The organism is Hoeflea algicola (assembly GCF_026619415.1).
In the GTDB taxonomy this organism is placed as follows: Bacteria; Pseudomonadota; Alphaproteobacteria; order Rhizobiales; family Rhizobiaceae; genus Hoeflea; species Hoeflea algicola.
The window spans coordinates 2,393,993-2,450,842 of the sequence record NZ_JAOVZR010000001.1 but is presented as its reverse complement, the minus strand read 5'-3'; the positions used below and the strand labels follow the sequence as shown (position 1 = coordinate 2,450,842).

General features: G+C 59.6%; 53 protein-coding genes and 1 pseudogene (2 of these 54 only partly in view). 33 read left to right on the top strand and 21 right to left on the bottom strand.

The window, feature by feature from the left end; translation table 11 throughout:
• A protein-coding gene (trhO, locus tag OEG84_RS12045) for an oxygen-dependent tRNA uridine(34) hydroxylase TrhO (protein ID WP_267653989.1) crosses the window boundary here: on the bottom strand, positions 1–50 show its 5' portion. The gene continues 892 nt to the left of window position 1, outside the view; the window shows 50 of its 942 coding nt (coding positions 1–50); it begins with the start codon at positions 48–50; the stop codon falls past the left edge of the window.
• A gap of 146 nt (positions 51–196) precedes the next feature.
• Here trhO and OEG84_RS12040 point away from each other — a divergent pair, with 146 nt between their 5' ends.
• The 8 genes from OEG84_RS12040 (at position 197) to OEG84_RS12005 (ending at position 9,582) form a co-directional block, all read left to right on the top strand.
• The gene (locus OEG84_RS12040) at positions 197–835 is read left to right on the top strand and encodes a 2-dehydro-3-deoxy-phosphogluconate aldolase (protein WP_267653988.1); all 639 of its coding nucleotides are present in this window, start codon (positions 197–199) and stop codon (positions 833–835) included.
• Between the two features lie 162 nt (positions 836–997).
• Entirely contained in the window at positions 998–1,696 is a 699-nt protein-coding gene (locus OEG84_RS12035) for a tellurite resistance TerB family protein (RefSeq protein ID WP_267653987.1), read from the top strand.
• A gap of 167 nt (positions 1,697–1,863) precedes the next feature.
• Positions 1,864–3,657 carry a sensor histidine kinase gene (locus OEG84_RS12030; protein ID WP_267653986.1) on the top strand — a complete coding sequence of 598 codons (1,794 nt, stop codon included), beginning with the start codon at positions 1,864–1,866 and terminating at the stop codon, positions 3,655–3,657.
• Between the two features lie 81 nt (positions 3,658–3,738).
• A complete protein-coding gene (locus tag OEG84_RS12025) occupies positions 3,739–5,106 on the top strand; it encodes a sigma-54-dependent transcriptional regulator (protein WP_267653985.1) in 1,368 nt (455 codons plus the stop codon).
• 277 nt (positions 5,107–5,383) lie between these two features.
• Complete coding sequence (locus tag OEG84_RS12020; protein WP_267653984.1) at positions 5,384–6,388, top strand: DctP family TRAP transporter solute-binding subunit; 1,005 nt, start codon at positions 5,384–5,386, stop codon at positions 6,386–6,388.
• A 108-nt stretch (positions 6,389–6,496) separates the two neighbouring features.
• Positions 6,497–7,150 carry a TRAP transporter small permease gene (locus OEG84_RS12015; RefSeq protein WP_267653983.1) on the top strand — a complete coding sequence of 218 codons (654 nt, stop codon included), beginning with the start codon at positions 6,497–6,499 and terminating at the stop codon, positions 7,148–7,150.
• 5 nt (positions 7,151–7,155) lie between these two features.
• On the top strand, positions 7,156–8,772 hold the full coding sequence (locus OEG84_RS12010; RefSeq protein ID WP_267653982.1) for a TRAP transporter large permease: 1,617 nt from the start codon (positions 7,156–7,158) through the stop codon (positions 8,770–8,772).
• A gap of 258 nt (positions 8,773–9,030) precedes the next feature.
• Positions 9,031–9,582: a hypothetical protein gene (locus OEG84_RS12005; RefSeq protein WP_267653981.1), complete on the top strand. Its 552-nt coding sequence runs from the start codon at positions 9,031–9,033 to the stop codon at positions 9,580–9,582.
• Here the strand turns inward: OEG84_RS12005 and OEG84_RS12000 are convergent.
• On the bottom strand, positions 9,579–10,442 hold the full coding sequence (locus OEG84_RS12000; protein ID WP_267653980.1) for a helix-turn-helix domain-containing protein: 864 nt from the start codon (positions 10,440–10,442) through the stop codon (positions 9,579–9,581). The genes OEG84_RS12005 and OEG84_RS12000 overlap by 4 nt on opposite strands.
• Between OEG84_RS12000 and OEG84_RS11995 the strand changes: the two genes are divergently transcribed.
• Positions 10,441–10,692 (top strand): hypothetical protein, encoded by a 252-nt coding sequence (locus OEG84_RS11995; protein WP_267653979.1) that lies wholly within the window; start codon positions 10,441–10,443, stop codon positions 10,690–10,692. The genes OEG84_RS12000 and OEG84_RS11995 overlap by 2 nt on opposite strands.
• 300 nt (positions 10,693–10,992) lie before the next feature.
• On the opposite strand, the gene OEG84_RS11990 is transcribed toward OEG84_RS11995, so the two are convergent.
• Positions 10,993–12,171 carry a pyridoxal phosphate-dependent aminotransferase gene (locus OEG84_RS11990; RefSeq protein WP_267653978.1) on the bottom strand — a complete coding sequence of 393 codons (1,179 nt, stop codon included), beginning with the start codon at positions 12,169–12,171 and terminating at the stop codon, positions 10,993–10,995.
• Positions 12,172–12,254: 83 nt separating this feature from the next.
• Here OEG84_RS11990 and OEG84_RS11985 point away from each other — a divergent pair, with 83 nt between their 5' ends.
• From OEG84_RS11985 to OEG84_RS11975, 3 genes are all read left to right on the top strand, one after another.
• Positions 12,255–12,935, top strand: coding sequence for a GNAT family N-acetyltransferase (locus OEG84_RS11985; protein WP_267653977.1), 681 nt, complete (start codon positions 12,255–12,257; stop codon positions 12,933–12,935).
• Positions 12,932–13,402, top strand: a complete 471-nt coding sequence (locus OEG84_RS11980) for a GNAT family N-acetyltransferase (RefSeq protein WP_267653976.1) — start codon at positions 12,932–12,934, stop codon at positions 13,400–13,402. Before OEG84_RS11985 ends, OEG84_RS11980 begins: the two co-directional genes overlap by 4 nt.
• A gap of 211 nt (positions 13,403–13,613) precedes the next feature.
• On the top strand, positions 13,614–13,838 hold the full coding sequence (locus OEG84_RS11975) for a hypothetical protein (protein WP_267653975.1): 225 nt from the start codon (positions 13,614–13,616) through the stop codon (positions 13,836–13,838).
• A gap of 7 nt (positions 13,839–13,845) precedes the next feature.
• Here OEG84_RS11975 and OEG84_RS11970 read toward each other — a convergent pair whose 3' ends face one another.
• From OEG84_RS11970 to OEG84_RS11960, 3 genes are all read right to left on the bottom strand, one after another.
• Complete coding sequence (locus tag OEG84_RS11970) at positions 13,846–14,871, bottom strand: nickel/cobalt transporter (RefSeq protein ID WP_425602913.1); 1,026 nt, start codon at positions 14,869–14,871, stop codon at positions 13,846–13,848.
• A complete protein-coding gene (locus tag OEG84_RS11965; RefSeq protein WP_267653973.1) occupies positions 14,865–15,521 on the bottom strand; it encodes a DUF1007 family protein in 657 nt (218 codons plus the stop codon). The genes OEG84_RS11970 and OEG84_RS11965 overlap by 7 nt, the downstream gene beginning before the upstream one ends.
• 97 nt (positions 15,522–15,618) lie before the next feature.
• A complete protein-coding gene (locus tag OEG84_RS11960) occupies positions 15,619–16,512 on the bottom strand; it encodes a LysR family transcriptional regulator (protein ID WP_267653972.1) in 894 nt (297 codons plus the stop codon).
• A gap of 552 nt (positions 16,513–17,064) precedes the next feature.
• On the opposite strand from OEG84_RS11960, the gene odc2 reads away from it, so the two are divergent.
• A complete protein-coding gene (gene odc2, locus OEG84_RS11955; protein ID WP_267653971.1) occupies positions 17,065–18,198 on the top strand; it encodes an ornithine/lysine decarboxylase in 1,134 nt (377 codons plus the stop codon).
• Positions 18,199–18,294: 96 nt separating this feature from the next.
• Positions 18,295–18,876, top strand: coding sequence for a GNAT family N-acetyltransferase (locus tag OEG84_RS11950; RefSeq protein ID WP_267653970.1), 582 nt, complete (start codon positions 18,295–18,297; stop codon positions 18,874–18,876).
• A gap of 83 nt (positions 18,877–18,959) precedes the next feature.
• Here OEG84_RS11950 and OEG84_RS11945 read toward each other — a convergent pair whose 3' ends face one another.
• Entirely contained in the window at positions 18,960–19,199 is a 240-nt protein-coding gene (locus OEG84_RS11945; protein ID WP_267653969.1) for a hypothetical protein, read from the bottom strand.
• Between the two features lie 254 nt (positions 19,200–19,453).
• Between OEG84_RS11945 and OEG84_RS11940 the strand changes: the two genes are divergently transcribed.
• Positions 19,454–20,521, top strand: coding sequence for a helix-turn-helix domain-containing protein (locus OEG84_RS11940; RefSeq protein WP_267653968.1), 1,068 nt, complete (start codon positions 19,454–19,456; stop codon positions 20,519–20,521).
• Between the two features lie 36 nt (positions 20,522–20,557).
• On the opposite strand, the gene OEG84_RS11935 is transcribed toward OEG84_RS11940, so the two are convergent.
• Together OEG84_RS11935 and OEG84_RS11930 are read right to left on the bottom strand one after the other, a co-directional pair.
• Positions 20,558–22,174 carry a GMC family oxidoreductase gene (locus OEG84_RS11935; RefSeq protein ID WP_267653967.1) on the bottom strand — a complete coding sequence of 539 codons (1,617 nt, stop codon included), beginning with the start codon at positions 22,172–22,174 and terminating at the stop codon, positions 20,558–20,560.
• Between the two features lie 42 nt (positions 22,175–22,216).
• Positions 22,217–22,657: a sugar dehydrogenase complex small subunit gene (locus tag OEG84_RS11930; RefSeq protein ID WP_267653966.1), complete on the bottom strand. Its 441-nt coding sequence runs from the start codon at positions 22,655–22,657 to the stop codon at positions 22,217–22,219.
• 286 nt (positions 22,658–22,943) lie between these two features.
• On the opposite strand from OEG84_RS11930, the gene OEG84_RS11925 reads away from it, so the two are divergent.
• Positions 22,944–23,387 carry a glyoxalase superfamily protein gene (locus tag OEG84_RS11925; RefSeq protein WP_267653965.1) on the top strand — a complete coding sequence of 148 codons (444 nt, stop codon included), beginning with the start codon at positions 22,944–22,946 and terminating at the stop codon, positions 23,385–23,387.
• Positions 23,388–23,399: 12 nt separating this feature from the next.
• On the opposite strand, the gene OEG84_RS11920 is transcribed toward OEG84_RS11925, so the two are convergent.
• From OEG84_RS11920 to OEG84_RS11905, 4 genes are all read right to left on the bottom strand, one after another.
• The gene (locus tag OEG84_RS11920) at positions 23,400–24,392 is read right to left on the bottom strand and encodes a WD40 repeat domain-containing protein (RefSeq protein WP_267653964.1); all 993 of its coding nucleotides are present in this window, start codon (positions 24,390–24,392) and stop codon (positions 23,400–23,402) included.
• Positions 24,393–24,404: 12 nt separating this feature from the next.
• The gene (locus OEG84_RS11915; RefSeq protein ID WP_267653963.1) at positions 24,405–25,481 is read right to left on the bottom strand and encodes a CobW family GTP-binding protein; all 1,077 of its coding nucleotides are present in this window, start codon (positions 25,479–25,481) and stop codon (positions 24,405–24,407) included.
• Positions 25,482–25,546: 65 nt separating this feature from the next.
• Positions 25,547–26,512, bottom strand: a complete 966-nt coding sequence (locus tag OEG84_RS11910) for an NAD(P)/FAD-dependent oxidoreductase (RefSeq protein WP_267653962.1) — start codon at positions 26,510–26,512, stop codon at positions 25,547–25,549.
• Positions 26,513–26,667: 155 nt separating this feature from the next.
• Positions 26,668–27,411: a creatininase family protein gene (locus OEG84_RS11905; RefSeq protein WP_267653961.1), complete on the bottom strand. Its 744-nt coding sequence runs from the start codon at positions 27,409–27,411 to the stop codon at positions 26,668–26,670.
• A 92-nt stretch (positions 27,412–27,503) separates the two neighbouring features.
• Here OEG84_RS11905 and OEG84_RS11900 point away from each other — a divergent pair, with 92 nt between their 5' ends.
• The 3 genes from OEG84_RS11900 to OEG84_RS11890 all read left to right on the top strand — a co-directional run bounded on the left by OEG84_RS11900 (position 27,504) and on the right by OEG84_RS11890 (position 30,161).
• Complete coding sequence (locus tag OEG84_RS11900) at positions 27,504–28,052, top strand: MarR family winged helix-turn-helix transcriptional regulator (protein ID WP_267653960.1); 549 nt, start codon at positions 27,504–27,506, stop codon at positions 28,050–28,052.
• Between the two features lie 109 nt (positions 28,053–28,161).
• The gene (locus OEG84_RS11895; RefSeq protein WP_267653959.1) at positions 28,162–29,190 is read left to right on the top strand and encodes a LacI family DNA-binding transcriptional regulator; all 1,029 of its coding nucleotides are present in this window, start codon (positions 28,162–28,164) and stop codon (positions 29,188–29,190) included.
• Complete coding sequence (locus OEG84_RS11890; protein ID WP_267653958.1) at positions 29,187–30,161, top strand: 2-hydroxyacid dehydrogenase; 975 nt, start codon at positions 29,187–29,189, stop codon at positions 30,159–30,161. The genes OEG84_RS11895 and OEG84_RS11890 overlap by 4 nt, the downstream gene beginning before the upstream one ends.
• 83 nt (positions 30,162–30,244) lie before the next feature.
• Here the strand turns inward: OEG84_RS11890 and OEG84_RS11885 are convergent, their stop codons facing one another.
• Complete coding sequence (locus OEG84_RS11885) at positions 30,245–31,009, bottom strand: gamma-glutamyl-gamma-aminobutyrate hydrolase family protein (protein WP_267653957.1); 765 nt, start codon at positions 31,007–31,009, stop codon at positions 30,245–30,247.
• Between the two features lie 311 nt (positions 31,010–31,320).
• Here OEG84_RS11885 and OEG84_RS11880 point away from each other — a divergent pair, with 311 nt between their 5' ends.
• Positions 31,321–32,430 carry a TRAP transporter substrate-binding protein gene (locus tag OEG84_RS11880; protein WP_267653956.1) on the top strand — a complete coding sequence of 370 codons (1,110 nt, stop codon included), beginning with the start codon at positions 31,321–31,323 and terminating at the stop codon, positions 32,428–32,430.
• Positions 32,431–32,884: 454 nt separating this feature from the next.
• Here OEG84_RS11880 and OEG84_RS11875 read toward each other — a convergent pair whose 3' ends face one another.
• Positions 32,885–34,672, bottom strand: a complete 1,788-nt coding sequence (locus tag OEG84_RS11875; protein ID WP_267653955.1) for a TRAP transporter large permease — start codon at positions 34,670–34,672, stop codon at positions 32,885–32,887.
• Positions 34,669–35,252: pseudogene (locus OEG84_RS11870) on the bottom strand (TRAP transporter small permease subunit). Before OEG84_RS11870 ends, OEG84_RS11875 begins: the two are co-directional and overlap by 4 nt.
• A gap of 233 nt (positions 35,253–35,485) precedes the next feature.
• Between OEG84_RS11870 and OEG84_RS11865 the strand changes: the two are divergent.
• The 8 genes from OEG84_RS11865 (at position 35,486) to OEG84_RS11830 (ending at position 46,790) form a co-directional block, all read left to right on the top strand.
• Positions 35,486–36,256, top strand: a complete 771-nt coding sequence (locus OEG84_RS11865) for an SDR family NAD(P)-dependent oxidoreductase (RefSeq protein WP_267653954.1) — start codon at positions 35,486–35,488, stop codon at positions 36,254–36,256.
• A gap of 212 nt (positions 36,257–36,468) precedes the next feature.
• Positions 36,469–39,951 carry an indolepyruvate ferredoxin oxidoreductase family protein gene (locus tag OEG84_RS11860; protein WP_267653953.1) on the top strand — a complete coding sequence of 1,161 codons (3,483 nt, stop codon included), beginning with the start codon at positions 36,469–36,471 and terminating at the stop codon, positions 39,949–39,951.
• Positions 39,952–40,109: 158 nt separating this feature from the next.
• Complete coding sequence (locus OEG84_RS11855) at positions 40,110–42,425, top strand: putative bifunctional diguanylate cyclase/phosphodiesterase (RefSeq protein ID WP_267653952.1); 2,316 nt, start codon at positions 40,110–40,112, stop codon at positions 42,423–42,425.
• A 221-nt stretch (positions 42,426–42,646) separates the two neighbouring features.
• Positions 42,647–43,396, top strand: a complete 750-nt coding sequence (locus tag OEG84_RS11850; protein ID WP_267653951.1) for an N-acyl amino acid synthase FeeM domain-containing protein — start codon at positions 42,647–42,649, stop codon at positions 43,394–43,396.
• 115 nt (positions 43,397–43,511) lie between these two features.
• Positions 43,512–43,736 (top strand): aa3-type cytochrome c oxidase subunit IV, encoded by a 225-nt coding sequence (locus OEG84_RS11845; RefSeq protein WP_267653950.1) that lies wholly within the window; start codon positions 43,512–43,514, stop codon positions 43,734–43,736.
• Between the two features lie 76 nt (positions 43,737–43,812).
• Entirely contained in the window at positions 43,813–44,964 is a 1,152-nt protein-coding gene (locus OEG84_RS11840; protein WP_267653949.1) for a Re/Si-specific NAD(P)(+) transhydrogenase subunit alpha, read from the top strand.
• Positions 44,964–45,383 carry an NAD(P) transhydrogenase subunit alpha part 2 gene (locus OEG84_RS11835; protein ID WP_267656168.1) on the top strand — a complete coding sequence of 140 codons (420 nt, stop codon included), beginning with the start codon at positions 44,964–44,966 and terminating at the stop codon, positions 45,381–45,383. Before OEG84_RS11840 ends, OEG84_RS11835 begins: the two co-directional genes overlap by 1 nt.
• A 9-nt stretch (positions 45,384–45,392) precedes the next feature.
• Entirely contained in the window at positions 45,393–46,790 is a 1,398-nt protein-coding gene (locus OEG84_RS11830) for an NAD(P)(+) transhydrogenase (Re/Si-specific) subunit beta (RefSeq protein WP_267653948.1), read from the top strand.
• 87 nt (positions 46,791–46,877) lie between these two features.
• Here OEG84_RS11830 and OEG84_RS11825 read toward each other — a convergent pair whose 3' ends face one another.
• From OEG84_RS11825 to rpsU, 3 genes are all read right to left on the bottom strand, one after another.
• Entirely contained in the window at positions 46,878–47,378 is a 501-nt protein-coding gene (locus OEG84_RS11825; RefSeq protein WP_267653947.1) for a DUF992 domain-containing protein, read from the bottom strand.
• A gap of 125 nt (positions 47,379–47,503) precedes the next feature.
• Complete coding sequence (locus OEG84_RS11820; RefSeq protein ID WP_267653946.1) at positions 47,504–48,298, bottom strand: tetratricopeptide repeat protein; 795 nt, start codon at positions 48,296–48,298, stop codon at positions 47,504–47,506.
• A 182-nt stretch (positions 48,299–48,480) separates the two neighbouring features.
• Entirely contained in the window at positions 48,481–48,717 is a 237-nt protein-coding gene (gene rpsU, locus OEG84_RS11815; protein WP_322987701.1) for a 30S ribosomal protein S21, read from the bottom strand.
• A 328-nt stretch (positions 48,718–49,045) separates the two neighbouring features.
• On the opposite strand from rpsU, the gene OEG84_RS11810 reads away from it, so the two are divergent.
• From OEG84_RS11810 to OEG84_RS11790, 5 genes are read left to right on the top strand one after another with little or no spacing between them, the layout of a single operon-like run.
• Complete coding sequence (locus OEG84_RS11810) at positions 49,046–50,299, top strand: sarcosine oxidase subunit beta family protein (protein WP_267653945.1); 1,254 nt, start codon at positions 49,046–49,048, stop codon at positions 50,297–50,299.
• Positions 50,268–50,666, top strand: a complete 399-nt coding sequence (locus OEG84_RS11805) for a cupin domain-containing protein (RefSeq protein WP_267653944.1) — start codon at positions 50,268–50,270, stop codon at positions 50,664–50,666. Before OEG84_RS11810 ends, OEG84_RS11805 begins: the two co-directional genes overlap by 32 nt.
• Positions 50,667–50,680: 14 nt before the next feature.
• A complete protein-coding gene (locus OEG84_RS11800) occupies positions 50,681–51,004 on the top strand; it encodes a sarcosine oxidase subunit delta (RefSeq protein ID WP_267653943.1) in 324 nt (107 codons plus the stop codon).
• Positions 51,001–53,997: a sarcosine oxidase subunit alpha gene (locus OEG84_RS11795; RefSeq protein ID WP_267653942.1), complete on the top strand. Its 2,997-nt coding sequence runs from the start codon at positions 51,001–51,003 to the stop codon at positions 53,995–53,997. The genes OEG84_RS11800 and OEG84_RS11795 overlap by 4 nt, the downstream gene beginning before the upstream one ends.
• Complete coding sequence (locus OEG84_RS11790) at positions 53,990–54,550, top strand: sarcosine oxidase subunit gamma (RefSeq protein ID WP_267653941.1); 561 nt, start codon at positions 53,990–53,992, stop codon at positions 54,548–54,550. The genes OEG84_RS11795 and OEG84_RS11790 overlap by 8 nt, the downstream gene beginning before the upstream one ends.
• Before the next feature lie 36 nt (positions 54,551–54,586).
• On the opposite strand, the gene OEG84_RS11785 is transcribed toward OEG84_RS11790, so the two are convergent.
• Together OEG84_RS11785 and glgX are read right to left on the bottom strand one after the other, a co-directional pair.
• The gene (locus OEG84_RS11785) at positions 54,587–55,075 is read right to left on the bottom strand and encodes a MaoC family dehydratase (RefSeq protein ID WP_267653940.1); all 489 of its coding nucleotides are present in this window, start codon (positions 55,073–55,075) and stop codon (positions 54,587–54,589) included.
• Between the two features lie 66 nt (positions 55,076–55,141).
• Positions 55,142–56,850, bottom strand: the 3' portion of a protein-coding gene (glgX, locus tag OEG84_RS11780; protein WP_267653939.1) for a glycogen debranching protein GlgX. The gene runs 277 nt beyond the window's last position; 1,709 of the gene's 1,986 nt are visible here — the last part of the coding sequence; the start codon falls outside the window, past its right edge; the stop codon is at positions 55,142–55,144.

Here is a 56,850-nt window from a genome sequence, read left to right as displayed (position 1 = left end):
GCGACGACCACGGGCTGGTTGGATGAAGGGGGTGTTGCAAGCGTGTTCATGATTGCCGGAATAGCGCGTCCGCCCTGTTCAGGCAATCGGTGTGTGCGTCGCCGGCGTTTCATCTGGCGCCGCTGAAACATGGACAAGCAACGGGTGAAAGGTTATTGCCATGCGCTCAGATTATTGACGTGAAAGGACCTGCGCCATGGGTGACAAGACCCAAGCTCTTATTTCAATCCTGAAAATGCAGCCAGTGGTGCCGGTGCTGGTCATCGACGACATCGCTACGGCGGTGCCGCTGGCGCGGGCGCTGGTAGCCGGCGGGCTCAAGGCCATCGAAATTACCATGCGGACGCCGGTGGCGCTCGCTGCGATCCGTGCGGTTGCCGATGAAGTCGAAGGTGCGGTGCCCGGTGCCGGAACCGTGCTTAACTCAAAGCAATTTCATCAGGCGGTAGAAGCGGGCTCGCAATTCATCGTCTCGCCCGGCACCACCATCGAGCTTCTCGATGTGGCGCGCAAATCGCCGGTGCCGATGTTGCCGGGTGCGGCAACTGCAAGCGAGGTGATGTCGCTCAGGGAAGAGGGCTATCAGGTGCTCAAGTTCTTCCCGGCCGAGCAGGCCGGCGGTGCCGCCTATCTCAAGTCATTGTCATCGCCGCTCGCGGGCATGCAGTTCTGTCCCACCGGCGGGATCACGCCGGCCAATGCGCGCGATTACCTTTCTCTACCCAATGTGATCTGCGTCGGCGGATCGTGGGTGGCACCCAAGGCGCTGGTCGAAGCCGGCGATTGGGATGGGATCACCCGGCTGGCTGCTGAAGCCTGTCTACTGGCTGGCTGAAGCTCCGGAGCATTCAGGCCTGATTGACCGGTGTGCGCGGCTGAACGAGTGCTGCGCTTCGGCACGGTTTGCCGCCCGGTGTTTGAAAGCGGCGTTCGGCGTTCCTATCTGGTGAAGTGCGGGATCGGCCCGCGCCACTTCCTAAGCAAAGGACCCGTGACCATGTTCGATCCCAAAGCCCTGCTTGAGCAATTTCTCGGCTCGAATGTGCCCGGCACCCAAGGTACCGTGCGCGACAAGGCCGGTCAGGTGACCGAACTCGCCAAAAACAACCCGCTTGCCACCGGCGCCATTGTTGCGGTTTTGCTGGGCACCGGAACCGGCCGAGCTCTGGGTGGATCAGCGCTGAAGCTGGGTGGCATGGCGGCCATTGCGGGTCTCGGCTATCAGGCCTGGAAAAACTATCAGGCAGGTCAGAGCCCCGCTACCCCCGCGCAACCCGGCGAGCCGGAATTGCTGGCACCGCCTGAGGACTCCGGATTTACCGCCGAACCGGCATCGATCAATGGTGATTTCGCGCTGGCGCTGGTGCAGGTGATGATCGCCGCCGCGCGGGCTGACGGACATGTCGATGACGCCGAGCGCGCGCGCATTCATGACAAGCTGGCGCTCTCGGGGCTTGGCGATGACGCCGTGGCGTTTCTGGACAAGCAACTGAGCGAACCGGTGGACATGGACGCCCTTGTCAGCTCGGCCTCCACCGAGGCGCAGAAGGTGGAGATGTTTACCGCGGCGCGCCTTGCGATTGATCCTGATACCCGGGCCGAACGCGGATTTCTGGATCTATTGGCCGGTCGCCTGGGACTGGCCGATCCGCTGGTTGACCACATTGATGCCACGGTGACTGCGGCCAAGGCCTGACGCGCCGCGCGTTCATGTGATGGCGAAGATCGCTGTAACGCCTTGAGCTGGTGTATATCGTGCGCGAATGAACACATTTGGGCGCGATATACATTGGGCTCCGATGCCGCAGGCCCGCCGCTGCGAACGATCTTCCTTGACCATGCCGGATGTTCTAATGTCCGGCGATGCGATCACGCCCCGCCATTGAAAAACGTTTCCGCCTGACCCGCACCGGGCTGTTCATCGCCTGGGCGGTGATCTCTGCGGTCGTTGTGTTCGGGGCGGTCCGTTCGGCCGGGCAGCGGGCGCTTGCCGAGGTTATGCAGAAAGCCGGCGAAACACTGGCAGTGCAGACCGAAACGCTGTCGGGGGTGCTCGACAAGTACCGTTTGTTGCCACCGCTGTTGTCCCGTCAATCATCGATCCGCGCGCTGTTTATCCGCGATGCGCAGGGTAATGCCCAGGCGCTGGACGCGCGTCGCACGGTCGAGGAGATCGCCGGGATGTCGGCGGCGCTGGATGTGGCCTTTCTGTTTCCCGATGGCGAGGTGCTGGCCCATGCGCGCGGCTCATTCGTCAGAGCCGGCGAAGGACTGCCGCAGTTGATAGAGGTCGCCCGGCAGGGACGGCTTGGCCGCGCCGCGCTGTCGCTGGGCGGTAATCAGCGGACCTATGCCTTTTCCTCCGGTGTGCGGCGGGACGGAAAGCTGATCGGTGTTGTCGTTGTGTATGTCGATTTCTATCGGGTTGAGGCAGCCTGGGCGCTATCGGCGCAGCGGATTTTCGTCACCGACAGGAACGGAACGGTGTTTCTGGCCAACGACCCGGCCTGGCGGCTCAAGCCGATGTCGAGCCTGCGCAAGGCCGGACAACCCGGCTCCTATCTGATCAATGGCGCTTTTGAGGAACGGCTGGATCTGACGCGGCGATTGCCAGTGCTGGATTGGGATTTGCATGTGCTGGCCAATCCGACGCCGGTGGCGACGGCCCGGCTCAGTGCGGCTTCGATCGCCACGCTGGCCTGTTCGTTGCTGGGCATGATCATGCTGGTGGCGCTGCGGCGCGGCGAGGCGGCGATCCTCCGTGCCCGATCGGATCGGGCAACCGCACTTCGGCTTGAACGGGTGGTGCGGGACAGAACACGAGCCTTGTCGGTGACCAACCGATCGTTAAGCCGTGAAGTGGATGTGCGCCGGGAGGCCGAGGATCGCTTGCGCAAGACCCAGGCGGAACTGGTTCAGACCGCCAAGCTTGCGGCGTTGGGGCAGATGTCGGCTGCGCTTAGCCATGAATTCAACCAGCCGCTGGCGGCAATCCGGACTTATGCCGACAATGCGACGCGGTTTCTTGAACGCGGTGCTGCATCGGAGGTGGCTGGCAACCTGTCGCGGATCAATTCGCTGGTTGACCGGATGGCAGAACTGTCGCGGACGCTGCTGTCGTTTTCGCGCAAGCCAGGGGCTACCATCGGGCCGGTGCCGTTTGGCACCATACTGGAGGAAGCGCTGTTGCTGGCGCGGCCACGGGCACGTGCGGCGGGTGTGGCGATCGAGGTTGGCGACACGGTTGGCGGCCTGCTGGTCCAGGGCGGTCGCATCAGGCTTGGACAAGTGTTTGTCAATCTGGTCAACAACGCCATCGATGCACTGGCAAAAACCCGTGACGGGGTGGTGAAAATTGCCGCGCGGCAGGTCGATGACCGTGTTGTTGTCATGGTATCGGACAACGGACCGGGAATTGCGCCGGAGGCGTTGGGCAAGGTGTTTGACCCGTTCTTCACGACCAAGGGAGTGGGCGAGGGAATTGGCGTCGGCCTTTCCATTGTCGACAACATCATTCGTGATTTCGACGGAACGATTGCAGTCAGCAACCGGCCGGAGGGCGGGGCCTGTTTCACTATCAGCCTGCGGGGGGCGACCGGAGTGGAGCAACCGGTTGAATTTTCTCCCGGGACCACGGATCGGGACGTGGTTGCGTAGGTGGGAGCGGCGGAGGTAGTCGCACAACAAGATGGCAGCGTTGCAGTGCGACCAGCCAGGTCGAAGGGGAGGAGCCGGTTTTTGCAAACCAGAACAGAGCTGAGAGACGAGGATCGTATTATCCATCTGGTGGATGATGATGCCGACCTGCGTCATGCGCTGAAACAATCGCTCGAACTGGAAGGCCTGAATGTGGTTTGCCACGACCGGGCCGAAGCGATTGCTGACTTGCCGCTGCGGAGCCTGCATGGGGTGATTGTCTCGGATATCCGGATGCCGGGCATGGACGGGCTGGCGCTGATGCGGCAGGTGCTGTCGATCGATCCGACCATGCCGGTGGTGCTGATTACTGGTCATGGCGATGTGCAGATGGCGGTCGAGGCGATGCGCGCCGGCGCCTATGACTTCATCGAGAAGCCGTTTGCGGCAAGCCGACTTCTGTCGGTGATTGAACGCGGTCTTGAAAAGCGCAGGCTGGTTCTCGAAAACCGGATCCTGCGCAACGCGCTCGATGGCGGCGATGACCTTTCGTCGCGACTGGTCGGGCGCAATCCGGCGATCCAGCGGCTGCGCGCGCAAATAGCGGCCGTCGCCGATACCGACGCGGATGTGCTGGTAACCGGTGAGACCGGCGCTGGCAAGGAGGTGGTGGCCCGCGCGCTGCATGATTTCGGGCCACGGCGGAAAGCCAATTTCGTTGCCATCAATTGTGCGGCGCTGCCGGCGGAAATCTTTGAATCGGAGTTGTTCGGCCATGAGGCCGGAGCCTTCACGGGCGCGCAGAAGCTACGCATCGGCAAGATGGAACATGCCAATGGCGGCACGATCTTTCTCGACGAAATAGAATCCATGCCGCTCGATCTGCAGGCCAAGTTGCTGCGCGCCATCGAGGGGCGCTATATCGAACGGCTCGGTTCGAACCGGCAGGTGCCGCTCGATGTGCGCTTCGTGGCGGCAACCAAGACCGATCTGAGTAACAATCCGGCTTTCCGCACGGATCTCTATTACAGGCTCAATGTCATTACGCTCGACATCCCGTCATTGCGGGTGCGCAAGGATGACATACCGCTGTTGTTCTTCCACATGGCGCGCGAGGCGCGGGCGCGCTATCGCCGCGAAATTCCCGATATCACGCCGCAGATCGAGGCCGGGCTGATGGCCCATGACTGGCCGGGCAATGTGCGCGAACTGCGCAATGTCGCCGACCGGTTTGTGCTGGGCATGTGGACCGGCTTCGGAACGCTGGCGGAAGCGGCAATGGAATCAGTGTCGGGCAATCTGCCGGAGCGGGTAGAGGCTTTCGAGCGGGCCGTCATCAAGGCCGAGATTGCCCGCAATGGCGGTGCCCTGAAGCCCACCTACGAGAGCTTGGGAATTTCGCGCAAGGGATTGTACGAAAAGATGCGTCGTCTTAGTATTTCCACGGACGAAGGTGCTGGTGGGTCGTGATATGCCCATTCAGACGGGTGTGATGGGTCGTTTTGTGCCCATTGCGTGGTGAACGCCGGTAGCAAATCGTCGGCTGCCACCGTAAAACGACGCGATAGCGGCGAATTCGTCTCTGTGCCGCCAACTGGCACGATGGTTGCTTGCAATGTTTTCGAATGCGATGGGCGGGAGGTCATCGCCGGAAAGCGTGCGCCCTGCTGGGCGTAAGCATACCGGGCTGTCTTCCTTCTCCGCTTCAAGTCACTGTTTCGGGCAAGTGCCCAGTGGAGGATATCTTATGAAAAAACTGCTTCTTGGCGCCGTTTCCGCGGCAGCCCTCGTGCTTTCGGCAAATGCAGCTTCGGCAAATTGCGATGATGGCGAAATGGTCATCAAGTTCAGCCACGTGGTGGCCGCGACAGGCCACCCCAAGGGTGACGCCGCCACGCTGCTTGCAAAGCGCGTCAACGAGGAAATGAACGGCACGGCTTGCATGGAAGTGTTTGCCAACTCGACCCTGTTTGACGACGACAAGGTTCTCGAAGCGCTGCTGCTGGGCGATGTCCAGCTTGCCGCACCGTCGCTTTCGAAATTCGAAGCCTACACCCTCAAGTATCGCCTGTTCGATTTGCCGTTCCTGTTTTCGAGCCTCAAGGCCGTTGACAACTTCGTCCAGTCGGATTCAGGCAAGGGTCTGCTGACCGTGATGGAAGATGTGGGCTACACCGGGCTTGGCTACTGGTCGTCAGGTCTCAAGCAGTTCTCGGCCAACAAGCCGTTGCTTGTTCCGTCCGATGCCGATGGTCTCAAGTTCCGGGTCCAGACCTCTGACGTTGCCGTGGCAATGATCGAAGCCATGGGCGGTTCGGCCCAGAAGCTTGCGTTCAAGGAAGTCTATGGTGCGCTTCAGACTGGCGTTGTCGATGGACAGGAGAACTCCTGGTCCAACATCTACACCCAGAAGTTCTTCGAAGTGCAGGACGGCGTGACCGAGACCAACCATCAGCTGCTGGCCTATTTGCTGGTGACATCGACTGAATGGCTCAACAGCCTTGACCCCGATGTCCGTGACCAGTTCGTCAAGATCGCCGATGAAGTGACGATCGAAGCCAACGCCGCGGTCGCTGCAACGGAAGCTGCAAACCGGCAGAACATCCTTGATGCCGGCGGTACGATCCGCGAACTCAATGCTGAGCAGCGCAAGGCCTGGGTCGATGCGATGAAGCCGGTCTGGACCAAGTTCGAAGGCGATATCGGCGCCGATCTGATCGAGGCCGCAGTGGCGTCGAACGACGCCAGCTAAGCCAGTCCTGGTCGAAATGCGGATCCGGGGACACCCGGATCCGTTTGCTTGTATATTGGCGGTGGGCCGTCTGGGGGGCGCATGAATACTTATTTGCCTTATCTAATCATGGGCGCAGTGATCTTGGTGTTCTATGTTGCGGAGCGCCGCAATCCAGACTTGGTCACGCGCTTTGAGGAGAATGTGCTCGCCGTTATTCTGGCGCTGATCACGATCGTCTCCTTTGTTCAGGTCATCGCGCGGTACGGCTTCAACAGCGGCTGGACCGGTGCGCTCGAGTTTACCCGGATCCTGTTTGCCTGGATGATCCTGTTCGGCATGAGCTACGGTCTCAAGCAGGGCATGCATCTCGGTGTAGACGCCCTTCTGCGACTTTTTCCCAAACGGGTGTTTCGCTTCTTTGCCATTTTCGGCGCGGTTTGCGCCTTTCTCTATGCCGCAATCCTGATTGAATCGGCGTGGCTCGGAATCTTTGGCGCGAATACCCGCGGCGGGGCGATGGTTTATTGGTCGAAGATGTATCAGATCGGCATCGGACTTGACGATCTGCGCTATCCCGAATGGATGCAGGACAGTCTCGGCGTGAAAGAGCGCGTACAGCGCTGGATTGCCTATCTCATTCTACCCATCGGACTGGGCTTGTTCGGCTTCCGTGCACTGCAGGCCATTGGGGCTATCTGGCGCGGCGATCGCGAACTGATCATTGCCGGACATGAGGCGGAAGACCTCGTTGCCGAAAACCGCAACGTTTTGAAGGACTGACCGCCATGGAAACCGCAATTCTGTTTGTGCTCGTTCTCGGGCTTCTGTTCGTCGGTGTGCCGGTGGCCGTGTCGCTGGGGCTGTCTTCGATCATTCTGATCGCGTTCTTCTCCAATGATTCAATGTCGTCGGTGGCGATCCAGCTGTTCACTGCCTCGCAAAACTACACCTTGCTCGCCATCCCGTTCTTCGTTCTGGCCTCGGCTTTCATGTCGACCGGCGGCGTTGCCAAGCGCATCATTCGCTTTGCGATTGCGACCGTTGGCCATTTCCGCGGCGGGCTTGCCATGGCGAGCGTGCTTGCCTGCATGTTGTTTGCGGCGTTATCGGGATCATCGCCGGCGACAGTTGTTGCCATTGGCACCATTGCCATCGCCGGTATGCGGCAGGTCGGATATTCCAAGGAATTTGCGGCGGGCATCATTGCCAATGCGGGTACACTGGGAATCCTTATTCCGCCCTCGATCGTCATGGTGGTCTATGCAGCGGCTACGGATGTGTCAGTGGGCCGGATGTTTCTGGCAGGCGTGGTTCCAGGCATCGTTGCCGGCCTGATGCTGATGGTGGCGATTTATATTGTTGCGCGGATCAAGGGACTTCCGTCAGAACCCTGGCGCGGAATTGGCGAGATCGTTTCGGGTGGCAAGGAAGCCGGTTGGGGCTTGTTTCTGATCGTCATCATTATCGGTGGCATCTATGGCGGGGTCTTCACACCGACAGAAGCGGCTGCGGTCGCCGCAGTCTATTCCTTCTTTATCGCGATCTTCATTTATCGCGACATGGGGCCGATGGCAGGCATCACATGGGTCAATGAGACTGATTCACGCGCTGCCCGTGCGGGATTTTCCGGTGTCGTCTATGCGGTGGCCTTCTATTTTGTCTGGATGATCCTGTCGTTTTTCGCCACCAATGATTCTGACACGGTCACCTTCACCGGCCGCTCCAATCTCGGTCTGGCGATCTCGTTTGTCATTCTGGTGGCTTACACCACCTGGCGCGGTGACAAGGGGATTGCCGGGGTGCCATCAGCACTGGCCGCAGGCTTGCCGATCTGGGGCCGAAACCTCAAGCTGATGGGGCGCAATTTCGGCAAGGCCTTCTTCAACGAGGATATCCGCAAGGTAATGGTCGACGCGTCGAAGACCACCATCATGCTGATGTTTATTATCGTCAACGCGCTGCTGTTTGCCCATGTGCTGACTTCGGAACGGATTCCCGATGCGATCACCCAGTTGATGCTTGGCTATGGCTTCACCTGGTTCACCTTCCTGATCGCAGTCAATATCCTGCTGTTGATCGGTGGCCAATTCATGGAGCCATCCGGTCTGCTCCTGATCGTGGCGCCGGTGGTGTTTCCGATCGCCATGGAGCTTGGCGTCGACCCGGTGCATCTGGGTATTATCATGGTAGTTAACATGGAGATCGGCATGATCACGCCGCCGATTGGGCTCAACCTGTTCGTCACGTCCGGGATTACCGGGATGAGCCTGGTGCAGGTGGTACGCGCGGCGATGCCGTTTGTCGCCGTGTTGTTCCTGTTCCTGATCATCGTCACCTATGTGCCGGTGCTCTCGACATGGCTGCCCTACAGCCTGATGGGGCCGGAGCTCGTGACCAGATAGGTAATTGGGCGCCTGAAGCCAAGAAGACCCAAACCCAAACTGAGCGGGGCACGCAAGCGCCCCGCTTTTTTGTGCCAATTGCAAAGGCCGCGTTGGAACTGCTGGCGAGAGCCATGCCGGCTGGTTCTGGATTGCGATTTCGAACGTTCTGAAACGTGCATTCGGGCTCAGGGGACGGAGAGGCGGTGCCAGATGGGGCGTCCGCAGCGGTCGTGCTGCTGATCACTCAATCAAGCCTCGAAGGATTTCACCATGCTGATGAACAAGACACCAATCATCTTCACCTATGCATTCCTTGCGGTCGCCGCTGGACTTGGTGCTTCGATGATCCCGACCACCGAAAGCGAAGCTGGTCAGCCGCTCGCATCGATGCTGCGGATTGCGGAGGGTCAGGAAATCCCCGCAGGCGTTTTCGGTGTCGTCATAATCAAGAACGCCCGGGAAGCCTCATTGTTGCAACTGCGCGGTATTGCCGGCACCGGCGTCGCGCTGCTTCGGAATGCGGACGGCAATGATTGTCTGAGCGTGCCGCTGCGATTTGTTGCAGGGGATTTTGGCGGCGACGACATCGGCACCGCGCAGGCGAAGACCATCCGCCTGACCATACATGACGCAGGGATTGCCCAGCGCCTTATCGCCAGCCAGGATATCGTCAGCGACCAGTATCGTGTCGGGACAACACGGGATTACCAGATTGCGATCCAGGAAGGGCTGACTGTGGAGCACGGCTTTGTCCTCAACCCGGGCAAGTCGTTGCTGGCGGATGTCTTTGGCGCGGACGTCAGCCATGTCGCGTGTTCTGCTTTCTAGACGTCTGGTTTCTGGGCGCGATACTGCGATGGAGTCAGGCCCGCGATCCGGCGAAACTCGCCATTGAAGCTGGATTTGCTGACAAAGCCGGCTTCGAGCATGATTTCGGTGATCGGAAGGTCGGTGTCGCGCAGCAGCTTCTGGGCGTGACGGATCCGGAATCCGTTCATGTAGCGCGAGAAATTATCCTCGGTGCACCGGTTGACGGCATTTGAAATCTGCCGTGCCGGAACGCCCATCCGCCGCGCAACCCGGACCAGTGTCAGATTGTTGTCGGAGAACAATCGGGTTTCGTCCAGCATTGCGTCGAGAGCAGCAAGCAGCCAGCGGTCGTCTTCGGACGCAGTCGGCTGCTGTTGTTCGTGGGCCACTCCGGATACCGGCATGCGCAACACTTGCGGCGCCACGATCAGTGCAACGGCAAAGCAGAATGCGGCCATGATCCCTGCTGCACCCGACAGCATCTGCATCGCCTGGCCGTCGCCGGCAAAGAGGATTGCCGCGCCTATCGAAAAATCCGCCACGACCATCAATCCCAGCAGTGCGATTGTTGCGTACAAGGCCGAACGCATGACCGGAATCGCCTGAGCCGGGACATGGACGAATTCATCCGGATCCAGGCGCAAGAATGCGGAGATCCGGACCAAGTAGACGATGTTGAAACCAAGAACGAAAATATCGGCGGAGACCGAATCCGATGCCAATATCGCAAGTTGTGCAATGACAACCACCGCAGCATTGATCGCCAATGGCCTTTGCAAGGCTTGCCAGCGCTCCTGTGTCAGCGCCAGAAATCCCAGAGAGGCAGAGGGGCCGAGAAGCAGGGCGATCAACGGTTGCACACGCGTGAGCCATGTCATGCTAAAGGACAAGCGCAATCCGATGATCAGGGCGATGCTGGCGAGGGAAACCAGAAACACGCAGAAAAATGCACGGGCCGGTGCGGATACCCTGCTGTTCATGGCCAATGCCACCGCGGCGATTGTTGCCAAGGCACTCACCAACCATGCAAGGGGGAGATTGATCATGTTAGATATCCGCTGTCCCGCGAGCGGGCTATTGCCGGACCTTCGACAGTGCCGAAAAGATCAGCTGTTCTTATATTTCTAACCCGGCCAGAAGAATCAAACAACTTTCCATGGTCGCATTGTGTGGTCGCGCTGTTGATATCGTTGCCGGCGCGCTCTGTTTTGCCGCATCAATATTATTCTACACCGTAATTGGTGTTTTGTAGAATTAGGCTCGGGTTTTCACTCCATAACGCCGATGTTTGGCTTTGCTGATGATAAAGTGGGCCAGGCGTTAACGTGCCGTTAACTCTTTGAGCGCAGCCTGATCATCAGACATGCCTCTCCACTCCTCCCAAGAACGGCATGACGGATAGGGCGGCGAAAGCCGCCCTTGACCGTGTCAGGGCTTGGCATTCTCCAAAAACTCTCCCATTCGCGCGATAGCTGCCTCGATGTTCTGATCGGAATTGGCGCAGGAGACGCGAATATAGCCTTCTCCGAGCACGCCGAAATCCGGCCCGCCGATCAGCGCAACGCCAGCCTGTTCCAGCAGTGCGCTGGCAAGCGGCTTGGCCATCCATCCTGTGTTCTTGATATTGGGGAAGGCGTAGAACGCACCCTTGGGCAGGACGCAGGAGACCCCGGGCAAGGCGTTGAGCAATTCGGTGACGAGCCTGCGGCGACGATCAAAGGCTTCCAGCATATCGGTCACCGCATCCTGCGGGCCGTCAATGGCGGCGATGCCTGCAAATTGCGAGGGCGCGTTGACGCAGGACCAGCAATTGACGGCGAGCTTGCGGGCATAACCAATCAGGCTGTCGGGCCAGATCGACCAACCCATGCGCCAGCCGGTCATGGCCCAGGTCTTGGACCAGCCATTCAGCACGATCAGTCGGTCGCGGATCTCGGGATAGGTGAGCAGCGAGGTGTGGTGCTCGCCGTCATAAGTCATCACGTCGTAGATTTCGTCGGACAGGATGGCGACCTGGGGATGGTCGGCGAGGCCCGCTACCAGCTTGTCGATTTCGCTCTTCGGGGTGACGCCGCCGGTCGGGTTTGCCGGTGAGTTGAGGATCAGCAACCGGGTTTCAGGCGTAATCAGTGCCAGGGTTTCCTCGGCCGAAAAGGCAAAGCCGTTTTCCTCGCGCATAGGCACCGGAACTGGGCGTGCGCCGACATGCTCGATCATCGAGCGGTAGATCGGAAAACCGGGGTCCGGATATAGGATATCGACGCCCGGCTCTCCGAGCATGCGGATCGCGGCATACATGGTCGGCTTGCCGCCCGGCATGATCATGACGCTGTCGGGGGAAACCTCGATGCCGGTCATGGTGAGCGTTCGGCGGCAAACCGCTTCGCGGGTCGCAAGCAGGCCGTTGGCGGGTGTATAGCCATGGTGGCCGTCGCGCAGCGCCTTGATCGCCGCCTCGACAATGTGCGCCGGGGTTTTGAAATCCGGCTGGCCGATTCCGAGATTAAGGATGTCACGCCCCTGGTTGGCGAGGTCTGTGGCGCGGGCGAGAACGGCGAAGGCATTTTCTTCGCCTATGCGGTCAAAGGCTGCGACGGGCTGGATCATCCGGATTTTTCCTGGCAGGTGGTTGTCATGTCGCCTGAACTCATGTCCTATCCCGACGCGAAATTCAATTCAGGCTATTACCTATGCACGATTTGACGAACTGGAAACCCCGTCCCGCGCCCAAGGCCTTTTCCGTGACAGGGCGCTTTGTGATGATCGAACCGTTCCGGCGCGATCTCCACGAAACCGCACTCTGGCAGGCGCTTGGTGGCGACGGGATCAACGATCTGCTGCGCTATTTTCCGAATGGGCCCTATGCGACGCCGTCGGAAATGGGCGACTGGCTTGAGCAGAAGAATCATGAGGCTGGCTGGAGTACTTGCGTGTTCCGCAGCCGGCAAACTGGTGAGGTGGTGGGCATGGCCAGCTATATGCGGCCCGATCCCGCCAATGGCGTCGTCGAGGTCGGTTCGGTCGCGCACGGGCCGACGATGGCGCGCACGCCGATGTCGACCGAGGCGCATTACCTGTTGGCGCGGCATGTGTTCGAGGATCTCGACTATCGACGCTACGAATGGAAGTGCCACAATCTCAACGAGGCTTCCAAGGTGACGGCAAACCGGCTCGGCTTCCAGTATGAGGGGCTGTTCCGGCAACACATAGTAGCCAAGGGCGCCAATCGCGACACGGCATGGTTCTCGATGATCGACGGCGAGTGGCCTGTGCTTGCAAAAGCGTTCGAGGCCTGGCTCGATCCGTCGAATTTTGATGAGGATGGGCGCCAGAAAAGGCGGCTCGAGGAATTTCGGAGGACGTTGGTATGAAGGGGCTCAGGGGCGCGACGCTTACCGATTTGGCTGCCATCGAGGTTTTCCAGCGCGCGGCATATGCCCGCACTGAAGCGGTGATCGGCGTCCGGGCGATCCCGCTCGAATGGGATTATCGGGTGATCATGGAGGAATGTGAGATCTGGCTCGATGAGCGCGACGGTGCGCTTTTGGGCGTGCTGATTCTGCGCATTCTCGAAGACCGGCTTTTTCTCGAATCTATTGCCACTGCGGAACAGGTCTCCGGGTCCGGTGTTGGGCGGGCGCTGATGGAAACTGCTTTCGCGCGCGCCAGAAAACTTGGGCTTAAAAGGGTGGAATTGATTACCAATGGCCGCAATCCGGCGGCTGGCTGGTACAGGAAGCTGGGTTTTTCGGTTGACCAGGAAGAACAGCAGCCCGATAGGAAGGTGCTGCATATGTCCGTTCCGGTGGCAGGCGACCCGTCAAGCCTTGTGGAGTGAATCGGCGTCGCGGGGCATGGCAGATCTCCGTTCGGGCCATATGTCACGGGGATATGTGCGGGCCGGCTGATGACTTGACACAGGCGCCATAATTGGCCCACCAGACACGGACAATTTTGGCCACGGCTGGACTTGGCTGCCAAATCGCGACCATGGCCTGAGCGCGAGCGCATTGCGGTCGTGTGATCGCAACTGATGAAGGAACGACGCTTTGAGCAAACCGGCGACATCGAACAAATCAGCTGCGATCGCGGCCTTCGTCATTCTTGGCGTCACCGGGACCGTATTTTACTACATGCCGGCGATGATGCTGGCCACATCGGCGATATCGCCATGGCTGGCGGTCGGACTGGCGGCAGCACTGGTGCTGTGTTTTTTCGGGGTGTTCTGGCTGCGTGGCAAGCGTCGGAACAGGGGCGAAGCCGATCCCGAATAGGCCGCGCTCAGCTCTGTAATGAGGCTGCGAGCAACAACAAACCGAGCACCACCACCAGGACTGCACCGAGAATTTCGATTATCGTGCCAACATGGCTGCCCAGCGAGGCGCCGGCAAAACGGACTGCCGCGCCCTTTGCGGTGACGGCAAGCGTCGCCAGTGCCGAGACGGTGATGGCGGTGCCGATCGCCATGGCGAAAGCAGAGGCCACGCCCGCCAACCACAGGCCGTTGAGCATCGAGAACGTCAACACTATCAACGCGCCTGAACAGGGCCTGAGGCCGACCGCAATTACCGCGCTCCAGGCTTCGCGCAAACTCAGGCTGCTGCCAGAGATCAGTTTCGGGTCGGGCATGTGCGCGTGACCGCAACTGGCGCAGACTTCACCCTCAGCGTGGACGTGATGATGATGGCGTCCTTCTGCATGTTCCTGCGCATGGGCATGTCCATGATCGTGATGTGCGGCAGCATGCGCGGGCGATTGCGCCGCGCGTAGCGACAGCAGCTTGCGGCTCAGCAGCCAAAAACCGAAAGCGGCGATCAGGCCATAGCTCGCGGTCTCCATGAACCATGTTGCCTGGGTCATGGAAATAGAGGCGCCGCGCAGAACGTAATAGGCAAGCCCGACGACAATCACCGCTGTCAGCGCCTGCAGGAATGACGACAGGAACGACAGCAATACCCCACGTCGCAGCGCCACTTCATTGGCGATCATGTAGGACGAAATCACCGCCTTGCCGTGGCCGGGGCCGGCAGCATGAAAAATGCCATACAGGAAAGACAGGCCGATCAACCCCCATACCTGCCAGGGATCGCTTCGCATGGCTTTGAGAGAGCCGGTCAGGGCGCGGTAGAACGCCTTTTGCTGGGTATTGATCCAGTCGATCAACGGCCCGCCAAATCCGCCCGGCGTGATCGAGGGTTCAGCGGTGCCGATGCCGAGCGAGGATTGGGCGTGGGCTGCACTGGCAACAAGCAGTAACGCAATGATGGCAGCCAGCTTGGCGCCAATCGAAACGGGTTTTGTCAACAGGTCAACTCCAGCCGCGTTGCCAGCAGTTTCGATAGGTCATTGCTGGTGGTGGTGTCGTAGAAGGCTTCGGTCAGGGAATCCTGGTTTTGAGCGATGATCTCGTCGGGATCCGGACGGATCACAGCACGGGCGCAGGTGGCTGCCGAACTGCCGGTTACCGCCATGTCTGCATCGTTCATGAAATCAAGCGCAGCATACATCGTCGGATCATAGACCCCGATGGCGATCTTGCCCTTCAGCGGCAGTTTGTCAGAGGGCACCTCGGCGAAGAACATCAGCAGTTGGCCGTCCTGGAACGCAACCTTGATCGCTTCAGGGAGCGTGAATGCCGCGTCGACGCCGTTGACGGTGAGGGTGGTGTAATAGTCGAATTCGGATAGCGAATCGGTCACCAACTCGCTGATTTTGGCAAGTTCTCCCGCGTCGAGTTCGAAATTCCCATCCATGTCGAAATCGAGCATGACACTGGACGAAAACACCTCGTCGAACCGCCAGACATGGCGCAATTCGCTGACATAGCCATCAGCAGTGGTCTCCACCTCGAGCCGCGCTTCGGCGAAGACGTGGGGATGCGCCAAAGCGATTGACGGGGTTATCAGCGCAGCGATTGCGGCAAGGCCCGATCCTATCAGGGGAATTGGCTTGGTCATGGTCCGCCATCTGGTTGCATGCAAATGTGGTTTTGGCTGTGGCAGGCAATATGGGCCTAAATTCGGCGGCTGCGGCCTCTGCTGGTTGAAAACTGGGTCATGCCGCGTTTTTGAACCATTGGGTCAGGAAATCGACAAAGGCGCGCACCTTGGCCGGCAGATAGCGACGGTGCGGGTAGATCGCGTAGATGCCGCGGTCATTGGACATGTAGCCATCGAGAATCGGAGTCAGTGTTCCCTTGGCCTGGCGTTCGCGGAAGATGAAATCTGGCAATACGGCGACGCCGAGCCCGGCCTCCGCTGCCCGCATGGCAGCGAGCGGGCTGTTGACCTCGAGTCTGCCATCAACCGACACGGAAAGTGCCGAACCATCGCTGTTTTCAAAGCGCCAATTGTTGAGAAAACGGCCGTTGGTGTCGATGATGCCGGGAATGCCGGCGAGTTGCGACGGGTGGGTGATCGGGCCGTGCTTTTCGAGAAATTCCGGTGAAGCGCAGGGGATCAGTGAAAACGGTGCCAACTTGCGGGCAATCAGCCCGGAATCCTCGAGCCGGGTGATGCGGATCGCCACATCGTAGCCTTCCTCGACCAGATCGACGAAACGGTCGTCGGAGATGATTTCCAACGTCACTTCCGGATGGGCAACGGCAAAATCGATCAGGGACTGGCCGACCGCAGCGTCGGCAAAGGTGCGCGGGGCGGAAACCTTGATCCGTCCGCGGACGTCTTTCGAGCCCTCGCGCACCAGATCGGCAAGATTGTCGATTTCTCTGAGAATGTCGGAAGCGGTGCGAAAATAGATATGGCCGGCTTCGGTCAGCGAGAATTGCCGGGTGGTGCGGTTGAGCAGTAGGGCGCCAAGATCGTCTTCAAGCTCGCGGACATATTTCGACAGGAGTGCCTTGGAGCGGCCAACCTTGCGCGCGGCGGCGGAGAACCCCTCGGCTTCAACCACATCGATAAAGGCGCGGATCCGGGTCAGTGTGTCCATGGCAGGTAATTACCTCGGGTTGGCGCCAGACCAGCGCGGGATTTTGGTACTGTCGTGATATATCGAACAATGACCGATATTCGTTCAATGCCACAGTTTTTCAAGAGCAATGCAAGAAAACTCTTGCATGAGCTTCGGCAAAATCCTATGTCGCTTGAGCCCAAAGTCGCACGTGCCTGTGGGTGTCCGCCGACCCTCGAATGGTGAGGAATCGGTATGGTACCTGGAACTAACCCCTCCAGTCGTTTCTCCGGCCAACCGGATGAGCGAGGACATCTTGAAGCAACGACGGTGCGGGCCTTTCTGGTGTCTACCGGCTCTCCAACAGCCGGGGTTACTGAAGAGGCACACCTTCATTGCCGGAAGTGCGGTCGGGTTCCCCCTCCAATCCAAGGCAGACGAGAGCGAACCAACGCCTGAAATGGCCTGGTTCATCGACGCATCAAGCGTCCACGACGGAATCCGGTTCCTCCAAAGGCCGGGTCTCACAGCGTGGCCGCACGATGCTCTGTCTAGATATGGCCCCTGACCGGGCCGGGAACGGAGCACCCGATGACGACTGCACGCATTCTTGACTTCATTCGCACCCGACGTCCCGATGGTCCCTGCCTGGTGGTTGACCTTGACGTGGTGCGCGACAATTTCCAGTCCTTCAGCAAGGCGCTGCCCGACAGTTCGATCTATTATGCGGTCAAAGCCAATCCGGCGCCGGAAATCCTGCGGCTGCTGGCCGGCCTCGGCTCCAATTTTGATTGTGCCTCGGTGACCGAAATCGAAATGGCGCTGAAAGCCGGCGCCACCTCTGCCCGGATTTCCTATGGCAACACCATCAAGAAAGAGCGTGACATTGCCCGCGCCCATGCACTGGGCGTCTCGCTGTTTGCTGTCGACAGCCACGAAGAAGTTGAAAAGATCGCCCGCGCAGCGCCCGGCGCCCGGGTGTTCTGCCGGGTTCTGACCGATGGCGAAGGCGCCGAATGGCCGCTGTCGCGCAAGTTCGGCTGCGTGCCGCAGATGGCTGTCGATGTGCTGGTCTATGCGCATCAGCTGGGCCTCAACTCGCACGGCGTCTCGTTTCATGTCGGCTCGCAGATGACCAAGCTCGATGCCTGGGATGCAGCACTCGGCGATGCCCGCCGGGTGTTCGACAAGCTGGCCCAGCAGGGTATTCATCTCAAGATGGTCAACATGGGCGGCGGTTTCCCCACCCGCTATCTCAAGGATATTCCGACCGCGCAGGCATACGGCCAGGCGATCCTGGGTTCGCTGCGCAAGCATTTCGGCAACCAGCTTCCCGAAACCATCATCGAACCCGGCCGCGGCATGGTTGGCAACGCGGGTGCGATCAAGGCGGAAGTTGTGCTGGTTTCGCGCAAGTCCGACGAAGACCAGGTGCGGTGGGTGTATCTCGACATCGGCAAGTTCGGCGGTCTCGCCGAAACCATGGACGAGGCCATTCGCTACTCGATTGTCACGGCGCGTGACGGCGATGAGATGGAACCCTGCGTGCTGGCCGGCCCGACCTGCGATTCGGCCGATGTGATGTACGAGAAGAATCCCTATCCGATGCCGGTTTCGCTGACCATCGGAGATGAGGTGCTGATTGAGGGCACGGGTGCCTACACCAGCACCTATTCGTCGGTGGCTTTCAATGGGTTCGAACCCTTGCGATCCTATGTGATCTGAACGGAATGTTCGTTCAGGCCGATGCCTGCCGCGGCACGTGCCCGGGGCAGGCGAAGCCGTGTTCAAGCGTTGGTTTGATATATCGAGGATCAGCCCGTGACTGGCCATGTGTGTGGGTTTGGCAAAACCGGATTTGCCATTGAAAATGAAATTGGAACCGATCGTGGGACCCGCGAGGCGATGCTTGACCGCGCCATGGGCCCGGGGCGCAAGCGCAAATCGTCGGAAAAGCTTCGCCGTGGCATGCTGCCGTCATCGGGTTTGGCCTTTGTCGCCCGTGACAGCAATGGCACGCTGATCGGCAGTGTCAGGCTGTGGGATGTGGCTGCGGGTGGTCGGCAACTGCTGCTGCTCGGTCCGCTGGCTGTGGCGTCGGAAGTCGCTGGGAGGGGCATCGGCTCGGCGTTGATGCGGCATGCGATCGACCGGGCGACAGAGCTTGGGCATGGCGCCATTATGCTGGTTGGCGATGCAGCCTATTACAGCCGCTTTGGATTTTCCGTCGAGAAAACTGGCGGGTTGATCATGCCGGGGCCGGTTGAGCGCTCGCGTCTGCTCGGCTGCGAGCTTTTGCCAGGATATCTTGACGAGGTAGCCGGTTTGCTGGTGCCGAATGGCCGGTTGGCACCGGCATTTGTGCGGCGCACCCGCTCTGCGCGGTTGATGCGGGTCGCTTGAATTTTCAGGAACAATGCGGGTTTGAATGGAATGCGCCGAACCGGAGGGACGGTCGGCGCATTCCTTGCTGCTGGCCAAAGCGATCAGAACACGACGCCGTTGCCGAAATTGACCGGGCCGGAGGGGTACTTCTTGGCGGCAGCGTCTTCATCGCGGGTAAATTGCGATGTGGCGGTGCAATCGATGTCGGCTTGAGTGGCCTTGGCCGGGGCTGTCTCGCAGAGCGCTGCCTGAGTGCTGGCGGGTTCGGCGAAAGCCGAGGAAGCGGTGACGGGCAGCATGGCGGCCAGGGAAAGTGCGGCGGCGAGAGCAAACTTGTTCATGATGATCTCCTTCAAGAGCGTGTTAGAATTGTTGTGCGGTTCAGGTTGCGGTAGTTGCCGCGGGCCCCAACCGGCGATGAGCTGAACATGGGGATCGGCCCGGCGGTGCGCCGCGCGACTTTGAAATTCGAAGCGTGTGTTTCAGTTTTGGTGCGAAATTTCCGGAATCGATTGGACTGTCGCGCCGCCAGTCCCTATCTCCGCTGCAATGTCGAGCGCGCCGATGTGGCGATGTGCCTTAAGTGGACCTGAAGATGTCAATTGAACTGACCCTTGCCGGCTTCATGGACCTGATCCTGCGTGGTGGAACGTTTGGCATTTTGCTGCTGGTGATCATCCACCTGCTGCGGCGGCCGGAATTTACCGCACTGGTCGGAACCGGCATCCTGTTCTGCGCCACCGGCGTGGTCGAGATTTTCCTCAATGCGCCGGCGGTCACGGAGGCGCTGGCGCCGACCGATTACCTGGTGGTGCCGTTTCAGCAGCTGCATTACATTGCCATGTGGTGGTTCGTACTGACGTTGTTCGACGACCGCTTCCGCTGGCAGCTGAAGCACTTTGTGCCGGCGCTTGTCGCCATCCCGCTGGTTGCCGGGTTGCTGATCGCACCCGCTCAATCGAGATGGATGCTGGATGTGGCGCTGGTGGTTCTCAATGCGGTGTTGTTGGGGCTGATAATCCACAAGGCGTTGAGCGACAGGGCCGGTGATCTGGTCAACGAGCGGCGCGCGTTCAGCCTTGCACTGGCTTTTTCAGTGCCTCCCTTCACCCTGATTGTGTTTGTCTCCAACCTGGTGAGCGTCGATGGACCGCTTGATGCCGCGCTGTGCTTCTTGTACGCGATTGTCTATTTCGTCTTTACGCTGGGGTTTTCCTACTGGCTCACGCATCTCAAGGATGAACTGTTCCAGCGGGTTGAGGACGGCGCGAGCGTGAGTGCAGACCGCAGCACCCTGTCGGCGGCCGACCGGCTGGAACTCGAGCGGGTTGTCAAGGCAATGGATGGCGGGCTCTATCTCGAGCCGGGTCTGACGATTGGCGGGCTCGCCGATATCCTGCATATTCCCGAGCATCGGCTTAGGCGGTTAATCAACGGTGGGCTCGGCTACAGGAATTTTGCTGCTTTCGTCAATGACTACCGCATCAACGAGGCCAAACGTCGGCTGTCCGATCCGGGTATGGCGCGCGAGCAGATCATCCAGCACGCCTTTAGTTTGGGGTATGCGTCGCTGGCGCCGTTTAATCGCGCCTTCCGCGAACGGGTCGGGGTCAGTCCGACCGAATACCGCGAGGCGGCGCTGGAAGGCGCCGCCATCAACTGAGCGTCAAGCGATCGATTATCAGATGGCCTGTGGCGGTTACTTGACTGACGCGGCAATGGCATCGACGGCTCGCAAGGAGAGTGCCGCGATGGTCAAGGTCGGGTTGGCCGTTGCCGATGTGGGGAATGTCCCCGAACCCAGCAAGAACAGGTTGCGGTGATCGAAACTGCGCAGATCGGCATCGACAACTGCACTGTTGGCGTCGGCGCCCATGCGCACGGTGCCGATGATATGACCCGAACCCTGGATATCAGGTGAATGCTTGATGTTTTTGGCACCCATGGCGGCAAAGACTTCGTCGTGTGCCTTTTCCGCAGCTTTCAGACCGTCCCGCGTGTAGGCGTCAAAATCATAGTGGATGCGCGGCAGCGGGATACCGTTGGCGTCGCGCTTGTCGGGGTCGAGCGTCACGCGGTTGTCGGCGTCGGGGGTCTGTTCGACAAGCGAGGCGAGCCGGATCTGGCGCGAGGTGGCATCCTTGATGGCTGCATCGAGCTCGTCGCCACGCAATCCCTGACGCGCGAGGTCCGCAGCCGTCGTGGCCGGTGCGCCGGTGGGCCAGCTATGGCCGTCATTGCCAATTTCGATGCGGAATGCGCCGCGCTGCTTGCGGAAATCGCCATCACGCAGGTTTTCGATGCCCGAGGTTGAGAGCGGGCCGCGATAGGGCCACACCGGTTCAGGTGCTTCGGCCCAGCTCAGGCGACTGGGATGGTCCATCAGGCTGCGTCCTACCTGGCCGGAGCTGTTGGCAACGCCATCGGGAGCGCCCTCCTGAGCGGAATTGAGCAGTAGCCTCGGCGTCTCTATGGCGTGGGCGGCAAGGATCACGACCTTGCCTGCCGCGGTGCCTGTGCTGCCATCGGCGCGCCGGAATTCGACGGATTCAATTTCCCGGTCGGCTCCGAGATTGAGACGTGTGGCCGTTGTCTCGTCATAGACCTTGGCACCTGCTTCCTCTGCCATGGCCACATGCACGGTGGCATCGTATTTGGCCTGGATCGGGCAGATCGGAATGCAGGAATTGTTGCCGCAACATTCGGGCCGGTCGGCGTGAAAGACGGAGTTGCGGCCCTGCGGGGTTGGACGAACCTGGTAGGGCGAGCCGTCGAGCGCGGCAGCAAATTGCTTGTCGAGATAGGTCATCGGGATCAGCGGCATCGGGTAATCGCCTGATCGCGGTGAGCCGAGATCATCGGTGGCGTCGCCGGCAACGCCGATCTCATTTTCTGCCGCCTGGTAAAATGGCTCGAGGTCATCATAATCGATCGGCCAGTCGACGCCGCGGCCATAGAGCGACTTGAGCTTGAAATCGGCCGGCACGTTGCGCAAGGTCGTCCCCAACCAGTGCCACGTGGTGCCGCCAACGACCTTGATATAGGTCGAGCGAAACAGCTCGGGGCCCATCTGCTGGTAGAAATCCTCGATCCGGTGTGACAGTGGGTGCTCGGCTGTGGGGTCGTTGGGATAGGCCGATTCCGGTACCTTGATGGCAGCGGTCCAGAATTTTTCGACGGCTGAAAACCGGTCAATCCGCTTGCCGGATTCGAGAAATGCGACACTCAAGCCTTTTGCGGCGAGTTTGGCCCCGGTGATCGCGCCAGCAACGCCGGTTCCTATGATGAGAATATCTGCTGAAATGTCATTGGCCATGAAACGGCTCCCTGAAATGAAAAATACGGGTGGCTGTTGCGATCAGCCGACAGGAGGTTCAGCCCAATAGCCTGTCTCGCCGCCGCATTGGCCCATCGGCTTGGTGTAGGGCATGGCCTGCCACATCAGCGCGTCGTTGTAGGCGACGACTTCGCTGCTGTCGGGGTCGGGCGAAAAGCCACTGTACCAGGCAGCGACAATGTCGTTGCCGAGATCCGGTTTGGCCTGGCCGTTGGCGAGCGCTGCGATTTCATCGGTTTTGCCGATTGTTTCAAAAGCCTTGAGCATCTTCGCAGCTATATCGCCGTCAAGATCAGCCTTGCCGGTCAGTTCTTTCGAAAGCGCGAGGAAGGCATCAGCGTCCATGCCTGTCGTAGCTTGCGCCGGCCATTGGATTACAGCGGTCAGCGCCAGTGCGGTACCGGCTGTCAGCATGGCGCGGCGGGTCAGGCGGGGCGAGGGGGTGGGGCTTGGTCGGCTCATGTCTCAATTCCTCCGGAGTCCCAAACCGAACGCTTGCACACGAGGATAAGTTCCATGGAGCCAGGATTTTAGCGATGGTTGCTCAGTGCAGCGCTATGAGCAGGAGATTGACAAGTGGCCCTGGCGTCCCTATCTGAGCGGCTTCGGGTCTGGAGCCCCGGCCGTCCGCAGGCGCAATGCCGTGGTGAAGTCTCCAACTTTCGAGCAGTCACCTTGATGATGACATGCCAGATGGTGGAATGCGGACACCCCTCGATACCAAGCATGTCGTGACAGGAGAACTGCCATGCGTGAAAACACGCCACTGCCATCGTTAGATATGCTGAAAGACCAGGCGCGCCGCCTGAGATCCCGTCTTGAAGCCAATGGCGAAACCATTGGTCATTCCAGGGCGTTGGAACTGATTGCGGCACAATATGGCTTCAATGACTGGAACACGTTGCACGCTGCCTTGGGAAACCGTCGCGGGCCTGAATATCTGGCGCCTGGTGCGCGGGTGACCGGGGCCTATCTGGGCCAACCTTTTGCCGCCCGGATTGTCGGCATACAAGCGCTGACGTCAGCGCCGGGCAATTACCGGGTGTCTCTGGATCTGGATGAAGCGGTCGATGTTGTCACCTTCGACAGCTTCTCGTCGTTTCGCAAGCGCGTCAACGGGGTTATCGGCAAGGATGGCGTCAGCCGCGAGCGCACTTCCAACGGCCGCCCGCAACTGCAATTGTCCTGGTAACCTGCCGGGAGTTTAACCCGCGATGTCGACAACGCCGCAATCGCCTGCTTGCGATCCAAACGCGAGCAGGCGACCGGGCTTGTTCCAGGTCATGGCAGTGATTGGGCCCTTGCCGGGACGGCGCAGGAGCGCCTCCTTGCTATCGGCGATGCGGACGGCGAGCACCATGCCGTCACCAAACCCGATGGCGACCAGATCCTCGACCGGATGACAAGCGACACAGGTCACCATCGTATCGGCGCGCTGACCCAGTTCTTTGGGCGCCTTGCCCATCGGGCCATCCTTGCCGGAAAACGGCCAGACGATGGCCGAAGGCGCACCTGAGGAGGCAAGCCATTTGCCGCGGTTGGACCAGGAGAGCGATTTGACCTTGGCAGGATAGCCGGTCATGCGCATGTGGCGTTGTTCGCTGCCGGGCTTGCCGTCGAGTTTCCAGCCGTGCAGCGCATTTTCCTGCATGGCGGTGACCAGAAAGCGGCCATCGGGGTGAAACATCACCTGGTTGTGGGCGCCTTTCCACTCGAAATCGACTGCCGGGGCATTGCCATTGACGAAAGCCAGCGACACACCGTTGTAGCGTGCCATTGCCAGCCGCATGCCCTTTGGCGCGAAGGCCAGGCCTTCGATGGTACGGGCTTCCTCGAATGAACGCTGTTGTGTCCCGTCAGCCAGCATCACCGTGGCAACACGCCCCTCTGTGAAGGCCACCGCGCCCTGTGGTCCGGCGGCCACGGCGCTGACCCATTTGCGCGCTGGCTCTCGCAGAACGGTTTGGGTGCCGTCGGCGCCAAGCCGCATGACCTTGCCGTCTTCACCGCCGGTAATCAGCGATTGGTTGTCCCAAGTGGTGGTTGCAGCCAGCAGGCCGTCGTGAAGTTCATGGCGCTGGGTGCCATGATCGAGCCGCACCACTTGGCCGGAGGCGAGCGCAAAAGCTGGCACTTCGCCCAGGAATGCGGTGGCAAGGCAGTGATCGTCGAGATCAATCGGCGCGACTGTCGGCATGGCGAAATGTCCTCAGGCCTGGCAGGCTAGGAAAGTGCGTTCGAGCTTTTCGCGATCGAGATCGCGGCCAATGAAGACAATGCGGCTTTCGCGTTTTTCATCATCCTTCCAAGCGCGCTGATGGTCGCCTTCGACAATCATATGCACACCCTGAATAACGTAACGGTCATCATCGCCGGCCAGGGCGATAATGCCCTTGAGGCGCAAAATATTTGGGCCGTCGATCTGGGTGATCTTTTCAATCCAGGGGAAGAAGCGTTTCGGTTCCAGCGGGCCGGCGCGCAGCGAGATCGACTGTACAGTCAGATCGTGAATGGCGGCCGGCGTCGCGTGGTCATGATCATGATGCGCATGGTCGTGATGAGCGTGGTCATGGTGGTGGTGATGGTCGTGATCATGATCGCAATCGGGACCACAGGCGTGGTCGGGATCATCGTGGTCGAGGAAATGCGGGTCATTGTCGAGCGCACGGCTGAGATCGAACGCGCCGCGGTCCAGCACCGCGTCAAGCGACACGGATGCGCGCTCGGTGCGGTGGATCCGCGCGGATGGATTGATCGTCCGCACGATACGCTCGACTTCGTCGAGTTCTTGAGGCGTCACCAGGTCGGTCTTGTTGAGAAGCACCACATCGGCAAAGGCAATCTGGTCCTCGGCCTCGCGGCTGTCCTTGAGCCGAGCCGGTAGGTGGCGCGCGTCGACCAGCGCCACCACGGCATCAAGCCGGGTCTTGGCGCGGACATCCTCATCCATGAAAAACGTCTGGGCGACGGGTGCGGGGTCGGCAAGGCCGGTGGTTTCGACGATGATGGCGTCAAATCTGCCCGGCCGGCGCATCAGTCCCTCAACCACGCGGATCAGGTCACCGCGCACGGTGCAGCAGACGCAGCCATTGTTCATCTCGTAGATTTCCTCGTCGGATTCCACGATCAGGTCGTTGTCGATGCCGATCTCGCCAAATTCATTGACGATCACCGCATAGCGCTTGCCATGCGGTTCCGACAGGATCCGGTTGAGCAGCGTGGTTTTGCCAGCGCCGAGATATCCGGTCAGCACGGTTACGGGAATGGGGGATGGGGCTTCGCTCATGGAATGTCTCGGTCAGGATGGTTTGGTTGAACTTGCATATAGGCGCTTGGATCGGATTGTGCCACTCACAAGGCAAGGATGTGTTGGCCCAGCGCCAGACCTGATTGATGCGCGGCTTCTGCCCTTGCGGCGATGCACCAATCGCCACAAGCGAAAAGCGTGCCATCGGCATTGCCGATGAAGGGTGCACCAAGCTGCGTTTGGGCCAGCGCGTGGAGCCAGCGATGCAGGTCGAAATGGACCGGCTTCGGCAAATCCGCACCAAGGCCGGTTGCGGCCCGCATTGCAACCAGCAACTCGGCGGCGACCGTCTGATGGTCTTCATCCAGCCGGGCGTCGCTCCATTCAGGGCCGGCATGGAGCACGAAAGTCTCGCCGCGCCGCTGCGGTTTTGAACTGTTTCGTACAATCAGCGAGAGACAATCGCCGGGCTGCCCGCGAATGAGATCGGGCACATCATCGAGCCTTGTTTCAAACGCCAGCATGGCCGACCAGCAAGGCGCCATCTTGACCGCGGCAAGCGGGGCGAAGGCGGAATCCAGAGGATGCAGCAGTTTGAGCGCTTGTGGCGCGGGGATAGCCGTCACCACCCGCGCCGCCCGGAAACTTTCGGCGACACCACCGGCGGTTTCGACCTCGACCAGATATTTGTTTTGTTGCTTGCCAATGCGGGTGACGGTTGTACCAAGATGCACCTGCAGGCCCTCGGTGAGTGCCTTGCCGACGGCCGACATTCCTGGCAGGCCAACCCACCAGGGTCGAGCGCTGTCCTTGCCGCGCGGCCGCCAAACAGCCAGCTCGCCGGCCTGGGCCAGGTGGTTGACCAGTGATGTGAATTCCGGCGTTCTGCTGGTCAGATATTGGCCGCCATGGTCGAAATTGCCGTGGTCGCTGCGTCGGGTCGCCAGACGCCCACCTGGCGAGCGGGATTTTTCCAACACGATGACACTGATGCCCTGATCTGCCAGGTGTCTTGCGAGGGTGAGACCCGCCAATCCGGCGCCGATGATGATCGTGTTTGTGTCGTCCATTTATTTTTCCACTCAATTCTGAGTCTGGCGTGCGTGTTTTATCACGGGCCATGATCAACGGCTAAATCAAAATCGTTTCTGAAAAGGCTCCAGTCCATCGCATTACGTCGCACCGAGCCTTTCAACCGAAGAGCGGTTGCGGTGTCGTCAATCCCTCAATTCAGATCATCGGTTTCGAAGCTGGCCATGTCTATGAGCAGGTCACAAAGACCGCCAACAGCATGGGCGATGATCGCTTCGCCCTTGGCGGCACTTGCCTGGCTGGCATTGCCGGCTGCGCCATCCTTGTTCAGGTCCGACATTTTCCAGCCGAAGGCGTGCGGGCCGTAGGCGCGAAGATGGGTGAAACGGTCGATGTATTCAGCCTGGCGCGAGGGGAAATCGCGCAGCGCCTCGCGCCGCACCAGATCCGGCCGCAACGCCAGCATGACCGATGTCTCGATGTCGCCGGCATGGATGTCGAGGGATTTTTCTGCGGGCGTGATGATGTCGGCAGGAACCCCGAATCGGGTCCAGCTGGTGGCCACTGCCAGCATGTTGAAGCGGACGCGGGCCTCGGTGGCGACGATTGTCAAAAGCGGCGAGTTGCCGCCATGGGCGTTGAGCAGCAGCAGCCGCCGAATGCCCCGCGCGGCGCAGCTTTCGGCGATGCCGATCCAGCGGTTGACCGCTTCATCAAATGCCAGCGTTCTGGTGCCGGGCACATCCATGTGCTCGATCGAGTAGCCGACCGGCTCGACCGGCAACAGTTCGACCCTCACGGATGATGGCGCCGCCTCAGCCAGGCGCCGGGCGATCGATTCGGCAATCAGCGCATCGGTCTCGAAGGGAAGATGCGGGCCATGCTGCTCATGGGCGCCGAGAGGCAGGATGGCGATCGGGACGGATTGTGTGTGCATGCTGTGGTTTTTCCGGTGCTGCTTGGTTAGGGTCCGGATTGAAGAGCTTGAGTCTAGGGTGATGGATCGAAGGCCGCAAGAAGGAGCTGACCGTGTCCGCCAAAATCAAGTCCAAAAGCAAGAGCAGAAAAACAAAGAAACAGGGGCAGGCCGAGGCGCTGGTCCTGGTCAATCAGTTGGCGCGTAACGCCAGGACGGCGTTGTCACGACGGCTACTCGATCTTGGTCTCTATGCTGGCCAGGATGGGGTAATCCTGGCGCTGGATGCCCGTGACGGCCAGACACCGGGCATGATCGCGGCTTCGCTGGGTGTCAAGGCGCCAACCATCACCAAGACAATTGGCCGGCTTGCCGCACAGGGTTTTGTGCGCCGCGAAGGATCTCCCGACGATGGACGGATGATGCTAGTGTACCTGACCGATGCTGGCCGTGATCAGATCAAGTCGGTGCGCAAGGCGCAACGCCGGACCGAAAAGACCGCATTCGCCGGGTTGAAGAAGAAGGATGTCATCACCTTGCTCGACCTGTTGGCGACGATGGATACCAATATCGGCGCCTCGTTGAGCGCCGTGCCTGCCGCGGCAAGCGATCCGCTGAAAGCGGCGACATTGGCAGCAGATGAAGATGCTGATCTGGCCTAGGACGGTCCGGAGCCATCAACAGACTGATTGCCAGCCCGGTTTAAACCTTTTAGATCTGCTTAAATAATTGAAATTGGGGCGCGGGGCTCCGCCAGTGGGGATACGGGAATTGGCGCAAAAAGTTAAACTGTCCACGATCGCGGAGGCTCTCGGCCTTTCGACCGCCACGGTATCTCTGGCGTTGCGCGACAGTCCGCTGGTGGCCGACATGACGCGCGATCGGATCAAGGAAAAAGCCGTCGAGCTCGGCTATATCTACAATCGCCGCGCCGCGTCACTCAGAACCTCACGGTCCGGCATCATCGGGGTCGTGGTTCACGACATCATGAACCCGTTCTATGCGGAAATTCTCAAGGCGATCGAGACCGAACTGGACCGCAGCCGACAAACCTTCATTCTGTCCAATCATTATGATTCGGTGGAGAAACAGCGGAATTTCATTGAAACGCTTTTGCAGCTGGGCGGTGACGGGGTGATCATGTCGCCAGCCATCGGTACACCCGCATCCGACATCCGGCTTGCCGAGGACAATGGCATGCCGGCGATCCTGATTGCCCGCTCGGTGCCGGAGATTGACGTGCCGACCTTTCGCGGCGACGATGCCTATGGCACCGCCCTTGCCACCAATCACCTGATCAGCCTGGGGCACACGCGCATCGCCATGATTGGCGGCACCGATCACACGTCAACCGGGCGGGATCGCTATGCGGGATATGCCGAGGCACTCAGGAAGGCGGGGATTGATGTAGATCCGGCGCTGCGCATTCCCGGTCCGCGGACCAAGCAGAGCGGGTTCGAGGCGGCGGTGAATTTTCTCGCCAATTCGCTCAAACCGACCGCCGCGGTATGTTGGAACGACCTGGTGGCGATTGGTCTGATGAGTGGCATTGCCCGCGCGGGGTTGGTGCCCGGAAAGGATATTTCAGTGACTGGTTATGACGATCTTGAAGAGGCGGCAATCGCGATGCCTGCGCTGACGACGGTCTGCAATGGACAATCGGAGGTTGGCCGCCGGGCAGCGCGCGCGCTGCTCGACAAACTCAACGGCTCCAGCGAAGCTGACGGCCTGCATTTGATCAAGCCGGAAATGCGGATCCGGCAATCGACGATGCCGCTGAACCCGGGAGCTGGCCGATGAGTGATCAACGCCCCGTCGTCCTCATTCCGGGCCGGATCCATCCGCGTGTTCGCGAGCGCGCCGAAGCCGAGTTCGATGCCGTCTTCATCGACGCTGCCGACGCGGCGCTAATTGATGCGCAGACGCGCTCGCGGGTGAAGGGAATTGCGGCGATGACCACCGTCTCCGCCGACTTCATCGATGCCTTGCCCAATCTTGCCATCATCGCCAACTTTGGCGTTGGCTACGATGCCGTGGACGCGCCCCATGCCGCTTCGCGTGGCATCATGGTGACCAACACACCCGATGTGCTCAGCGATGAGGTGGCGGATACCACTGTCGGCCTGTTGCTCAACACACTCAGGGAACTTCCGAAGGCGGAAACCTACCTTCGCGCCGGTCGCTGGGCCAAGGAAGGGCCCTATCGGTTGACGCCGCTGACATTGCGGGGGCGGACTATCGGCGTTTTCGGGCTGGGGCGTATCGGACTTGCCATCGCCCGGCGGCTCGAGGCTTTCGGCGTCGGCATTCACTACCACACGCGAACAAGACGAACCGATGTCGATTATCCCTGGCACGAAACGCTTGCGGGAATGGCGAAGGCAGTTGACACATTGATTGTGGTGGTGCCGGGCGGGCCCGCAACCGACAAGGCTGTCAATGCCGACATCCTCGATGCACTTGGGCCAGATGGGGTGTTGATCAATGTTGGCCGCGGTTCGACGGTTGACGAGACAGCGTTGATTGCGGCCCTGACGGAACGGCGGATCGCTGCCGCCGGTCTCGATGTCTTTGCCAACGAACCGCATGTGCAGCAGGCGCTAATCGACTTGCCCAATGCCTGTCTGCTGCCGCATGTGGCGTCGGCATCGGTCTCCACCCGCAACGCGATGGCGGATCTGGTGGTCGACAATCTCGCCGCCTGGCTTGCCGGCGGTGCGGCGATCACGGCGGTGCCGGAATGTGCTGCCCTGAACCGCAAGCCGGAATGAGCGGCGCGACGGGCTGATGTGTTTTGGATCGAAGTTGCAGCTCCGTGCGTTCAGGTGAATGCACGGAGCCTTATTTGACGGCTTTATTCGGCGGCTTGCGCCGGACGGGCATGGCAGGCGCGCACCGCTTCGCCGAAGGCGGCGAATATCTTGTCGGATATCTCGTCGCTGCCGACCCAGTATTCGGGATGCCACTGGACACCGATTGCAAAGCCCGGCGCATCAAGGACGCTAACGGCCTCGATGGTGCCGTCTTCGGCCACCGCTTCGACCGCCAAACGCGGCGCTAGGCGTGAAATCGCCTGACGGTGAAGCGAATTCACGCTGATCTCCCCCTCGCCGACGATCGAGGCCAGACAGCTTCCCTCCTTGACCTTGACAGAATGGCGGATGGCAAATGCCTCATCCCAGTTCTCGGTTTCCGGCTTGCGATGGTCCATGCGCCCCTGCAGTTCCTGGATTTCGTTGGCCAGTGTACCGCCCAGCGCGACATTGAGTTCCTGAATGCCGCGGCAAATCGCCAGCAGTGGAATGCTGCGCTCAATGGCCCGACGGATGAGCGCCATGCTGATCTGGTCGCGCGCCGGGTCGAAAGGCCCATGCGCTTCGGTTGCTTCCTCTCCGTAAAGTGAGGGGTGCACATTGGTGCGAGATCCGGTGATGAGCACGCCATCAATCCGATCGAGCAGCATATCGACATCGACGCCGTCTTCGAGCGCGGGCACCACCACCGGCAGGACCCCAGAGCCCTTGACGGCCGCCCGGACATATTGATCCGGCGCGGCGTGCCAAGTGTATCCATCGAAGGTCCGGATGTCGGCGGGTATCGCCACGAGCCCATTGTGCATAGCCAACTTTCCTTCAAAAAAACCGGGCCAAATACCGGGCCCATACCATCGTCTGAGAAGCTTCATTTTGTCGCGGGATTGTCGGGTTTTGTCAAACCCGATCTAATCGCCCTTATTCCGGCCTTTAGCCGGTGAATTATAGGGTGGCTTCGCCCCGGCCAACTGGCTAAAAAAATTGACCATTGACCCTTGAAATTCATGTGCCGTGCTTGAAAGCACGAACGCAACATGGTTAGGTCTTGACCATGCCGGCGGGGTGTCAAAAGTGAACAACACGCGCCTTGCGGTTTAGCTTCAACTGGGAGGTATTTATGGATCGTCGTTCATTTATCAAGAAGGCTGGTGTAGCCGGTGCAGGCGCTGCCGCAGCGACCACGCTGGCGGCTCCGGCCATTGCACAGTCAATGCCAAAACTCACCTGGCGTTGCACGTCATCTTTTCCGAAGTCGCTGGACACCATCTATGGCGCCGCCGAAACCATGGCGGAACATGTGAAGGCCGCGACTGATGGAAATTTTGACATCCAGGTTTTCGCCGGCGGCGAAATCGTCCCCGGGCTGCAGGCGGCTGACGCGGTTACCGACGGCACCGTGGAAATGTGCCATACGGCCTCCTATTATTATTGGGGCAAGGACGCCACCTATCAGCTCGCCACGGCCACTCCGTTCGTGATGAATTCGCGGATGCAGAACGCCTGGTTCATCCAGGGCGGCGGCACCGATATGTTGAACGAGACCTTCTATAATGGCGAAGGTCTGCACGCCATTCCGTGCGGTAACACCGGGGCCCAGATGGGCGGCTGGTTCCGCAAGGAAATCAACACCGTTGCCGATCTCGATGGCCTGAAGATGCGTATCGGCGGTTTTGCTGGCAAGATCCTCGGCAAGCTTGGTGTATCCCCGCAGCAGATCGCCGGTGGCGACATCTATGCGGCGCTGGAAAAGGGCACCATCGACGCAACCGAGTGGGTTGGTCCTTACGACGACCAGAAGCTCGGCTTCAACAAGGTTGCCAAGTACTACTACTATCCCGGTTGGTGGGAAGGTGGCGCTGCGCTGCACGCCTTCATCAATCTGGAAAAATACAACGAACTGCCTGCCAACTATCAGGCTATTCTGTCCGATGCATGCTACTTCGCCAATGCTTCGATGTTGGCAACCTATGACGTCAAGAACCCGACGGCATTGAAGGAACTGGTGGCCGACGGCGCCGTTCTGCGCCCGTTCAGCCAGGAAGTTCTCGACGCCTGCAACGCGGCGACACAGGAAGTCTACAAGGAAGTGACGGCAGAGAATCCGGCCTTCAAGAAGATTTACGAATCGCAGCTGGCATACGCCAAGGATGCTTATCTCTGGCAGCAGTTGTCGGAGTACACCTACGACACCTACATGATGATCCAGCAGCGTTCGGGCAAGCTCTAAGCTGCTTACGTCTGAGGGTCTTGAATTGCCGGGGGGTGCTGAGCGCCCCCCGGCTTTTTTGTCTATGGGGATTATCTGCGACAAGGCCGCACCGAACGACTTCAAGCCACCTCGGGGCTGAAGCGAAGCAACACCGTTTCTGTCTCGCGTGGTTGGTCTATCGGGAAGCGACAAGGGCGATGCGATGACATCGTTCGAAGATGCTTGGCCATATGGGTTCCCGCCGAACCTGCATGATCATGTGGAAGCCATAAGGGCCGGGAGGTATCCGTCCATCCGGCGCGGGCTTCTGTTGGGCTGCGCGCCGAATGTGGCCCTTTCCAAGCCCTTCGGCGCTGAACCAATCCGACATGTCAGAATGGTTCAGCCTTGCGAAGCACTCTTATTGTGGATTGCAGAAAGAAAGCCCGAAACCAGTCTGGTTTCGGGCCTCTCAGATCGACGGCTGTTTGGATCAGTCGAACTTTGGCGGTTCGCCCAGATTGAAGGCCGGCGCCGCGGGCTCGGGTTGAGCGCTCGGGGTTTCTCCTGGAAGACCGAGGCTGGGAAGGGTGAGCCCGGGCAATCCGTTGGAGTTTTCGCTCGGCGGCAGTCCAAGTCCGGGCAGCCCGCCGCCCAAAGCATTGTCATCGAAGCCGGGGATCGTGATCTGCAAGTTTGGATCACGCGCGGGCCGTTCGGTCTTGTAGTGGGTCACCAGTTCAGGGAACGCAATAACAATCAGGATGACAATAAACTGGATGATGATGTAGGGCACCGCCCCCTTGTAGATTTCGGTGGTCTTGACCCCCGGCAGCCATCTTCCTGAAGGTGCATCCTTCCACTTCTTGCTGGGTGCGATCGACCGCAGATAGAACAGGGCGAACCCGAATGGCGGCGTCAGGAAGGAGGTCTGCAGGTTGATGCCCAGGATGATCCCGAACCAGATCAGATCGATTCCGAGCTTTTCGGCAACCGGCGCCAACAGAGGCACCATGATGAAGGCGATCTCGAAGAAATCGAGGAAGCAGCCGAGAACAAAGACGAGAATGGTGACAACCACCAGGAAGCCGGTTGTCCCGCCCGGCAGCCCCAATAGCAATTCCTCGATCCAGAGATTGCCGTTCACGCCGTAGAAGGTGAGGCCGAACACCCGCGCGCCGATCAGGATGAACATGACGAAAGCGGAAAGACGGGTGGTCGAATCCAGTGCCTGCTTGAGCATGACGAAGCCCATGCGGCGTTTGATGGTGGCCAGTACCAGGGCTCCGGTGGCGCCCATCGCGCCGCCTTCGGTCGGGGTGGCGATGCCGAGGAAAATGGTTCCGAGCACCAGAAAGATCAACGCCAGCGGTGGAATGAGCACAATCACCACACGCTCGGCCAGGCGCGACATGATGCCGAGTTGGAAGTGGCTGTTGGCCAACGAAACAGCCAATGCAAAAGCCGCCGCGCTGGTGGCAGACCAGACGAACCTCGTCTCGAACCGCAAGCCATCGAAAATGAACTCGTAGGCGAAGAAATGCATGGCGACAGAAAGTACTAGAATGGCGATCAGCGATTTTATGCCGCGGCCAAGCGTGCGGGCTTCTACCGGCAGGGCAGGGGCCCAATCCGGCTTGATCAACGTGACTGCGAATATGTAGAGGCAATAGGCGGCGACGATGATCAGCGCCGGATAAAGCGCGCCGACATACATGTCTCCCACGGAACGGCCGAGTTGGTCGGCCATGACGATGAGAACCAGTGAGGGCGGCACGATCTGGGCCAAGGTTCCGGCGGCAGCGATGGTGCCGGTTGCCAGCGACCGGTTGTAGCCGTAGCGCAGCATGATCGGCAACGAGATCAACCCCATGGCGATCACCGAAGCGGCGACGACACCGGTGGTGGCGGCCAGCAGCGCGCCAACCAGAACAACCGCATAAGAAAGACCGCCGCGGATCGGACCGAACAGCTGCCCGATGGTATCAAGCAGATCCTCGGCCATGCCGGATCGTTCGAGAATGAGCCCCATGAATGTAAAAAACGGAATCGCCAACAGGGTGTCGTTGTACATGATCCCGTAGATGCGCTCGGGATGGGCTTGCAGCAGAGGCCAGAACAGCCGGATTTCCGGGGAAATATGAGAAACCTCGACGCCAATGACGAAGAAGAGCAGGCCGCCGGCGGCGAGGGTAAAGGCGACGGGATAGCCGATAAGCAGCATCGCCATGACGGAGATGAACATGATCGGCGCCAGGTTATGCGCAATAATATCGATCATTTCTCCTGCTCCTCGGGCATGTTCTGCAGCATTTCCTCGACCGAGGGCGGGTTATCGTGCGTAACCCACGGATCATCGATCCGGCCGGTTATCACAGCCCATCGTTTGATTATTTCGGAAATGCCCTGCAGTGTTAGTAGCGAAAACCCGATCAGCACCAGGATCTTGGCTGGCCAGAGAATGAGGCCGCCGGCATTGGCTGATATCTCGCCCGAATTGTAGGATTTGAGCACCCAGGGGAGTGCCAGATAGGTGATCAGCAGTGTAAACGGCATCAGGAACACGACGTGACAAATCAGATCGATCCAGTCACGCGTCCGTTTGCTCAACATGTTGGAAATGAAGTCGATGCGGATATGCTCGTTCTTCTGCAGCGTGTATGCTGCTGCGACCAGGAAAACCGCCCCGAACAAGTACCACTGGACTTCCAGCCAAGCATTTGACGAGGTGTCAAAGACTTTGCGGATTGTCGCGTTTCCAGCGCTGATCAGTACTGCCGCGAGCACCAGCCAGGCAACATTGCGCCCAAAAACTCATTGATCCGGTCGATAGACCGGCTCAACACCAAAAGACCTGCCATATTTTCCTCCCAGTCGTTTCACCTCCGATTAGCTCGAAGTGCGATCGACCATGGTTCCCATGGGTTCCATCATTATCATCAATGTGATGACGTTCCAGTCCATAACAACAAAAAAGTGTGCAGCGCAACAAGTGGTGCACTTTTTTTACCAGTTGTGGGTGAGGCGTATGGTAGCGCCCCAGCGCGCTTGCCGCTATACCGGCCGGATTGGCATTTGGTAGAAGAGGTGGGCGATGCTGGCGCAAGAACTGTTCGATGTTTCGGGTGAAATAGCGCTGGTGACCGGTGGCGGCACAGGCCTTGGGTTTGCCATGGCGCGCGTGCTGGCCTTGAATGGCGCCAAGGTCGCGCTTGCGGGCAAGCATCAGGACAGTCTGGATGCCGCGGTGAAGGCGATCGCCGAGAGCGGTGGTGATGCCGCCGCCGTGGTTCTCGATGTGCGCCGCGAGGATATGATCAAGGCAGCCTTCGACCAGGTTGAAGCGACCTTCGGCCCCGTCAGTGTGGTGATCAACAATGCCGGCATTGCGCACCGCGACAAGGCCAGCAAACTTGCCGCCGAGACGCTGCGCAATGTGATGGCCGTCAATGTCGACGGCGCTTTTCTGGTGGCACAGGAAGCCGCACTGCGGATGATCCGGGATAATCGGGGCGGCTCGATCATCAATATTTCCAGCGTATTATCGCAAACCCCGATCCGCCAGGCGGCGGCCTATAGCGTCTCAAAGGCGGCGATCAGCCAGATGACCCGGTGTCTGGCGCTGGAATGGGCCAAGCACGAAATCAGGGTCAATGAGATCCGTCCGGGATGGTTCGAGACCGGATTGACCGCGCCGTTTCTCAAGGGGCCTGGTGCCAAGATCATGGCCGGTGAAAACCCCACCGGGCGGCTTGGGGACGGTCATGATCTCGATGGGGCGGTGTTGCTGCTAGCCTCGAAGGCCGGCAAATACATGACCGGCAGCGCCATTACCGTGGATGGCGGCCATTCCTTCGGCCGCTGATGACGTTGGCCTGTGGACTGATCAGGCCTGGGTCGCTTTCGGGACCGCCAGAGGCGCGACTTCCTGCTTGCGGCGCGTCATTGAACGCGAATTTGATTGACCCCCGGGTTCCATGGTCCAACTATCATGACCGGAGTCGCCGACGCGGATAGGTTGGCGCGCGTAAAACGGGTTTGTGCGTATTTGGACCCGAGTGAGTTGAGGAGCATGGAATGACGGCGCACGATATCTCGCTTGACGACAAGTTTGACCTGAGCAAAGAGCGCGTCTTCCTTACCGGGTCTCAGGGTGTTGTTCGGTTGCTGATGATGCAGCACGAACGTGACCGGCAGGCAGGACTCAACACGGCCGGGTTCGTTTCGGGCTATCGCGGGTCGCCGCTGGGTGGGCTGGATCAGCAAATCCTGCGCGCTGAGCGTCTACTTCAACCGCGGTCGATTGTTTTTCAGCCGGGCCTGAACGAGGAACTGGCTGCAACCGCCTGTTGGGGTTCTCAACAAGCCGGGCTGGATGGCACCGGCAAATATGATGGCGTGTTCTCGCTCTGGTATGGCAAGGGGCCCGGCGTCGACCGGTCCGGGGACGTGTTCCGGCATGCCAACCTGGCAGGCACCGCTCAGCATGGCGGAGTGCTGGCACTGATGGGTGATGACCACACAGCGGAAAGCTCCACCAACGCTCATCAGACCGAGTTCAACTTCGTCAACGTCATGATCCCGATCCTCAATCCCGCCGGCGTGCAGGAAATGATCGATTACGGTCTGCACGGTTTTGCGATGTCGCGGTTTTCCGGAACCTGGACGGCGCTCAAATGCGTGAAAGACAATGTCGAATCCACCGCCTCTGTCGAGGCCGGGCTTGAACGCGTCAAGATTATCCTGCCTGAGTTCGCGATGCCGCCGGGCGGGCTCAATATTGGCGGCAACCCGCTTGATTTTCTCGGCCAGGAAATGCTGTTGCATGAATTCAAGCGAGATGCGGCAAGCGCCTATATTCGCGCCAACGGACTTAACCGGATCATCTATTCGGGTGGCGCCAACGCCAAGATCGGCATCCTGACTGTCGGCAAGAACTATCTCGATGTGCGCCAGGCGCTGGACGACCTCGGCATTGACGAGGCACGTGCCAACCAGCTCGGGGTGCGGCTTTTCAAGGTTGCCTGTCCATGGCCGTTCGATCTCGAAGATATGACGGAATTTGTCGATGGCCTCGAGATGGTGATCGTGGTGGAGGAAAAGCGCTCGCTGCTTGAAAGCCAGTTGCGCGAGGCATTGTATGGCACTGCGCGGCAGCCGCTGGTGGTTGGAAAGAAGGACGAGCGCGGCGATTGGCTGTTTCCGGTCAAGGGCGCGCTCGACCCCAATGATATCGCCGTAGCGGTGGGCGAGCGGGTGCTCAGGGTAATTGGCCATGCCGAGGATATTGACGTCAAAGTCAAACGTATCCGGCAGTATCAAAGCATGTTGGCAAGCGTGACGGATGTGGCCTCTCGATCACCCTATTTCTGTTCGGGCTGCCCGCACAATTCCTCGACCAAAGTTCCGGAAGGATCTATCGCCGCGGCGGGTATTGGCTGTCATTTCATGGCGCTGTGGATGGATCGCGATACCACCGGGTTTACCCAGATGGGGGGCGAGGGTGCACAATGGGTCGGCCAGGCGCCGTTCAGCACCCGGCCGCATATCTTCCAGAACCTGGGCGACGGAACCTATAATCATTCGGGTGTGTTGGCATTGCGCTTCGCCATCTCGTCGAACGCTAATGTGACCTACAAGATCCTCTATAATGACGCAGTGGCCATGACCGGCGGCCAGAGCCATGAGGGCGGGCTGACCGCCGATGCCATTGCCCGCCAGGTACGCGCCGAAGGGGTGGAGCGGATCGCGCTCGTTAGCGACGAACCGGACCGGTATCCGGCAGGCACCGAATGGCCGTCTGCCATCAGCATGCATCATCGCTCCGAACTGGATGCCGTACAGCGCGAATTGCGTGAGGTGCCCGGGGTCACCGTGCTGATCTATGACCAGACTTGCGCGGCCGAAAAGCGGCGGCGCCGGAAGCGCGGTGCCTATCCCGATCCGGACAAGCGCGTGATCATCAACGAGCTGGTGTGTGAAGGCTGTGGCGATTGCGGGGTCAAATCCAACTGTGTTTCGATCCAACCGTTGGAGACCGAGTTCGGTCGCAAGCGCCGGATCGACCAATCGAGTTGCAACAAGGATTTTTCCTGCGTTGACGGGTTTTGCCCTTCGTTCGTCACGGTTCATGGCGCGCAGATCCGCAAATCGGAACAGTCCACGCTCAAAACCGCGGCGGATCCGCTTGAAGGCGTGCCTGACCCGGTAGTTGCTTCGCTTGAGAGCGGATGGGCTGCAATCATCGACGGAATCGGTGGAACCGGCGTCGTGACGATCGGCGCGATCCTCGGCATGGCCGCCCATCTCGAGGGCAAGGGCTGTGGGATGATCGACATGGCCGGGCTGGCACAAAAGGGCGGGGCGGTGTTTTCGCATGTGCGGATTGCCAGGACGCCGGCGGATATTCACGCGATCCGGATTTCGGCAGGCAAGGCCGATCTGGTGCTGGGCTGCGATCTCGTTGTGTCGGGTTCGCGCAAGGTGTTGGCTTCGGTGCGCGAGGGCGAGACAGCCTTTCTGGTCAATACCAGCGAAGTGATGCCAGGCGAGTTTACCCGCGATGTGAACTTCGCATTGCCGACGGAACGGCTCAAGCAGGCTATCGCCAAGACGGCTGGTGTTGAACAAACCAGCTTCTTTGACGCGACCCGGGCTGCGACCAAATTGTTTGGCAATGCCATAGCGGCCAACATGTTCATGCTAGGAATGGCCGCGCAAAAGGGTGCACTGCCGCTTTCGCCAGCCACCATCGAGGAGGCTATCCGGCTCAATGGTGCGGCCGTGGCAATGAATGTTTCGGCTTTCCGCTGGGGCCGCAAGGCAGGTCATGATCCGCAATCGGTGCTGGCGATGGTATCGGTTGCGGGTTCCACTGAGGTGGCCACGGACGAGCCATCAGTGGCGGATCTGATCGAACGACGTGCCGAGTTTCTGACCAGCTACCAAAACCGGGCGTGGGCTGCCAGATACCGCGCCACGCTGCAGCCGCTTGTGGAAGCAGAGACCAGAATCAGCGGCCAACCCGGACCGGTGTCTGTGGCCGCGGCGCGGTCCCTGTTCAAACTGATGGCCGCCAAGGACGAGTACGAGGTCGCGCGGCTTTACACAGATGGCAGCTTCCAGCGCCAGCTCAACCGGCAGTTCGAGCGTTATGATCGGCTCGAATTTCATCTCGCGCCACCGGTTCTGGGCAGGCGCGATGCCGAGGGACATCCGGTCAAGACCTCGCATGGTCGAGGGATGGCGGCGTTGTTCCCGTTGCTCGCTTCGCTGAAATTCTTGCGCGGTACGCCATTCGACATCTTCAGCTACAGCGCGGACCGGCGGATGGAACGTCAAGTTCTCGCCGAGTTCGTTGCTGAGATCGAGAAGATGACCAGCCTTATGACTCCCGCCAATCTGAACGCTGTCGAAGAGTTCGTGTCCTATCCAATGGATATACGCGGTTATGGGCATGTTAAGCTGCAAAGCAAGATTGCAGCATTTCAGAAGAAGGTGTTTTTGAAAGAAAAAGTAGAGAGAGAATTCGGCGAAAATTATGAAGTTGCTGCAGAATGAAATAGGATAGATGTTGATATTGTGTGCGTTAGTGATTCCTTAATGTTGCTGTCAGAATCGATGTTTTATTGATTGAACGCCTGATTTTGCCATCCCAATCAATGGGTTCTTAATTTCCCTTTGCTAGATTGGGAGCGTAATTAAATAGGGCAGTGTTCATGCAACCCGCAAGAACCGCAGCATTCGCGAACGATGTTCGCCTCTCTTTCGTCGCTTCGCTTTACCAAAAGCGCGGGACGCTGTTTGCTGGAATGATCGCCCATGTGGTTACGACGATGGCGATTTATATTCGCATCGACGAGCCGTTTTACCTTTACGCCGCGCTGGCCCTGTTCGTGATATGGCTGGGTCGAACCATCGACATGATGCTGTTCGATCGGCTGGACAAGAGCAAATTCCAGCTAGCCGATACATTGCGCTGGGAAAAGCGCTATGTGGCGGGGTCCCTGGTTGCGGCATTCGCGCTTGGCTTGATGAGTGGCCATGCGCTGGTCATGGCCCAGGATCCATTTGCCGAGCTTGCAGCAATTTCTGTGACGGTCGCGACCATGATTTCGGTGGTGGGGCGCAATTTCGGATCGAAGCTGAATGTCGACATGATCATCCTGGCAGCCTGTCTGCCGATGATGGCCGGCTTCTTCATGGCGCATGATCCGTTCATGATGGTGCTCGGCGTGTTGCTGCTTCCGCTGTTCCTGACGACACGCTCTATGGCCAACGGTGTTCGCGACTTTCTGTTCAACTCGGTGATCGCCGAGCGCAAAACCGGAGAGATCGCCGAAAAGTTCGACACCGCGCTCAACAACATGTCGCATGGCCTGTTCATGCTCGACGGCGACGGGCGCATCGAGGTGGCCAATCGCAAGGCACACGAGTATTTCCATATAGATGCCGATATCAACCTGACCGGTCGCGCACTCAAGGCCGCCCTCAGGCTGGGCGCGCGCAACGGCTTCATCGCCAAGGAAAATTTTGCCGACATCAACGAGCATTTTGACAAGCTGATCAGCGGCCGCGAGCAGCGTGCCCTGGTTCGGTTCGATGCACGGTCGTGGCTTGAATTCAGTGCGCGGCACCGCGGTCAGAAGGGTGTCGTTCTAACCTTCGAAGATGTCTCGGCGCGCATCCAGTCGGACAAGCGGATCCTGCACATGGCCCGCTTCGACAACCTCACAGGTTTGCCCAACCGTTCCTGGTTCAAGGAAGTGGTGGAGACCAAGATGGCCAAGGCCAAGTCAGGGCAGTCGTTGGCGCTGGCGGTTCTCGATATCGATGATTTCAAACACGTCAACGATACGATGGGTCATGTCAGCGGCGACAAGCTGCTGAGTGCCATTGCTACAAGGCTTGGTTCCCTGTCGCGCCAGAAATTTGTGATCTCCCGATTTGGCGGCGACGAGTTCGTGCTTTTCATCCCGCATGTAGAGGATGAACGCGACCTCCAGATCACCATGAATCATGTCATCGATACCTTGCGTGGCACCTACATCATTGACGGCCACAAGCTGTTCATCAGCCTGTCGGGCGGTGTCGCAATGGCGCCGGTTGCCGGGGCGGCAATCGAGGGACTTCACATCCAGGCCGACCTGGCCCTGTATGAGGCAAAACGGCGCGACAAGAACCGTTGGGTGTTGTTCGAAGAATCGATGAACCAGCAATATTCTGCCCGGCAGAGGCTCAAGGTCGACCTGCGGGAAGCAATTCGTACCCAGTCGATGACACTTGCCTATCAGCCGATGTTCAATCCGCAAGGCACGCGGATTGCGGGTGCTGAAGCCCTGTCACGCTGGTTGCATCCGGAGTTGGGGCCGATTTCACCGGCAGACTACATACCGCTGGCGGAAGAGATGGGGATCATCAGCGACCTGACCCGATGTGTTGTCGATCAGGCCGCGCGCGACTGCGCCAGCTGGCCGTCGAACCTGTTCGTGTCGATCAATCTATCGGCCCATGATCTTGGTGATCGGGAGATCATCGCCGTGATCGCCGATGCGCTTGACCGAAACAATCTCGCGGCAGAACGGCTGCAACTGGAAGTGACCGAAAGCGGGTTGATGGGCGAGCTGGAAACGGCCCGCAGCATCTTGTCTGAGCTTCGTGCCATGGGCATGTCGATCGCTATCGACGATTTTGGTACCGGGTACTCGAGTTTGAGTTATCTCGACAAGCTGCCGCTCAACAAGGTCAAGATTGACCGGTCCTTTATCAGCGAGCTGACCGACGACCCCAGCAAGCTGAAACTGCTGCGTGGTGTGGTTCATCTTTCGCGCGAACTCGGGCTCGAGATTGTCGTCGAAGGCGTGGAAACCCAGGAGCAACTGAAGGTGATCCGCGACAATAACTGCGCCGATCTGATTCAGGGCTACATCTTCGGAATGCCGATGCCGATGGGCGCATTCGTCGAACTCGCGACGACGCTGTCGCGCGGGGAAAAATCATCCGTTGCCCGTCCGGCCGCGATGAAGTCCCACTAGCACGTCTCACCCGACGTCACGACACAACCCCGCGAACCCGCTTACCAAGTTCCTGAATAGTGGCTGGTGCTTTCTTGCAGGGTTGTTGTTTTTCCGCGCAAATTTGAAATTTTCGTTAACCATAATAGAGAGTTAACAGGTCGAATCGAGCGCTGCGGAATTGATTAGTAAATCTTTAACCATTAGTTTCCCTGATACCAGATCGAGGGGACTTGTGACCAATGACGACAGCAGCGCACGGCAAGATTTCCGGTTTCAATGCGAATGTGATGCGGTTTCTCGAGAATGTTGAATACCGCCGCATCGACAACGCCGATGACCTCGAAGATATCGCTCGCATTCGTCAGAAGGCTTTCTCCATGGTGGGGCTGGCGCCGCAGGACGGCACGATGCTGATCGACGATCTCGACTTCAAACCCAACGCGCATGTTCTGGGCATTTTTTTCGACGAGCAACTGGTCTCGACCATCCGGGTTCACCACGTTACCGCTGCTCACCCGGACAGCGTCGCCGTGTCGCACTTTCCTGATGTGATGAACCCGCTGTTGGAAGCTGGGCAAACATTCATCGATCCGGTTCGGTTTGCCGCCGATCCCGAGATCGTCCGCGAATATCCGGCCTTGCCCTACCTGACACTGCGGGTGGCGACGATGGCGACCGACTATTTCAAAACCGATTTCTGCCTGTCGGTGATCAAACCCAACCATCGGGCTTTCTACAAGCGGATATTCAATTCGCGCCCGCTTGTGGAGCCGCGCTACTTCGAAAAATACGACAGCAATATCGAACTGCATGCGTCCAATGCAAATGTCGAGTTGCAGCGGATTTACGACAGGTTTCCGTTTTTCAACTCTCAACCCTTCGAGCGCAAGCTGATGTTCGCGCCGCGTCAGGACCTGATGATGCCGTCGCTGACAGTTCGTCCGACCGCACGCTATGCACTGCAAAGTGCTGCCCAGCACGCCGTCTGACAGACGGCAAGGTTTAATATTCCAATTTAGGCTTTCGGCTCAGGGCCCTTGTCCATTGCACATTGCTGGCGGTTTGTGTAATCCCTCGGTGAACTGTCACATGGGGAGTTGAAGCATGGCTGAACAGATGAGCGGTCCTATCGAGACCGGTGCTGCGATGGACTATTCCGAGCACGAAAAAACATATTCGATGTTTGTCACGGGCGCAAAATACAGCGTCATCATCATGGTTGCGGTGCTGATCGCGATGGCGGCGTTTTTCTTCACCTCCGCCGGCGGTATTGTCAGCTTTCTGCTGTTCCTCGTTCTCAGCATTGGCGCCGGCATTCTCGCGCGTTGAAATGTTTTCTTGAGTTGGGCCGGACCTGATTCGTGCCCCGGCTCATCTCATTCGGAATGCCAGAGGAGAAGCTCTCATGGGCGCCATAGTATTTGTAGCCAAAGAGTCGACCTCGCTAGAAACGCGTGTCGCTGCTTCGCCGGATACGGTGAAAAAGATGACCGCGCTCGGGCTTGAGGTTATCGTACAAAAAGGCGCGGGCGAGAAATCCCGTATAACCGACGCAGATTTCGTCGCTGCCGGAGCCAAGAGTGGCACTGCAGCCGACGCCAAGAAGGCTGATGTCGTGCTTCGGGTTCGCCGTCCGTCAGAGGCGGAAATCAAGTCGCTCAAGAGCGGCGCGATCGTGTTGGCGCAGATGGATCCCTACGGCAATGAAAAGGCTCTGGCCGCCTTGGCCAAGGCAGGCGTGACCAGCTTCGCGATGGAATTGATGCCACGCATCACCCGAGCCCAATCAATGGATGTGTTGTCGTCGCAGGCGAACCTTGCCGGCTATCAGTCGGTGATCGAAGCTGCCTATGTATTCGACCGGGCGATGCCGATGATGATGACGGCAGCGGGCACCGTGCCTGCCGCCAAGGTATTCGTGATGGGGGCCGGTGTTGCCGGCTTGCAGGCGATTGCAACCGCGCGCCGTTTGGGCGCTGCGGTTTCGGCAACCGACGTGCGCCCGGCTGCCAAGGAGCAGGTAGCCTCGCTCGGTGCCAAGTTCGTCGCTGTCGAGGATGACGAGTTCAAGGCGGCTGAAACCTCTGGCGGTTATGCCAAGGAAATGTCGAAGGAATATCAGGCCAAGCAGGCGGCGCTGGTGGCCGATCATATTTCCAAGCAGGATATCGTGATCACCACGGCTTTGATCCCGGGCCGACCGGCGCCCAAGTTGATCTCGCGTGACATGCTCAAAAGCATGCGCCTGGGTTCGGTGGCCGTCGATCTGGCGGTTGAACGTGGTGGCAACATCGAAGGCGCCAAGCCCGGTGAAACCGTCGTCGTTGATGGTGTGACGGTGATCGGCAACCTCAATATGCCGGGGCAGATCGCGGCCAGCGCTTCGCTGCTTTACGCCAAGAACCTGCTGACGTTCCTCGACACGATGATTGACAAGGAAACGAAAGCCGTTTCTGTCAATCTGGAGGACGAACTTGTCAAGGCAACAGCGCTCACCCATGGCGGCGCGGTCATTCATCCCGCATTTGGCGGCGAAACCAGCAAGGGAGCAGCATGATGGCGGGTTCCGCACTTGATAGCGCGCTTGAAGCGCTCGAACAGGCGGTCTCTGCCGTTCGCGCAGCAGCCGAAAGCGCCGGTCCTGCCGGTGACGGCGTTGCCGCCGCGGTGCACGCGGCCAGCGGCGGGGCAATAGACCCGTTCGTTTTCCAGGTGGCGATTTTCGTATTGGCGATTTTCGTCGGCTATTATGTGGTCTGGTCGGTGACCCCGGCCTTGCACACGCCGTTGATGGCGGTGACCAACGCGATTTCTTCGGTGATCGTGGTTGGCGCGTTGCTGGCGGTTGGCGCCTCGTTGTCGGGATGGGCCACCGGGTTTGGGTTCGTTGCCCTGGTACTGGCTTCGGTCAATATTTTCGGCGGCTTCCTCGTCACCCAGCGAATGCTGGCCATGTACAAGAAAAAAGAGAAGTGAGGCCGGCTGATGTCTGAGAATTTTGCCGCATTCGCCTACCTCGTTTCAGGTGTTCTTTTCATCATGGCGCTTCGGGGCCTGTCGCATCCGACCACATCGCGCCAAGGCAACATGTACGGCATGGTTGGCATGGCGATCGCCATCGTCACCACGCTGTTGCTGGCACAGCCGTCGTTTAGCGGCTTCGTAATGATCATTGCGGGCCTCGCCATTGGTGGTGGTGCCGGCGCCTATATCGCACGCAAGATCGCCATGACCTCAATGCCGCAGCTGGTGGCAGGCTTCCACAGTCTGGTTGGCCTGGCTGCCGTTCTTGTGGCGGCCGCCGCGCTCTATTCGCCGCACGCCTTCGGTATTGGCGAAGTGGGCGAGATCCATGCACAGGCATTGATTGAAATGTCGCTGGGTGTGGCCATTGGCGCCATCACCTTTACCGGCTCGATCATTGCCTTTCTCAAGCTTGATGGGCGCATGTCGGGCAAGCCGATCATGCTGCCGATGCGTCACGTCATCAATGCTGGACTGCTGATTGGCATCGTCGTGCTGATCGGTGCGCTGGTGGCAACCGAAAGCTACACGGTGTTCTGGCTGGTCGTGGTTCTGGCGCTGATGCTTGGCGTTTTGCTGATCGTTCCGATCGGTGGCGCCGACATGCCGGTGGTGGTCTCGATGCTCAACTCCTATTCGGGCTGGGCAGCGGCTGGCATCGGCTTTACGCTTGGCAATCTGGCGCTGATCATCACCGGTGCGCTGGTGGGTTCTTCGGGCGCGATCCTGTCCTACATCATGTGCAAGGGCATGAACCGGTCCTTCATCTCGGTCATTCTGGGCGGCTTTGGCGGTGAAACCGCAGCGGCCGGCAGCGATGATATCGATCGCAGCGTCAAGCTTGGTTCCGCTGATGATGCAGCCTTCCTGATGGCCAATGCCTCCAAGGTGATCATCGTTCCGGGCTATGGCATGGCCGTGGCCCAGGCGCAGCACGCTACCCGCGAACTGGCCGACAAGCTCAAGGAGCAGGGCGTCGAGGTGAAATACGCGATTCACCCGGTGGCTGGCCGTATGCCTGGCCACATGAACGTGCTGCTGGCTGAAGCCAATGTGCCTTACGACGAGGTGTTCGAGCTTGAAGACATCAACTCGGAATTCGCACAGGCCGACGTGGCTTACGTGATTGGCGCCAACGATGTGACCAACCCGGCCGCGCGCGATGACAAGACCTCGCCGATCTACGGCATGCCGATCCTGGATGTCGACAAGGCACGCACCTGTCTGTTCGTCAAGCGGTCGCTGGGGTCGGGCTATGCCGGCATCGACAACACCTTGTTCTACAAGGATAGCACGATGATGCTGCTCGGCGATGCCAAGAAGATGACCGACGATATCGTCAAGGCAATCGAGAGCTGATAGCCGCCGTTCATTCTGGCGCATAAATGGAAGAAGCCCGGCGTGTTGAGCGCCGGGCTTCTTGTCGTTTGTGCAGGGGGGATGGTTTTAGTTTGCAGCCGAACGCAGCTGCAGTTCGGAAATGCCGACAGCGACGTTGACGCCTTCCTGTGCCTGAACACTGACCGGTTGCAGCGAGACTGTGGAATCGGAGCCGCCGACCAGAACATTCACGCCAGCGCCGGCCGCAACCGTGGCTTCGGCGGATACGCCGTTATAATCGCCTGCCAGAGAGCCAGGCTGATACTGGTAATCGGTCGTCGGGGCCAGAACCACCCACTCTATCAGGGTTGTGCCGGTGACGCCGATGTCGACGCCGAATTTGTTGATGACGCCGAAATAAGCTTCCTTGGCTTCATTTTCATTTGCCGGTGTGTATTCGCACGACAGATCCTTCGATGAACCGAAGACAAAGCCGGTGCCGCCTTCGACGACGCATTCCAGCAGACCCAGTTCGACGCTGTCGGCCTTTGCCGGGATCGCCGTTGCGCCAAGCGCAACAGTTGCTGCGATGATGGAGGCTGCGGTGATTGATGTCTTGTTGTTCATGGGGAACTCACTTTTCTGTTCGTTGGTTCGTCATGACAACGGCAAGCGTCTGCATTGGTTCCGTCGCCGGCAACCGATGCGTTCACACATTGTTTCAGGGATAATTGCCGAGCTATTACGGCTGCTTAGCGCACCCGCGCCAGACCATCGATTGCCGGCTTGTATTTGGGATCAAGCTGGGCGGCGCGGGCATAGGATTTGGAGGCCCGCTTTTTGTCGCCGCGACGTTCATAGATCAAGGCCTGATTGGCCCAGGATTCGGCGACCTGCTGATCAAGTTCGACAGCCCGGTTGAAATCTGCAAACGCGTTGACGTCATCATTGAGCGCGACATAGGAAATACCCCGGCCATTGTAGGGCTCGGGCGAATTGGGCGCCAGCGAGATGGATGCCGAAAAATCCTCGATCGCCTGCGCGTGCTGGCCACGCAACTGCTTGATCAGACCACGATTGTGGTAGGCACGCGGGTCGGTGGTCTCAAGGTTGATGGCCCGGTTGAAATCGCCCATGGCCTCGTCAACCCGGCCTGCCTGTCGGTAGAGATTGCCGCGGCCGATATAGGCCACGTCGTAGCGAGGATTGATTTGCAGCGCGCGGGTGTAGTCGTTGGCGGCCTTGACCGGATTGCCCATTGATCGGTGAATCAGGGCGCGGTTGGCATAAGCCTGGTAAAATGACGGGTTGAGCTGAATGGCGCGGTCAAAGTCATCAAGCGCATTACTGAATTGTCCGGAGCGACCGTAGGCTGCACCGCGGACATTGTATCCTTCGGGATTGCGCGGGTTGCGGCGGATCACTTCGGTGAGAGACGAGATGTTTTCGTTGGTGCCTTGAGCCCGGTCGATCTGGATTGCATCGATCGGGGACGAAGTAGCGCAGGCGGATAACGAGATCGCCATTGCCGACAATATTGCCAGCATCAGCGGCCTTGCGGCTGCCGTTTTCCTGTTATCTGTCTTGTTTGCCACTGTCAGACCCATAAACCTATGCCCCACACTGCTCACCGGGAACGGCCCGGTCCGCCACATTGAAAAAGGCGGAGACGAATACTCGTCCCCGCCTCACATGCATGCAAGCCCAAAGGGGCAAAAAAACGGCTAAATCAACGCGATGCCGGACGGCCACCGCCGATAAGACCTTCGCGCTGTGCGCGCTTGCGCGCCAGCTTGCGGACGCGACGAACAGCTTCGGCCTTCTCCCGTGCACGCTTCTGCGACGGCTTCTCATAGAAATCACGCATCTTCATTTCACGGAAAATGCCTTCGCGTTGCATTTTCTTTTTAAGAGCGCGGAGCGCCTGATCTACATTATTGTCGCGGACAAGTACCTGCACGTTGATCCCGTTCCTTCGAGTTTTTGGTTAGCTGAAGCAGCCTGTGTGAACAAACAATACCAGTTCGTTCGGCCAGAGGCTTTACGATTGATGCGGCAAATACCAGTTTCGAAAGCACAAGTCCAGTCCCAGCCTGCTTGACAAGTTGTGTGGCTGTGTATTTTTCATCCGGTAATGCCTATGCCGAACCTACCTGCGTGGCAGGCCTGTCGGTTTGGCAGTGCATGCTGCGACATTCATTGCCGCTCGGAAGTCGCAAAAGAACCGATGCGGGGCAAGCGAATTTGCTCTTGCTTAAATCACATACACCGTAACCATCCGGAGCCATAGAGAGATGCGCAAGTTTTCAGCTTTTGCCGTAGCCCGCGAGGCCATGCGTGGCCACAAGGGATGGCCGGCCCAATGGACCTCGCCAGAGCCGCGCAAGAGCTATGATGTCATCATTGTCGGTGCGGGAGGGCATGGTTTGGGAACCGCCTATTACCTGGCCAAGGAGCATGGCATCACCAATATTGCGGTGATCGAAAAAGGCTGGCTTGGTGGAGGCAATACTGGCCGTAACACCACCATCATCCGGTCCAACTATCTCTATGATGAGAGCGCCGGTCTTTACGATCATGCGCTCAAGTTGTGGGACGGTCTGTCGCAGGACCTCAATTACAATGTGATGTATTCGGCCCGCGGCGTGATGATGCTGTCCCACAATGTGCATGACACGCAGGTGTTCAAGCGCCACATCCACGCCAACCGACTCAACGGCATCGACAATGAATGGCTGACGCCGGAACAGGCCAAGGCGTTCTGCCCACCGCTCAACATTCTTCAGTCTGCACGCTACCCGGTGATGGGTGCAGCCCTGCAGCGCCGTGGCGGCACAGCCCGCCATGATGCGGTGGCATGGGGTTATGCCCGCGCCGCAGCCGCCATGGGCGTTCACATCATCCAGAATTGCGAAGTGACCGGGGTCCGCCGTCATGATGACGGGTCGGTATCCGGTGTTGATACCAGCCGCGGCTTCATCGGCGCCGGCAAGGTGGGCGTTGTTGCTGCCGGGCACACTTCGGTGATCATGGAGATGGCGGGCGTGCGGATGCCGCTCGAAAGCTATCCGTTGCAGGCACTGGTATCGGAACCGGTCAAGCCGATCTTTCCCTGCGTGGTGATGTCCAACACCGTGCATGCCTACATTTCGCAATCGGACAAGGGCGAACTGGTGATTGGCGCCGGCACCGACCAGTACACGTCGTATTCGCAGACCGGCGGGCTGCACATTCTCAGTCACACGCTCGATGCGATCTGCGAAATGTTTCCGATGTTCACCCGGATGAAAATGCTTCGCTCTTGGGGCGGCATTGTCGACGTGACGCCGGATCGATCGCCGATCCTGTCGAAAACCCCTATCAAGGGACTGTATGTCAATTGTGGCTGGGGCACCGGCGGGTTCAAGGCGACGCCGGGATCTGCCAATGTGTTTGCCCATACCATCGCCCGCGATGAGCCGCACAAGATCAATGCACCGTTCAATCTGGAACGTTTCCAGACCGGACGGCTGATTGATGAGGCGGCTGCGGCCGCCGTGGCGCACTAAGGCCGTCGGGATGAACCGCCAACCGATCAACTTGGGGGAAAAGCTCTCCACGTTCGATGCGCTCTGGACACCCACGATCGCCGCCGCCTTCAATGGTCATGACGTGATGGTGGTCAAGGCCAAGGGTGAATTCAACTGGCACGCGCACCCCGACACCGACGATCTGTTTCATGTGCTTTCGGGGCGGTTGACGATCCAGCTGCGCGATGGCGATGTGACGCTGGGGCCGGGCGAGATGTATGTCGTGCCGAAGGGCGTCGAGCACTGCCCGCGCGCGGATGAAGAAACGCATTTATTGATAATCGAACCGGCCGGAACACCCAATACCGGTGACCCCGAAACCGCCGCGATCAAGACCCAGATCTGACCAAGGACCAAGCAATGCTTCTGATCCATTGTCCCTACTGCCAGGAAGAACGGCCCGAGCTTGAATTTCGCAATGCCGGCGAGGCGCATGTCGAACGCCCCAGGAATATCGCCGAGATCAGCGATGACGAATTCGAGAAATTTTTCTTCATTCGTACCAATCCGAAGGGCGTGGCCTATGAGCGCTGGCGCCACATTCACGGCTGCGGGCGTTTTTTCAACGCGGTGCGCGATACCGTCAGCGACAAGTTTGTCACCACCTACAAGGCCGGTGAGCCACGCGTCGACGTGGCGCGCGATGCTGACGGGATTGTGCGGACAAAAGGAGCGGCACAATGAGCGGGGCAAACCGGATCAGCGGCAAGGGTCGGTTGACGCCTGCCAAGAGCCTGCGCTTTACTTTTGACGGCAAGGCTTTTTCGGCGGTTGAGGGGGATACGCTGGCTTCAGCGCTGATCGCCAATGGGGTGCATCTGACCGGACGGTCCTTCAAGTATCATCGGCCGCGCGGCATGCTCTCGGCCGGATCGGAAGAACCCAACGCGCTGATGGATGTGGGCCGTGATGCTGCCCGACGGACGCCGAATGTCCGGGCTACGGTCCAGGAGGTGTTTGACGGGCTTCAGGCGAAGTCGCAAAACCGCTGGCCGTCGCTTGCCTTCGATGTCGGTGGCATCAACGGTCTGGCGTCGCCATTTTTCGCAGCCGGGTTCTATTACAAGACCTTCATGTGGCCGAAAATGGCGTGGAAGAAGATCTACGAGCCGATCATCCGCGCGGCGGCGGGTCTTGGTGTTGCGCCCAGCGAGCCGGACCCCGATCACTATTCCAATCATTACGTCCATTGCGATGTGCTGGTGATTGGCGGTGGCGCTGCCGGGCTGTCTGCGGCGCTTGCGGCCGCCCATGCCGGCGCCGAGGTGATCCTGTGCGACGAGCAGGCGGAAACCGGTGGCGCGTTCCATCACGAGATTGATGCGGAAATCGACGGCCAGAACGGCTGGGACTGGGCGCGGGCGGTGACTGCGCAACTCGCCGGAATGGACAATGTCCGGGTTCTGACCCGAACTACTGCATTCGGTTATCAGGCGCAGAACCATGTGGGCCTGGTGGAACGGGTGACCGAGCACCTGGCCAATCCGGACCCGGCGCTGCCGCGTGAACGGTTGTGGCAGGTCCGCGCCAAACAGGTGGTGATCGCTACCGGCGCGATCGAGCGGCACATGGTGTTTGCCAACAATGACCGTCCCGGCATTCTACTGGCCTCGGCAGCGCGGATTTATCTCAATCATTTCGGCGTCGCCGTTGGCGCCAAGGTTGGGGTCTATACGGCTTGCGATTCGGCCTGGCATGCAGCGTTCGATTTCAAGCAAGCCGGGGTTTCGGTTCCGGCAATCGTCGACGTGCGCCCCGATCCTGATCCGGCGCTGCTGGCGCGAGCGCAGGCGCTGGGGATCGAGGTATTTTCCGGCCAGGCAGTGCTCGACACCTCGGGCGGACTGCGGGTCAAATCGATGAAGGTGGGTAAAGCTGCGGGTGGCGCCACACGCGATATCGCAATCGATGCGCTGATCATGTCTGCCGGCTGGACCCCATCGGTGCACATGTATTCGCAGTCGCGCGGCAAGGTGATCTGGGACGAGGCAACCGAACGCTTCCTGCCCGGGGCAGACGTGCAGGATTGCACAAGCGTCGGCGCCTGCAATGGCATTGATGAGCTTGGCCAGGCCATTGCCGGTGCTGCCGAGGCCGGCCATCAGGCCGCCAAGGCCGCCGGAGCCGGCGCCAAGCGTGCTTGGAAAGCACCAAAAGCGGCGGCCGGAACCTCGTGGGCCGGCAGCATGATGGGGTCGGCCGGTGGCGCCGGCGCGGACACCACCGTCAAGGCGTTTGTCGACTTTCAGAACGATGTCACCGCCAAGGACATCCGGTTGGCTGTGCGCGAAGGCATGCATTCGATCGAGCACGTCAAGCGCTTTACCACCACTGGCATGGCCACAGACCAGGGCAAGACCTCCAACATCCATGGGCTGGCGATTGCCGCCGAAATGCTCGACAAGCCGCTGCCGAAGGTGGGACTGACGACGTTCCGTTCGCCCTATACGCCGGTCACCTTCGGTGCGATCGTCAATCACTCGCGCGGGAAACTGTTCGATTCGGCCCGCCACACGCCGATGCACAATTGGGAAGCAGAACACGGGGCGGTGTTCGAGGATGTCGGACCGTGGAAACGGGCCTGGTATTATCCGCGCGGCGGCGAAGACATGCACCAGGCTGTCAATCGTGAATGCCGCACAGTGCGCGAAGTTGCCGGCATGTTCGATGCCACGACGTTGGGCAAGATCGAAGTTGTCGGCCCCGACGCTGCGCAATTCCTGAACCTGCTGTACACCAATGGATGGGACAAGCTGCAATCCGGTCGCTGCAAGTACGGCATCATGCTGCGCGAAGACGGCTTCATCTATGATGACGGCGTGGTTGGACGGCTGGCTGAAGATCGGTTCCATGTAACCACGACCACCGGCGGTGCGCCGCGGGTCATGCACCACATGGAAGATTACCTGCAGACCGAATTCCCGGATCTCAAGGTCTGGCTGACATCGACCACGGAGCAATGGGCAGTGATTGCGGTGCAGGGACCGAAGGCAAGGGAAATCGTTGCGCCACTGGTCGAGGGCATTGATCTGTCCAATGAGGCGATGCCGCATATGAGCGTGCGTGAGGGCAAGATCTGCGGTGTGCCGACTCGCCTGTTCCGGATGTCGTTTACCGGGGAAGCCGGCTACGAGGTCAACGTGCCTGCCGATTTTGGCGAGGCCGTGTGGAAGGCACTTTGGGCGCGGGCCGAACCTTTGGGCGCTTGCGCCTACGGCACCGAGACCATGCATGTGCTGCGCGCCGAGAAGGGCTACATCATCGTCGGACAGGATACCGACGGCACGGTGACGCCTGATGACGCCGGTTTGAACTGGGCGGTGGCGAAGAAAAAGCCGGACTTTGTCGGCATTCGCGGCATGAAGCGACCAGATCTGGTGTCTGCCGGGCGCAAGCAACTGGTCGGCGTCATGGCCAAGGATCCGAGTATCGTGCTGGAGGAAGGCGCGCAAATTGTCGCCGACCCGAACCAGGCCGTACCGATGACCATGATCGGGCATGTTACTTCCTCCTACTGGTCGGAAAACTGCGGCCGTTCGATCGCCATGGGGCTGGTTGCCGACGGACGAGCGCTCAAGGGCCAGACACTGTATGTGCCGATGCCCGAGCGGACGATTGAAGTGGAAATCACCGACACGGTGTTCTTTGACAAAGAGGGAGTGCGCCTGAATGGCTAAATCCGCTCAAGCTACCCGTAACGAGCCGCTTGCAGGGCGTATCAGCGGCTCAGCCGGCGTCGCGTTGACACCGGCGAAACCCGCCACCCGCATCTCATTGCGGGCCGATCCCGCCAAGGCCAAAGCGCTGTCGAAGGCGCTCGGCGTTGACCTGCCATTGTCACCGAAAACATCGGCCAACAATGGCAAGGGGCTCTGGGCGTTGTGGCTCGGCCCCGACGAATGGTTGATCATCGACGAGAGCGGTGGCGGCGATCCGCTGACGGCGCTGGCCAAGACAAAGGTGCTGCATTCGGCGGTGGATGTGTCGCATCGCAACACAGCGATCCTGGTCAGCGGCAAGGGCGCACGTGCTACGCTTGAGGGCGGGTGCCCGCAAAATCTCAGCGACCGGGTGTTCCCGGTAGGCGCCGCCACACGCACGGTGCTGGGCAAGATCGAGGTGGTGATTCTGCGAACCGGAGACACGGACTACCGGGTCGAGTTCTGGCGCTCCTTCTCGGATTACGCCTTCGGTTTCCTGTCGGAAACAGCCAAGGATTGCCTGGCTTAGGCAGGTCAGAGGGTTTGATGGCCCGTTCGAAAGGTTCTAGCCGCTGCGTTGCGGCACGTCCTTGGGATCGAACTGGATGACGGTGAGCCAGGTCGCGGTCATGGCGGGTTTCTTGCCGCCTTCGATCTCGACCGTTACCGCGTAGGTGGTCATCAACAGGCCGGGGCCGCGCATCCGTGCTTCCATGAGCACGAAGCGGCCCCGAATTCGCGCACCCTCCGGGACGGGGGCCATGAAACGCATTTTGTTGAAACCATAATTGATCCCGACATTCGGTTCGCGCAGCCGCGGTACGGAGTCCGTATGCATCGCCGAAAGCAGCGAGACAGTGAGAAAGCCATGGGCGATGGTGCCACCGAACGGGGTTTGCGCTGCACGCACCGGATCGACATGGATGAACTGGTGATCGTCGGTAGCATCGGCAAACTGATCGATGCGCGATTGCGGTATATCAATCCACTTGGATACACCAAGTTCGGAGCCGACCAGGTCTGTGATTTCTGAAATTGAAATTTCTCGGGCCACCGGGATCCTCCTTAAGGCAGCTAGTGGCGCGCGGTGCGTTTGGCATGATCCGGGCACCGGCTTGTTCTATGGGGTCGTGACGGTCTCATTCCAGGCCATAACCGTGCGGGCGGGAACGGTCTCGTCCCGGGTGAATTCGGGTATTGCGGGGCACCAGCAACCGGATGTCGCCGGAAGCTTTGGGCACAGGGCCCGCGCCCCGCGGTTGAACAGAACCAGCAGGCGGTTTCCCGCTGGCCCCAGCGCCATCATGAAAGCCTCGCACGCGGGGTCCTCCCACTCGGACGGCGTCATCGGCTCTCCCTCCGCAGTCAGCCAGGCAACCTGGTCCGGATCATCTGATCCGTCGGAAGCGGACAACAAACGGGTCCGTTCGAGCAAGGGTGATTCGGCCCTGAGTTTCGCCCAGGCGCGGGTGAAGGCCAAGCGCTGGTGATTGATATGGCCCCAATTGCGCCAAGTGATCGGGTTGTCCTGCGCATAGGCATTGTTGTTGCCGCCCTGGCTATGGCCAAATTCGTCGCCCGCAGTCAGCAGGATCGTACCGCGGCTGGCAAACAGGGTGGCAATCAGCGCCTGTGCGTCGGTTTCCCGCGCGGCGAGAATATCCGGATCATCGGTTAAGCCCTCGGTGCCGTTGTTCCAGGAATAATTGGCGTCATGGCCATCGCGGTTGGCTTCGCCATTGGCTTCGTTGTGCTTGGTTTCGTAGGCCACCAGATCGCCCAGCGGAAAGCCGTCATGGGCCGAGACGAAATTGACGCTGCGGGTTTTGACGGCATTGTCCCTGGCAAAGATGTCGGAGGATCCGGACAGCCGTGTTGCCAGTTGACCAGTCATGCCGGCGTCACCACGCCAGAAGCGGCGGATATCATCGCGGGCCCGGTCGTTCCATTCGAGCCAGGGCGGACCGAAATTGCCAAGCTGATATCCGCCGGGACCGATGTCCCAGGGTTCAGCGATCATGACCCGGTCATGCAGCACCGGATCATCGACAATCTGTTGCAGCAGACGCGCATTCGGCGAGAACCCGTCGGGGTCGCGACCGAGGATCGGAGCGAGGTCGAAGCGAAAGCCGTCGATACCGGCCTGGGTCACGAAATGGCGCATGGCGGCGAGCACCAGTTCCTGAACATCGGGTCGATCGCAGGCCAGCGTGTTGCCGCAGCCGGTATCGTTGACCAGCGATCCCGGATCTTCACGATGATGGCGGTAATAGGCAGCGTTGCCAAGGCCGCGCAATGACAGGGTCGGGCCGTCGGTATCGCTCTCACCGGTGTGATTGAAAACAACGTCGAGAAACACACTGATCCCGGCCTGATGCAGCGCGTAAACCGCATCGCGCAGGTCGGCAATGCCGCCAGGGGCCAGGCGTGGGTCCAACGCCAGCATGGTGACCGGGTTGTAACCCCAGGCATTGGTAAGCCCCAGTGGCGGCAGATGCCGCTCGTCAATCCATGCGGCGATCGGCATCAGTTCCACAGCCCCTATATGCAGGGAAGCAAGATGCTCGATGATAGCGGGATGGCAGAGGGCCCGCAGCGTGCCGCGGTCGGCTTCGGGAATGTCGGGGTGGAGCAGGGTAAACGCATGCACCGGCAGTTCGTAGATCAAGTCGCCCGATTGAAAATATGGCCTGGCTGGATTCAGCGCCGGTAGTATGTGTTCAACCACCGATTTCGGCACGAGCGCGGCCGTATCCTCGCCGAATGTGCCTAGGCGGGGATCGTAGGCAAAGGGTCGGTCGATCCGCACCGCATAGGGGTCGACGAGCA

Coding starts and splice junctions, on each gene's coding strand:
- OEG84_RS11795 (WP_267653942.1), top strand. CDS start 51,001: ATGAGCGGGGCAAACCGGATCAGCGGCAAGGGTCGGTTGACGCCTGCC.
- OEG84_RS11925 (WP_267653965.1), top strand. CDS start 22,944: ATGCGTGAAAACACGCCACTGCCATCGTTAGATATGCTGAAAGACCAG.
- OEG84_RS11980 (WP_267653976.1), top strand. CDS start 12,932: ATGAAGGGGCTCAGGGGCGCGACGCTTACCGATTTGGCTGCCATCGAG.
- OEG84_RS11805 (WP_267653944.1), top strand. CDS start 50,268: ATGAGGCGGCTGCGGCCGCCGTGGCGCACTAAGGCCGTCGGGATGAAC.
- OEG84_RS11990 (WP_267653978.1), bottom strand. CDS start 12,171: ATGATCCAGCCCGTCGCAGCCTTTGACCGCATAGGCGAAGAAAATGCC.
- OEG84_RS12010 (WP_267653982.1), top strand. CDS start 7,156: ATGGAAACCGCAATTCTGTTTGTGCTCGTTCTCGGGCTTCTGTTCGTC.
- OEG84_RS11830 (WP_267653948.1), top strand. CDS start 45,393: ATGTCTGAGAATTTTGCCGCATTCGCCTACCTCGTTTCAGGTGTTCTT.
- OEG84_RS11985 (WP_267653977.1), top strand. CDS start 12,255: ATGCACGATTTGACGAACTGGAAACCCCGTCCCGCGCCCAAGGCCTTT.
- OEG84_RS11880 (WP_267653956.1), top strand. CDS start 31,321: ATGGATCGTCGTTCATTTATCAAGAAGGCTGGTGTAGCCGGTGCAGGC.
- OEG84_RS11920 (WP_267653964.1), bottom strand. CDS start 24,392: ATGCCGACAGTCGCGCCGATTGATCTCGACGATCACTGCCTTGCCACC.
- OEG84_RS11835 (WP_267656168.1), top strand. CDS start 44,964: ATGGCGGGTTCCGCACTTGATAGCGCGCTTGAAGCGCTCGAACAGGCG.
- OEG84_RS12020 (WP_267653984.1), top strand. CDS start 5,384: ATGAAAAAACTGCTTCTTGGCGCCGTTTCCGCGGCAGCCCTCGTGCTT.
- OEG84_RS11930 (WP_267653966.1), bottom strand. CDS start 22,657: ATGAGCCGACCAAGCCCCACCCCCTCGCCCCGCCTGACCCGCCGCGCC.
- OEG84_RS11935 (WP_267653967.1), bottom strand. CDS start 22,174: ATGGCCAATGACATTTCAGCAGATATTCTCATCATAGGAACCGGCGTT.
- OEG84_RS12005 (WP_267653981.1), top strand. CDS start 9,031: ATGAACAAGACACCAATCATCTTCACCTATGCATTCCTTGCGGTCGCC.
- OEG84_RS11965 (WP_267653973.1), bottom strand. CDS start 15,521: ATGACCAAGCCAATTCCCCTGATAGGATCGGGCCTTGCCGCAATCGCT.
- OEG84_RS12035 (WP_267653987.1), top strand. CDS start 998: ATGTTCGATCCCAAAGCCCTGCTTGAGCAATTTCTCGGCTCGAATGTG.
- OEG84_RS11890 (WP_267653958.1), top strand. CDS start 29,187: ATGAGTGATCAACGCCCCGTCGTCCTCATTCCGGGCCGGATCCATCCG.
- OEG84_RS11875 (WP_267653955.1), bottom strand. CDS start 34,672: ATGATCGATATTATTGCGCATAACCTGGCGCCGATCATGTTCATCTCC.
- OEG84_RS11915 (WP_267653963.1), bottom strand. CDS start 25,481: ATGAGCGAAGCCCCATCCCCCATTCCCGTAACCGTGCTGACCGGATAT.
- odc2 (WP_267653971.1), top strand. CDS start 17,065: ATGACGACTGCACGCATTCTTGACTTCATTCGCACCCGACGTCCCGAT.
- OEG84_RS11845 (WP_267653950.1), top strand. CDS start 43,512: ATGGCTGAACAGATGAGCGGTCCTATCGAGACCGGTGCTGCGATGGAC.
- OEG84_RS11850 (WP_267653951.1), top strand. CDS start 42,647: ATGACGACAGCAGCGCACGGCAAGATTTCCGGTTTCAATGCGAATGTG.
- OEG84_RS11820 (WP_267653946.1), bottom strand. CDS start 48,298: ATGCTGGCAATATTGTCGGCAATGGCGATCTCGTTATCCGCCTGCGCT.
- OEG84_RS12015 (WP_267653983.1), top strand. CDS start 6,497: ATGGGCGCAGTGATCTTGGTGTTCTATGTTGCGGAGCGCCGCAATCCA.
- OEG84_RS11905 (WP_267653961.1), bottom strand. CDS start 27,411: ATGCACACACAATCCGTCCCGATCGCCATCCTGCCTCTCGGCGCCCAT.
- OEG84_RS11790 (WP_267653941.1), top strand. CDS start 53,990: ATGGCTAAATCCGCTCAAGCTACCCGTAACGAGCCGCTTGCAGGGCGT.
- OEG84_RS11940 (WP_267653968.1), top strand. CDS start 19,454: ATGTCAATTGAACTGACCCTTGCCGGCTTCATGGACCTGATCCTGCGT.
- OEG84_RS11810 (WP_267653945.1), top strand. CDS start 49,046: ATGCGCAAGTTTTCAGCTTTTGCCGTAGCCCGCGAGGCCATGCGTGGC.
- OEG84_RS11995 (WP_267653979.1), top strand. CDS start 10,441: ATGCTAAAGGACAAGCGCAATCCGATGATCAGGGCGATGCTGGCGAGG.
- OEG84_RS11945 (WP_267653969.1), bottom strand. CDS start 19,199: ATGAACAAGTTTGCTCTCGCCGCCGCACTTTCCCTGGCCGCCATGCTG.
- OEG84_RS11840 (WP_267653949.1), top strand. CDS start 43,813: ATGGGCGCCATAGTATTTGTAGCCAAAGAGTCGACCTCGCTAGAAACG.
- OEG84_RS12030 (WP_267653986.1), top strand. CDS start 1,864: ATGCGATCACGCCCCGCCATTGAAAAACGTTTCCGCCTGACCCGCACC.
- OEG84_RS11960 (WP_267653972.1), bottom strand. CDS start 16,512: ATGGACACACTGACCCGGATCCGCGCCTTTATCGATGTGGTTGAAGCC.
- OEG84_RS11800 (WP_267653943.1), top strand. CDS start 50,681: ATGCTTCTGATCCATTGTCCCTACTGCCAGGAAGAACGGCCCGAGCTT.
- OEG84_RS12000 (WP_267653980.1), bottom strand. CDS start 10,442: ATGACATGGCTCACGCGTGTGCAACCGTTGATCGCCCTGCTTCTCGGC.
- OEG84_RS11885 (WP_267653957.1), bottom strand. CDS start 31,009: ATGCACAATGGGCTCGTGGCGATACCCGCCGACATCCGGACCTTCGAT.
- OEG84_RS11910 (WP_267653962.1), bottom strand. CDS start 26,512: ATGGACGACACAAACACGATCATCATCGGCGCCGGATTGGCGGGTCTC.
- OEG84_RS11825 (WP_267653947.1), bottom strand. CDS start 47,378: ATGAACAACAAGACATCAATCACCGCAGCCTCCATCATCGCAGCAACT.
- OEG84_RS11855 (WP_267653952.1), top strand. CDS start 40,110: ATGCAACCCGCAAGAACCGCAGCATTCGCGAACGATGTTCGCCTCTCT.
- OEG84_RS11860 (WP_267653953.1), top strand. CDS start 36,469: ATGACGGCGCACGATATCTCGCTTGACGACAAGTTTGACCTGAGCAAA.
- OEG84_RS12040 (WP_267653988.1), top strand. CDS start 197: ATGGGTGACAAGACCCAAGCTCTTATTTCAATCCTGAAAATGCAGCCA.
- OEG84_RS11865 (WP_267653954.1), top strand. CDS start 35,486: ATGCTGGCGCAAGAACTGTTCGATGTTTCGGGTGAAATAGCGCTGGTG.